The sequence below is a fragment of the Nonomuraea sp. NPDC050478 genome (genome assembly GCF_044458265.1).
GTDB lineage: Bacteria > Actinomycetota > Actinomycetes > Streptosporangiales > Streptosporangiaceae > Nonomuraea > Nonomuraea ferruginea.
The window spans coordinates 166,044-212,612 of sequence record NZ_JBITHT010000002.1; the positions used below are offsets into that span (position 1 = coordinate 166,044).

Below are 46,569 nucleotides of genomic sequence, written 5' to 3' on the forward strand. Positions count from 1 at the left end.
CTGAACGGCGTCCAGGGCGCCGGCGCCGCCGGCAGGTCGGGCACCTGTCCCACCCCGGCGGCCTTGCGGGCCAGCCCGGACAGCGTGTGGCTGCCGGGGAGGGAGGACAGGACCGGGATCTCGTCCATGTGCGGCACCGCCTGCGCGATGAACCGCACCGCGTGCGCCGGGTTCAGCGCCATCCTGGCCAGGCCGCGCAGCAGCATCTCGGCGGCCCCGGGCGGCGGCTCGTCCCGCTCGGGCGCGTGCGGGGGCGGCGGCGCGGGCGTGGGCGCCAGGTCGAGCAGCGCGGCCAGCACGTCCGCGCCGCCGACGCCGTCCACGGCCGCGTGGTGGATCTTCGTGTAGAGGCCGGTGCGGCCGCCGGCCAGCCCGTGGATCAGGTAGATCTCCCACAACGGCCGCGACCGGTCCAGAGCGCGCGCGTGCAGCCTCGACACCTGCTCGGCGAGCTGCCGGTCGTCGCCGCCCGGCGGCAGGCCGATCTCGCGTACGTGGTAGTCGAGGTCGAGATCGTCCTCCTGCTCCCAGTACGGGTGGTCCAGGCCGAGCGGCACCGGGGCCAGCTTGCGGCGCAGCGCGGGCACGTACGGGAGCCGCGCCTGCAGCAGGTCCTGCAGGTCGGCACGGTTGAGCTCGCCGTCCAGGATGGCCAGTCCGGCGATGTTGGCCACGTTGGTCGCGGTCTCGAAGTGGAGAAACTGCGCGTCCAGGGCGGAAAGCTGTGGCATGGGTTCACCTCTGCCCTGACCCAACCATCTATGTCCCGCCGCGGGCAAGCCGGGGTCCGGTGAGGCGGCCGGCCGGGGCGGTGACGCTCCAGCGTGCGGGATTCGGCGTCCGTCGACGTCCTTGAGCGAGAGCATGATGGCATCATGACTTTTCCTCTCGCATCAGTGCGCGCGGCCTATCCGGCGCTGGCCGACGGGTACGCCTACCTCGACGGCGCGGCGGGCACGCAGGTGCCGCAGCCGGTCATCGACGCCATCGCCGGCGCCTACCGTCAGGGCATCGGCAACGTGGGCGGCGCGTTCCCCGCCAGCCACCGGTCGGACGCGATCGTGGCGGGCTGCCGGGCGGCGGTGGCCGACCTGGTGGGCGGCCACCCTGACGGGGTCGTCCTGGGGCCGAACATGACGACGCTCACGTACCGGCTGGCCGGAGCGCTGGCCAGGGAGTGGGGGCCGGGCGACGAGGTGGTGCTGTCGCGGCTCGACCACGACGCCAACGTGCGGCCGTGGGTGCACACCGGGGCGACGGTGCGGTGGGCGGAGGTGGACCCGGTCACCGGGGAGCTGCCGGTGGAGCAGTACGCGGACCTGATCGGGCCGCGCACCCGGCTGGTGGCGGTGACGGCGGCGAGCAACGTGCTCGGCACCCGCCCCGACGTGGCCGCGATCTGCGCGCTGGCGCACGAGGCGGGCGCGCTCACGTACGTGGACGGGGTGCACGCGACCGCGCACGGGCCGGTGGACATGAAGGCGCTGGGCGCCGACTTCTACGCCACGAGCGCCTACAAGTGGTCGGGGCCGCACATCGGCGCGGTGATCGCCGACCCGGCGCTGCTGGAGACGGTCCGGCCGGACAAGCTGGCGTCCTCGTCCGACGAGGTGCCCGAACGGTTCGAGCGGGGCACGGCCGCCTTCGCCGACCTGGCCGGGGTGACCGCGGCCGTGGACCACCTGGCGGCGATGGCGCCGGGCACGGGGACGCGGCGCGAGCGGCTGCTGGCCTCGATGGCCGCGGCGGAGGAGCACGAGCTGGAGCTGTTCGGCCACCTGCTGGCGGGCCTGGAGTCGATGCCGCACGTCACGGTGTACGGCAAGCCGGCCCGGCGCACCGCCACCGCCTACTTCACGGTCGCGGGCAAGACGCCGCGCGAGGTGGCCGAGCACCTGGCGGCGCGCCGGGTGAACGTGTGGAACGGCCACAACTACGCCTGGGAGCTGACGGCCGTTCTCGGCATCCGCGACGCGGGCAGCGCGGTGCGGGCGGGCCTGGTGCACTACAACGACCGGTCGGACGTGGACCGCCTGCTCGACGCGCTCCTGTGAACGGACGGCGCCGCCACTAAGATCGTGCGGGTGAGCCTGCCCGCCGTGCCCGAGGTGGCGGCGCCGAACGTCGAGCCCGCCCGCGACCCGTACCACGTCTATCTCGACTCGCTGACCAGCTCCGAGTCGCGCCGGACGATGCGCGGCTGCCTCGACCGGCTGGCCCGGCTGCTCACCGGCGACGAGAACGCGACCGGGGCGGGCCAGCCGTGGCACCTGCTGCGCTACGAGCACACGGTGCGCATCCGCACGATGCTGGTCGAGCGGGGCTGGTCGGCCGCGTACGTCAACAAGCACCTGGTCGCGCTGCGGCGGGTGCTGAAGGAGGCGTGGCGGCTCGGGCAGACCGGCGCGGAGGACTACGCGCGGGCCGCCGACCTGGCTCCGGTGCGGCAGACCCGGCTGCCGGTGGGGCAGCACGTGCCGCCGGAGGTGGTGGGCGCGGCGCTGTCGGCCTGTGACGACTCGGCGGCCGGGAAGCGCGACGCGGCGCTGATCGCGGTGCTCTACTCGACGGGCTGCCGCCGGGCCGAGGTCTGCGGGCTGGCGCTCGCCGACTACGACCCGGGCGCGCGGTCGCTGCGGGTGCGCGGCAAGCGCGACAAGGAGCGTCTCGTCTACCTCACGCCGGACGCGCTCGGGCTGGTGGAGCGCTGGCTGGCGGTACGGGGACGCGCGGCGGGCGCGTTGTTCAGCCCGATCAGCAAGGCGGGCCGGCTGCGGTGCCGCGACGGCCGCCCGGTGCCGCTGACCGGCCAGGGCGTCGCCGACATCCTGGCCCGGCGGCTGGCCTCGGCGGGCGCCTCCCCCCGGACCGCGCACGACTTCCGGCGCACGTTCATCGGCGAGCTCCTGGACGCGGGCGTGGACCTGGCCACGGCGCAGGCGCTGGTGGGCCACTCGTCGCCGGCGACCACGGCCCGTTACGACCGCCGTCCCGAGAAGACCCGCCGCGACGCGGTCGACCGTCTCCGCCTGCCGCCCCCGCGCCCGCTGGCCTGACGGCCGGGCCGGGCGCGGACCCTCCCGGCCTGCGGGGATCCGGCTCGTCCGGGGCCCGCGGGTATAGCGTGATCGACGTGATCACGCTTGACCTCACCGGCAGGACCGCGCTCGTGACCGGCTCCACGCAGGGCATCGGGGCGGCGATCGCGCGCCGGCTCGCCGACGCCGGAGCCCGCGTCGGGATCAACGGCCGCCGTGCCGAGGCCGTCGGCGACGCCGTGGCGGCCCTGGCCGCGGACGCGGGCGCCGGCCGGTTCTTCGCCGCGCCGGGCGACCTGGCGACCGAGGACGGCGCGGCGGCGGTCACCGGGGTCGTGCCCTCGGCCGACATCCTGGTCAACAACCTCGGTGTCTTCGGCGCCAAGCCGGCCCTGGAGATCACCGACGCCGAGTGGCGGCGCTACTGGGAGGTCAACGTCCTGGCCGGCGTGCGGCTCATCCGCCATTACCTGCCGGGGATGGCCGAGCGCGGCTGGGGCCGGGTGCTCAACATCGCCAGCGACTCGGCGATCGTGATCCCCGAGGAGATGATCCACTACGGCGCGAGCAAGACCGCGCTGCTCGCGGTCTCCCGCGGCTTCGCCAAGCACGCCGCGGGCAGCGGCGTCACCGTGAACGCGGTCATCGCCGGCCCGACCCGCACCGGTGGCGTCGAGGAGTTCGTCTACCAACTCGTGGACCGGTCGTTGCCCTGGGAAGAGGCGCAGCGCGCGTTCATGCGCGAGCACCGGCCGCTGTCGCTGCTCCAGAGGCTGATCGAGCCCGAGGAGATCGCCAACCTGGTGGCCTACCTGGCCTCTCCCCTGGCCTCGGCCACCACGGGGGCGGCGGTCCGGGTGGACGGCGGCTACGTCGACTCCATCATTCCCTGAGCTCTCCACGAATCGGCGATATCGATAAATTGTTAGCACTGTTCCGTATCGGCGGAAACTGTGCGATGCTATCGCTGATATCAACGCCGCGGAGGAGTCATGGACGCGAAACTGAAGATCCCTGTCGTCATGGCGGCCGTCGCGACCGTGATCGGGCTGACCGGGTGCGCCCCGGCCCCGGCGCGGTCGGAGCAGGCGGTCGCGCGGCCGGGCGAGCGGACCGAGCTCGTCACCGGCCTGAGCGCTCCCTGGGGCCTGGCCTTCCTCCCCGACACATCCGCGCTGGTCTCCGAGCGGCTGACGGGACGGATCCTGCGCGTCCCCGCCGCAGGCGGCTCCGCCGCCGTGGTCGGCGTGGTGCCCGACGTGGCGGCCAGTGCCGAGGGCGGCCTGCTCGGCCTAGCGGTGTCACCCGGTTTCGCGCACGACCGGACGATCTTCGCGTACGTCTCCGGGGTCCGGGCCAACCGCGTCGTCGCGCTGGAGGTCGGCGAGGACTTCCGATCGCTGCGGCGGGACCGCGTCGTCCTCGACGGCATCGGCACCGCGGACCGCCACCACGGCGGCCGGATGCGGATCGGCCCGGACGGCCACCTGTGGATCGGCACCGGTGACGCGTTCGACCCGGAGAAGGCCGCCGACGACGCGTCGCTGAACGGCAAGATCCTCCGCGTCGGGCTCGACGGTTCGATCCCCGGCGACAACCCGTCCGGGACCGCGATCTACTCCTCGGGGCACCGCAACGTCCAGGGCATCGCCTTCGGCCCCGGCGGGACGGCGTACGCCTCCGAGCTCGGCCACCGCACCTGGGACGAGGTCAACGTGCTGCGGCCGGGGCTGGACTACGGGTGGCCCGAGACCGAGGGCGTCGAGGGCGACACCGGCGAGCCGCCGATCTTCACGCTCCACCCCGACGAGGCGTCGCCGTCGGGCGTCGCCTACGCGCACGGCTCCCTCTGGATGGGGGCACTGGGCGGGCAGCGGCTGTGGCAGCTGCCCGTCGACGGGGGCAAGCCCGCCGGCGAACCGATCGGCCACTACGCGGGCGAGTACGGCCGCATCCGCACGGTCGAGGTCGCCCCCGACGGGGCGCTGTGGATCGTGACCTCCAACACCGACCGGGCGACCTGGGGCGGGACGGATCCGCGCCCGGGAGACGATCGGATCATCCGGGTCGAGCTCATCCCCGCCGGCTGACGCCGCGCTCCCGCCTGAACGCGCCGGGGGTGCTCGCGTACCACTGCTTGAAGGCCAGGTGGAAGCCGACCGCGGACCCGTAACCCACGCGCCGGGCGATGGTCTCGTGGGAAAGGGACGTGGTGGAGAGGAGGCGCGCGGCCTCTTGCATGCGGCGGGCCGTCAGGTGCCGCATCGGCGGCTCCCCCATCAGCTCGCGGAACGTGGCCGCAAACGCCGATCTGGACAGCCCCGCCTCCGCCGCCAGCCCGGCGAGCGTCCACGGCTCGGCGAACCGGGTGTGCACGGCCAGCAGGGCGGGCGCGATGGCCGGGTGGCGCAGGGCCGGCAGCACCGGTACGTCGCCGAGCGAGGTCAGGGCGGCGCGCAGCGCCAGCACGTACGCCAGCTCGAAGCCGCGCAGCGCCACCAGCGCGAGTCCCGGCTCCGCCTGGTCGCACTCCCCTGCCAGGTGCGTGAGCGTGTCGCCGAGCAGGGGCTGGCCGGCCACCGCGGCCGACGGCAGGACGAGCACCGGCGGCAGCGACCGGTACAGCGGGGCGGCGGCGGAGGCGTCGTAGTGCAGGCCGCCGCAGAGCAGGGTGGTGGCCGGCCCCGGCCCGTCGATGCGGACGGTGCCGATGGCGCCGGGTTCCCGCGCGGGGAGCAGCCGGGCCAGGGGGATCGTCGCGCGGCCCGGGGCGTCGGCGAGCGTGTGGGCGGTGCCGTGCGGGAACACGGCCAGGTCGCCCGCTTCGAGGCGCACCGTCCGCTCCGGCAGTTCGACCAGGCAGGCGCCTTCCTGGACGTAGTGCAGCAGCGCGCAGTCCTCCCGCTCGCCCGCCACGCCCCACGGGGCGCGGGCGGTCCAGCGGCTGTGGAAGACGCCGCGCAGGCGCAGCGGGGCGAGCAGCTCGCTCAGCAGGTCGTCTTCCACGGACGTTCCTTAAATATCGGGAGATGATGCTTTATGGAGCGTATCTCAGCGTCTGCCGTTGACTTGCGTGCATGAGATTCCTGGTGTTCGGCGCCGCGGGCGCCCAAGGCGGCGCGGTCGCGCGCAGGCTGGCGGAGAGCGGGTACGAGGTGCGCGGGTTCACGCGTACGGGGAAGGTCCCGGAGGGGGTGACGCCGTTCCGCGGCGACCTGGGCGACGCCGGGCGGGTGAAGGCGGCGTTCACCGGCGTGACGCACGCGTCGGTGGTGCTGCCGTTGGTGTTCGAGGCGGAGAAGGTCGCGGCGTTCACGTGCAACGTGATCGAGGGGGCGCGGGCGGCCGGGGTGCGGCGGCTGGTGTTCAACACCGGCAACCGGCTGCCGGACGGCGAGACCGGGGTGGCGGCGTTCGACACGCGGCGGGCGGCGGTGCGGGCGCTGCGGGAGTCCGGGCTGCCGGTCGTGGTGCTCCGCCCGGCGCTTTACCTGGAGAACCTGCTGGCGCCCGGAGTGCTGGGTTCTCCGCTGCCGGGGAACCACCCTGGGGACGGGGTGCTGGGTTCTCCGCTGCCGGAGAACCATCCGGGGGACGGGGTGCTGCGTTATCCGCTGCCCGCTGATCTGCCCGTCGCCTGGCTGGGGCATGCCGGCCTGGGCGCGCTCACGGTCGCGGCGCTCACCGGGGACGGGCTCGCGGGGAGCGTGGTGGACGCGGGCGGCCCCGCCGCGGTGACCGGGCCGGAGCTGGCGGCGGCGTTCGGGCTCCGGTACGAGGAGCAGGACGTGGCCGTGTTCGAGGCGGGCCTGGCGCGGGCGGTCGGCGCGGCGACGGCGGCGGAGGTGGCCGCGACCTACCGGTGGATCGCCTCCGCGGCCCCGGCGGATCTGTTCGGGCCGGGGCCGTCGCTCGGCGTCACGCTCATGACCCCGGCGGCGTGGGCGGCGGCCCTGTGATCGCGGCCGAGATCGTCCGCCATCACCAGGTCATCGAGCGGTGGCTGGCGGGGACGGCGGCGCGGGACGAGTTCGCCCGGTTCGCCGGCGCGCACGGGCCCGCCTTCACGATGGTGACGCCGGACGGCCGGGCGCTGGCGCGCGATCGGGTGCTGGCCGAGGTCGAGGCCGCGTACGGGACCGTACCGGGGCTGGTCATCGAGATCCGCGACATCCGCGTGGTGGCCGGTGAAGGATCATTGGTCGTGGCCTCGTACGAGGAATGGCAGGGCGGGCGGGGCCGGCGGTCGTCCGCCGTGCTCCGGGCGGACGACGGCGCGCCCGTGTGGCTGCGTCTGCACGAGACGTGGATCGGCTGACCGGCGCCCGGGTCACAGGCGCAGCAGGGTGTAGGCGTGCCGGGCGGCGCGGACGGCCTCCGGCTCCTGCTCGGCAAGGGGGACGCCGAGAGACAGGGCCTGCCAGTTGCGGCGGGCGAGGATGCGGTGGACGGTCAGGACCTGGCCGGCCACCAGCGACGCGGTCAGCTCGTCGACGGTCTCCGCGAACGCCTCGGCGAGCGCCGCCTCGTCCTGGGCCGTGTGGTGGGACAGGCGGGCGGCCAGGCCGGGCGTGGTGAACACCATCCGGTGGAACCCCATGACCTCCGGGTCGTCGTTGAGCCCGGTGACCGGGTCGCGGCGGGCGAGGCCGTCGAGGAAGTGGCGGCGCAGCGCCTCCAGCGGCCCCTCACCGGGCGCCCGGCCGCGCACCACGCGGGCGCCCTCGCCCTGGTGGTCGGCGATCCGGTGCAGGACCAGGTCCTCCTTCGTCGGGAAGTACTTGAACAGCGTCGGCTTGGACACCTGGGCGGCGGCGGCCACCTCGGTGACCGGCACCTCGTCGAAGCCGCGCTCCAGGAAGAGCCGGATGGCCGCGGCGGAGATCGTCTCCCGCACCCGCCGCCGCTGGAGCTCGCGCAGTCCCGTCATGAGCACATCCTAGCAAAGCGTTAACCTGGTCAATATCTTAACCGAGTTAACACTTAGGAGGTGCGATGACGGCGCTCGACGAGGAGAGACGCCACGCCGAGCGGTGCCGGGCGGGGCTGCGCGGGATGCTGGACGCCGCCAGGGAGAACGTGATCGTCGGCGAGACCGTGGCCGGCGACCGCTACAGCGCAGAACGGCTGGGCCGCCACCTCAAGAGCCTGGCCGAGGAGCTCGGCCAGGAGCCGGACGGGCCGCCGTTCTTCGGCAGGCTCGACTTCGGCGCGGGCTCGGCGGACCACGCGGGCCGCACGTACCACATCGGCCGGCGGCACGTCGGCGGCGAGCGCGGCGGCCCCCCGCTGGTGATCGACTGGCGGGCGCCGGTGTCGCGGGCGTTCTACCGGGCGGGCGCCCGGGACCCGCTGGGGGTGGCGGTGCGCCGCCGGTTCGGCTGGGCCGGGACCGTCCTGACCGGGTACGAGGACGAACGGCTCGGCCGGGGCGAGGAGGAGCGGGCCGGGCGCATCCTGGCCGCCGAGATCGAGCGCCCGCGGGTCGGCCCGATGCGCGACATCGTCGCCACCATCCAGCCCGAGCAGGACGACCTCGTACGGGCGGGCCTGGAGGAGTCGATCTGCGTGCAGGGCGCGCCCGGCACCGGCAAGACCGCGGTCGGCCTGCACCGGGCGGCCTACCTGCTGTACGCGCACCGGCAGCGGCTGCGCCGCGGCGGCGTGCTGGTGCTGGGGCCGAACCGGGCGTTCCTCGGCTACGTCTCGGCCGTGCTGCCCGCGCTGGGCGAGGTGGACGTCGAGCAGACGACCCTGGACGAGCTGCTCGCCACCGTGCCCGTGCGCGCCGAGGACACCCCGGACGCGGCCGCGGTCAAGCACGACGCGCGGATGGCGCGGGTGCTGCGCGAGGCGCTGTACGGCCGGATCCGCAAGCCGGTCGAGCCGCTGGCGGTGCCCGACGGCTCGGCCCGCTGGCGGGTGGGCGAGGACGAGCTGCGCCGCGTGGTCGACGGCACCCGCCGTGACGGGCTCCCGTACGCGACGGCGCGCGAGCGGGTGCGCGCCCGGGTCGTCGAGCTCGTGCGGAGGCAGGCCGAGGCGCGCGGGCGGTCCGCGACGGCGGCGTGGCTGCGCGGCGTCGGCCGGGCGGTCACGCCGTTCCTGGACGCGGTGTGGCCGGCCGTCCGGCCGGAGGAGGTGCTGTACGAGGTCCTGTCCGGCCGGGCCCCCGCCCCGTCGCTCACCGGCGCCGAGCGCGAGGCGATCGTGTGGGCCAGGCCGCCGCGCGGGTTCAGGGGCGCCCGGTGGTCCGCGGCCGACCTGGTGCTGCTGGACGAGCTCGCGGGGCTGATCGAGCGGCCGCGCGGCTACGGGCACGTGATCGTGGACGAGGCGCAGGACCTGTCCCCGATGCAGTGCCGGGCGGTGGCGCGGCGTAGCGAGCACGGTTCGCTGACGGTCCTGGGCGACCTGGCGCAGGGCACCACGCCGTGGGCGGCGGCCTCCTGGCCGGAGCGCATGGCCCTGCTGGGCAAGCCGGAGGCGCGGGTGGTCGCGCTGACGGCGGGTTTCCGGGTGCCCGCGGAGGTGGTCGAGGTGGCCAACCGGCTGCTGGGGACGCTCAAGGCGGACGTGCCCGTCACCCGCGCGCACCGCGCCGGCGGCAGGCTGCGCGTGCGCGCCGCCGGCGACCTGGCCGCCGGCCTGGTGGCGGCGGTGCGGGAGGCGCTGGGGTTCGAGGGGTCGGTGGGGGTCATCGCCGCCGATCCGGCCGCCGGGGCGCTGGAGGAGGCGCTGCGGGCGGCCGGGCTTGAGCCGGACGAGCGGCTCGCCGTCCTGCCCGCCTCGCTGGCGAAGGGGCTGGAGTTCGACCACGCGGTGGTGTGCGAGCCCGGTGACATCGCCCGCTCGGGCGAGCGCGGCCCCAATCTCCTGTACGTGGCGCTGACCAGGGCGGTGTCCCGGCTGGACATCGTGCACGCGGAGCCGTTGCCGGTGGAGCTGGACCTCGGAGGCGGCGCGGGTATGTGATGGGCTGACCTGCCCCTCCAAGAGAGGCCGCGATGACCTCGCCAGACCCGCACCCCGATGAGCCGCGCCCGGGTGAGCTGCGCGGTCCCGCGGCCGAGGTGCTGTCGGCCGCCGGGTTCGCCTGTGCCGCCGTCGCCCTGCTCTACCTGCCGATCGCGTTCGGCCTGGCGGGGATCCTGCTGGGCATCGCCGGTCACGCCCGCGGCGAGGCGCTCGGCAGGTGGGCGGCGGTCGGCGCGGCCGCCGCCATGGCCGCGGGCACCGCGCTGGGCGCCCTGCTGGCGGCGTGAGATCCTGAGCGGATGCTGCCGCCCATCGACGAGCTCCGGGCTCTGGTCACCGCCCGGCTGCGGGCCTTCGACCGGCGGGAGGTGCCGCCCGCCGACGGGATCCGCCGGGCCGCCGTGACCGTGTGCGTGCTGGAGGACGAGCGGCGCGACCCGTACACGATCGTGATCAGGCGGGCGCCGCACGGCAGGAACCCGGGGCAGTGGGCGCTGCCCGGCGGGCGGCTGGACGACGGCGAGACGCCCGTCGAGGCGGCGCTGCGGGAGCTGCGGGAGGAGACCTCGGTCGGCGGCGTGACCGTGGCAGGGCTGCTCGACGACTTCGTGACCGACTCCGGGTTCGTCATCACGCCGGTGGTGGCCTTCGGCGGCTCGCAGCGGCCGGTCGCCGATCCGCGCGAGGTGGCGTCGGTGCACGACGTGCCGCTGGAGTGGCTGCTCGCGCCAGGGGTGCCGCGCTGGCGGGGCGAGCTGCTGCAGCTGCCGCTGGGGCCGTCGATCGTGATCCACGCGCCGACGGGGGCGATTTTGTGGCAGTTCGCGGAGGTCGCGCTCCGTGGCCGTGAGCAGCGGGTGTTCGACGTGGCGCAACCGCACTGGACCAGAACGTGACCGAATCTTGGGCCCGGATGGAATACCTCCAGCCGGATGTCCGTTAGCATCGAATGGCCGATGTGGTCTGTGTCCCCCGGGCCGCAAATTACCGCCTTCACGGAATACCGTTCGGCTGGAGCCGTGTTGTGCATCTCGCCGAGGAGGCGACCGCCACATCGGCCTTAACGCGTCCTCGTGCCCCGTCCCCGGACGGGGCACGACGCGTTTAGGGTGAGTGGCCGGACCGACACGATCGCCTCCTGGAGCGCCAAGTTGCTTTATCACGTGGTCAAGTTCGCCGCGGTGCCGCTCACCCACGCCATGTGCAGGCCGCACCTGTCGGGCGCGGCGCACGTGCCGCGGACCGGCCCGGCCATCCTGGCGGCCAACCATCTGTCGGTGATCGACTCGTTCCTGCTGCCCGCGCTGCTCCCCCGGCACGTCACGTTCGCCGCGAAGAACGAGTACTTCTCCGGCAACCCGGTCTCCAGCTGGTTCATGCGGCTGGGCGGCAGCCTGCCGACCGACCGTGAGAGCGCCAGGGCCGCGCAGGAGATGCTCGACGCCGCCGCCGGGCTGCTGGAGCGCGGCGAGCTGTTCGGCATCCACCCGGAGGGCACCCGCTCCCCCGACGGCCGTCTCTACCGCGGCAAGGTCGGCGTCGCCTGGCTGGCGCTCAAGACCGGCGCCCCCGTGCTTCCCGTGGCGCTCAGCGGCACCGACAAGGTGATGCCGTTCGGCGCCAGGGTGCCCCGCCCGGCCACCGTCGGCATCCGGATCGGCGAGCCGCTGCGGTTCGACGGCGACCATCGCGACGCCCGGGAGCGGCGCCGCGTGACCGACGAGGTCATGGCCGCCATCCAGCGGCTTTCCGGGCAGGAGTACGTCCCGGAGTACGCGTCCGGTCACAAGCCGTCCCATGGCACGTCGTGATGCCGCCCCGCTAAGCTCGGTCCCCTGTCGACGGTCAGGGGGCTGACAGTGGCGCGTACGCGCACCATCGTGATCGTGTCCGTCGCCACCGTGGTGGCGGTGGGGGCCGCCGCCGGTGGCGCCTACTACGTGCTGCACACCCGCGGCACACCCGCCGAGACGGCGCAGCGCTTCGCCGCCGCGTGGCAGTCCGGCGACCAGGCGCGGATGAGCGCCGAGCTGGCCGTGCCGCGCGAGCTCGGCCTCTACGGCCGGCTCCGCGAGGGCCTCGGCGTCGAGTCCACCGAGGTGACGCTGGGGCAGCCGCGCGAGAGCGACGACCGCGCCACCGTCCCCTACACCGCCACCCACCGGCTGAAGAACCTCGGCGACTGGACGTACGAGGGAGAGCTCGCGCTCAAGGTGGCCGACCGCCACTGGAAGGTCGACTGGGCCCCCTCAGCGGTGCATCCGAAGCTGACCTCGGAGGCGGAGTTCACGCTCAAGGCGAAGTGGCCCGAGCGGGCCAAGATCGTCGACGCCGACGGCAACCGCATCGACACCGGCGAGGTCGGCGGCTCGGTCCAGCAGCTCGTCGGCTTCCTCGACAAGGCCACGAAGGACGACGTGCGGCGGCTCGGCTCCGCCTACAAGACCGGGCAGGCGGTCGGGCGGGGCGGGCTGCAGCAGACGTTCGAGAAGCGGCTCGCCGGCACGCCGACGACCGAGATCAGGGCGGGCGAGACCACCCTGGAGACGATCGAGGGCGAGGACGGCGAGTCCCTGACCACCTCGCTCGACCCCCAGGTGCAGGACGCCGCCGTCACGGCGGTCAAGGACCTCGACAAGCCCGCCTCGCTGGTGGCGATCAGGCCAGGCACGGGAGAGATCCTGGGCGTGGTCAACAACCGGGGCGGGTTCAACCGGGCCATCGACGGCCGCTACCCGCCGGGCTCGACGTTCAAGGCGGTCACCGCGGCCGGGCTGCTGGCCGCGGGGCTGAAGCCGGGCGACACCGTGACCTGCCCGAAGTACGTGACCGTGGGCGGGCTGCGCATCCGCAACTCCGAGGAGGCCGCGTACGGCAAGGTGTCGTTCTCCGACTCGTTCGCCTACTCGTGCAACACCTCGTTCGCGCCGCTGGCCAAGCAGCGGCTCGGCGCCGACAAGCTGCTGAAGACCGCCGAGCTGGTCGGCTTCAACACGGCGCCGGCCATCGGCCTGCCCGCCACCGAGCCCAGCTTCCCCAGGGCAGAGTCCGACGCCGAGCTGGCGGCCGAGTCCTTCGGCCAGGGCCGCATCACGGCCAGCCCGCTGTCGATGGCGTCCGTGGCCGCGGCTCTCGCCGACGGCACCTGGCGGCCGCCCACGCTGGTGCCGGAGGCGGAGCAGAAGGTCAAGCCCCGCCCGCTGCCCGACGGGGTGACGGATGACCTGCACGCGATGATGGCGGCCGTCGTCACCAAGGGCACCGCCAAGGCCGCCGGCCTGCCCGCCGGCACCCACGGCAAGACGGGGACCGCCGAGTACGGCACGGGGCCCGAGCTCGACTCCCACGCGTGGTTCATCGGGTTCAGGGACGACGTGGCGTTCGCGGTGGTGGTCGAGGGCGGTGGCGGCGGCGGCAAGGTCGCCGCGCCGGTGGCCGCCGACTTCCTGCGCGCCCTGCCGTCCTCCCGCTGACCCCGGCCCATTCGGGCGAGGCCCGCGGGGCGGATGGGGTCAGGCGGTGGTCAGGGCGAGGGCGGCCGAGGCCCCCTCGCGCAGGACGAGGATCAGGAGCGTGGCGACGAGCGTGGCGATCAGGAACCAGCTGACCACGATGATGACGGTCGAGCGGCTGGGCGCGTGCCCGCCCGCCGACCTCTCCTCACTGCGGCGCGCGCGCTCGTTGAACGACTCCAGCCGTGCGACGAGTCGCGGATCGTCGTCGACGAGGTGCTGCTCGATCTGGGCCAGCATCCGCTCTTCGTCCTGCGACCAGGCCATGGGTGCACCTCCGGAACGCAAGCTCTGTGCCGCATTCCTGCCCAACCATGAAGATCATTAGCCGTGGGCCGACCTGCCAATTGCGATCTCTTTTGGTTTGCGATCACTGTCGAACTTCTGTTCTAATCATGGCATGCGCTGGGACAACCTGCGTCTGACCGACGCCGGGCCGGACGATCCGGCCGCGCCGCTGTTCGCCCGCGGCGCGGTGGCCCGCACCTTCGACACCCCCGGCTTCCGGGGCATGACCTTCTACGAGATCCAGGCGCGTTCGATCATCAACCGGGTGCCGGCGGCCAGCCGGGTGCCGTTCGACTACACGATCAACCCTTACCGCGGTTGCGGCCACCGGTGCGTCTACTGCTTCGCGCGCAAGACCCACGAGTATCTCGACCTCGACGCGGGGGCCGACTTCGACTCGAAGATCGTGGTGAAGGTCAACGCCGCCGAGCTGGTCCGCAAGGAGCTCGCCGCGCCGCGCTGGCGCGGGCAGCACATCGCGATGGGCACCAACGTCGACTGCTACCAGCGCGCCGAGGGCCGCTACGAGCTGATGCGCGGCATCCTGGCGGCGCTGCGCGACGCGGCCAACCCGTTCTCGGTCCTCACCAAGGGCACGCTGATCCTGCGCGACCTCGACCTGCTCACCGAGGCGGCCGACCGCGCCGACGTGGGCGCGAGCTTCTCGGTCGGCTTCCTCGACCCCGACGTGTGGCGCTCGGTCGAGCCGGGCACCCCCGACCCGCGCCGCCGCCTGGAGGCGTGCGCGACGCTCAACGCCCACGGCATCGGCTGCGGTGTCCTGATGGCCCCGGTGCTGCCCTACCTCACCGACTCCCCCGCCCAGTTGGAGCGGACGGTCAGGGAGATCGCCGCCGCCGGCGCCACCCATCTCACCCCCATCGTGCTGCACCTGCGCCCCGGCGCCCGGCAGTGGTGGCTGGCCTGGCTCTCCCGCGAGCACCCGCGCCTCGTGCCGCGCTATCTGGAGCTGTACGGTCGCGGCGCCTACGCGCCCAAGGCCTACCAGGAACGCGTCACGACCCAGATCAGGGACCTCGCCACCCGCTTCGGCATCGGCCGCGCCACTCCGGCCAGGGCCCGCCGCCTCCCGCCGCCGCCACCGCCTTCTCCCCAGCAGCTCACTCTGCTGTGACCCCTGGGCAGCGGGATGGGTGGGGCCTGAGCTTTTCGCGTTCTGGACTCGTACCAAATTGATGGTATGTCGCGTTTTGGTGGAGTAGGGGTATTACGGGGTTAGTGCGTTATATGAGGCGCACTGTCCGTACAGGGGGGACACCATGTCTGACATGAAGAAGAAACCCAGCGCGAAGTCCGGCAAGGCGAAGAAGCAGGCCCTCAAGGCGAACCGGCAGGACAAGGAGATGAAGAAGGAGGCCGCGAAGCCTGAAGAGGCGTAACGACTGGGCACTGGCGAGGCAGCCGGGCCGTCCACATCCCGGCTGCCCTGTCAGATTCGTCTGAAAAGTGTTGACTTCGCAAGCAACGTTATCCCGCCATATGGCGTCTAAAGATCATAGAAGTGGATAGCGCCACGGGGATGAACGGCGCAAACCACTCGAACTCGGTAAGGGCCGACGGGGGGCGACTCCTACCGCCGGCCTCGCCGATCCATCACGTTGTCAACCGGCGGGGGGACGTTCCAGGTGCGGACATGGGCGCGTAAGGGCAAGTCAGCGGCGGCCCGGGTGTACAGGGGTTACAACCGGCGCAGGGCGCGCAAGGCGCCCCCGCCGTCGACGCGGGAGATCAAGATCCTCCTGCTCCACGCCAACGGCATGGGCGGCACCATCAGGACCGTCTTCAACCTCGCCGGCCAGCTGGCCGAACGGCACGACGTGGAGATCGTGTCGATCCTGCGGGAGGACGAGGAGCCGTTCTTCCCGCTGGACCCGCGGGTGCGGGTGCGCTATCTGGACGACCGGCTGACGCCCGGCTCCGACCCGGTGCGGGCCATGCTGTCGAAGCTGCCGAGCAGGCTGATCCCGCAGGACGAGACCGCCTACCACCGGTTCACCCTGTGGACGGACCTGAAGCTGGCCCGGTTCATCCGCTCGGTCGGCACGGGCGTGCTCATGGCGACCAGGCCGGGGCTCAACCTGGCGGTGGCCCAGTTAGCTCAGCCCAGCGTGATCACGATCGGGCAGGAGCACGTGGCGCTCAAGGTCAAGGACCAGGGCCTGCAGGAGCTGATCAAGTGGCGCTACCGCCGCCTGGACGCGCTCGTCACGCTCACCAAGGCCGATCTGAGCGACTACCGGGCCGCGCTGCCCAAGCCGCCGAAGAAGCTGGTGCGCATCCCGAACGCGGTCCCGCCGATGAACGGCGACCTCGCCAAGGGCGACGCCAAGGTGGCGGTCGCGATGGGCAGGATGACCAAGCTGAAGGGGTTCCACCGGCTGATCAAGGCCTGGGAACAGGTGGCGGCCGCGCACCCCGACTGGACGCTGCGCATCTTCGGCGCCGGCCCGCAGGAGGACAACCTGCGCGAGCAGATCGCCGAGGCCGGCCTGGAGGGCAAGGTGGAGCTGCCGGGCAAGACCGCCGACATCGGCGCCGAGCTGGAGAAGGCGTCCATCCACGTGATGAGCTCCCGCCACGAGGGCTTCTCGCTGACGATCCTGGAGGCGATGGCCAAGGGGGTCGCGATCGTCTCGTTCAACAGCCCGCACGGCCCCAAGGAGATGATCACCGACGGGGTCGACGGGCTGCTGGTCAAGCCTCGCACCGAAGACAACCTGGCGGCCGCCATCATGCGGGTGATCGAGGACGAGCCGCTCCGCCGCCACCTGGCCGCCGGCGGCCTGGAGACCGCCAAGCGCTACGACATCGCCGCCATCGGCGCCCAGTGGGAGGAGCTGATGGACGACCTGCTGGCCCGGCGCACCCGCGTCAGGCTTCCGGCCCCGACAGCTCCACCGGTTCGGCGATGACGTCGACCAGCGCGCCGTTGCGGTAGACGGTGATCGGCAGCGGCCGCCCGATCGCGTCGGCGAACATCAGCCGCTGCAGGCTCTGCGCGTCGCCCACCGGGTTGCGGCCCGCGCTGAGCACCAGATCGCCGGCGCGCAGCCCGGCCCGGCCGGCGGGCGAGCCGGCGATCACCTCCACCACGCGCAGCGCGCCGTCCTGGCCGGTGCGCCGCCGCAGCGCCTCGGGCAGCGGCGCCGGCGAGGTGACCAGCCCCAGGAACGCCCGCCGCACCCGCCCGTCGCGGATGAGCGCGGCGACGATGGCCCGCGTGGTGGCGTTGACCGGCACGGCCAGCCCCACGCCCACGCCGGCCACGGCGGTGTTCACGCCGACCACCCGCGCCCGGGAGTCGGCCAGCGCGCCGCCGGAGTTGCCGGGGCTGAGCGCCGCGTCGGTCTGGATCACGTCCTCGATGAGCCGTACGGCCGAGCCGCTGCGGGCGGGCAGCGACCGGCCCAGCCCCGACACCACGCCCGCCGTAACCGATCCGGTGAGCCCGAGCGGGTTGCCGACGGCGACCACGAGCTGGCCGACGACGAGCTCGTCGGCCTGACCGAGCTCGGCGGGCTCGGGAGCGGGCACCCCGGAGCGGATCACGGCCAGGTCGGACAGCGGGTCGCGGCCGATCACGGTGAACGGGCCGGAACTGCCGTCGGCGTAGGCCACGGTGCCGGACCGGGCGGAGCCGACCACGTGCGCGTTCGTCAGCAGGAACCCGTCGCGGGTGAACACCACGGCGGAACCGCTCCCCCGCCCGGCGCGGACACTGGCGACCTTGGGCAGCAGCTCGGCCGCCACCGAAGAGACGATCTGCGAGTAGGAGTCCACGGGGAGCCTCCCGACATGACGGCCGGCGATGTGATTACATCATTACCCATCACGTCAAGCCACGCTCAAAGGGCGATCCAGTCGGTCACCACGTTGGTGCCGCTGCTGGGGCTGCACTGCAGCCGGAACGCCTGCGACGGCGCGGGCCTGAACACGAAGCAGCCCGACTCGTCGATCGCCGACTCCACCACCGCGCCGGTGACCAGGTGCGTGTAGGCGGTGCCCGGCCGGGCCGGCACCACCTGCCCCATCAGCGCCTCCCTGCCGACCTCCAGCTCGATCGTCACCTCGCCGGTGGCGAAGATGAGCGCCCGCAACGGCACGTGCTCCGCGCCCCGCGTCGGCGACAGCTCCTCCCGCTCCGCCGCCGAGTCGTAGGTCAGCGACGCCAGTTCGGCGTCGACGTCGTGCCAGGTGAAGATCGCCTTTCCGGCCGCCACGAACTCGGGCGGCACCTCGCGGGCCGCCTCATCGGCCCGTCTGAGCGCGGCGAGCAACCTGTCTTCGTCCTTCCACCACGGCGTGGCCATGCCTCTCGCCCTCTTCCTGCGTCTCACGTTCGGACCTGATCAGGGCGGCCACCGCCGGAGAGCGGCGCAGCTTGGCCAGGCACCGCGCCCGCGTCGGCCCGATCGCGCCGACGGGCATCGACAGCTTGCCGCTGATCTCCGCGTACGAGGCGGACGGCACCCGCATCAGCATGGCCAGCAGCTCCCTGCAGCGCGCTTCGAGCTGCCGGAAACCGGCCATGAGCGCCGCGTTCCGCTCCGCGTCGAGCAGATCCTGATCCAGCGCCGCCGCCCGCTCGTCCACCAGCGCCTCCTGGTCGACCTGCTGGCTGAGCCGCTGCTGCCGTTCGGCGCCGTGAGCGAGCCTGAGGCACTCGCGCCGGGTGGCGGTGGCCAGCCAGCCGGGCAGCGCCGCGGGCTCACGCAGCCTCGGCAGCTGTTCGACCAGTGACAGCCACACCGTCTGGCCCACGTCGTCGGCGTCGGCCCGGCTCAGCCGGAAAGCCTTGCAGATCGACCAGACCAGGGGCGCGTAACGTTCGACGATCTCGTCCCACGCGTCCTTCTCACCGGCCCTCGCCCTCATCACCAGGGCGACGACCGATGGATCGTCTCGCATGTCCGTGTGCTCCTTTCCGGGCCCGGCCCACCCCGTCAGGGTGAACGCGAATGCGCGGTGCGTCCAGGCGTGACGCTGCAACGGACGATGCGAGCAGTAAAGGGGCATGACGTCTCTTCGCTACTCGGTGACGGCGGTCACCCTGACGGAGCGGCCGGACCGCGCTCTGATACACCGGCCGCTCCTGGAGAAAAATCACCCGTATCAAATCGGGACCACCGGACTCCTACAGGCGTAAGCACCCGCCCGCCAGGCGAGGGGCGGACACCGGGAGCACCGGCGCGGGCACAGGGGCCCCGCGACCGGTGATCCGCGGGCCGGAGCGCGCCATCAGGCCTGCCCGCACGGGAACAACGCCCTGCCCACTCCCTGCAGATCCTGCGCCGAGGCGAGCACGGCCGCCCTGGCGTCCTGCGCCGACTCCCCCGTACGCGCCATCCGGTCCGCGATCAGCCCCGCGACCAGCGGCGCCGCGAACGAGGTGCCGTCCCAGCGGGCCATGCCGGCGAAGTTCTGCACGGCCGGCCGCTTCGGCGGCTCCTGGTAGGTGTACTCCCCGGTGGCGTAGGCGTTGACGTGCCCCTCGCCGAGCGCGTACACGTCCACCCACGGACCGTAGTTGCTGAACCAGGCGCGGTGCGTCTGGTCGGGTCCGAGCGCGCCGACCGACACGGCCCAGTCGTAGGCGGCCGGGTAGAACGGCCGGTCGGTGGCGTCGTTGCCGGCCGCGGCGACCAGCACGACGTCCGGATGGTCCTGCTGGAACAGCTCGAACCCGATCGACGACCAGTTGTCGCGGGTGTACGTGCCGGCCGAGAGGTTGATCACTTCGGGCGCCGGCGACTGGGCCACCAGGTCCTCCAGCTTGCCGACCATCACGTCCTCCAGCTCGGCGCCGGAGGTGGAGAAGTGGTCGGCGACGGACACGCGCGCCGTGGGCGCCTGGCACTTGGCCACCCCGGCCACGAACGTGCCGTGCCCGCGGAAGGCGGGGATGATCGGCAGCCCGCTGATCGGCGAGGGCGGGCCCAGCGGCTCGGGGTCGCCGCTGACGCCGCCCAGCCAGGGGTACACGGCCGGGTCGAGCTGCAGCCAGCCGGTGTCGCACACGCCGATGGTCACCTCCCGCACCTCCTCGCCGGCCTCGCACGGCGGCGGCCACGGCACCCCCGGATCACCCGGCGGCACCTCGGGCTCGGTGCCGGGACACAGCCGGGAGATGTGCATGACGTGCACCGGCGAGGCGATGGGCGCGCGCTCCCGCGTGGCCTCGCCCGCGTGGCCGGGCCGCCGGTCGAGCGGGCGCGCGCCGGTGCCGAGCCGCTGCTCGATGCGGGCCAGCGCCTCGGGTACGGTCATCGTGCCGCCCTCGATCCCCTCCAGCGACAGCACCGACAGCTCGCCCCGGCCGCGCCGGTCGAGCTGCCTCAGCCCTGGCGGCAGCGCCTCGGCGATCCGCCCGACGTCCCCGCGTCGTGCCAGCAGACGGCCCGCCTCATAGAGGTAGTCGACCTCCCCGGCCGGCGTGTAGGCCACCGTCACCTCGATCCCCCGTGAGGCGAAGGCGTCCTTGATGATCCGGAACTGAGCGTCGAACACCGCGTCCATGTATGGCCTCTCCCCAGGCGTCGCATAGGTGGCTCTGGCGGTCGGTTTCCCCCTCCTATATCGGCGCGGGCTTGCGGGTGATACACGTGATCCTCCAGAGTCGAAGAATGCCGGCGGATTCCGAACTCCCCCGAACGGACGCGGCCGGCCTGCCGCCGCTGGCCCTGTCGCGCCCGCACGAGGCTCTCGGCAAGGCCCGTGACCTGCTCGCCACCGGGCCGCCGCCGCTGGAGGCGTCCTTCGCCCGCCAGGCCGTCGGGATCGTGCTGCGCGAGTTCGGCGACATCGAGGCGGCGGTGCGGGAGCTGGAGACGGCCCGCCGGCTGGCCCGCCGGTCCGGGTCGGCCGAGCGGGAGGCCGACGTGCGGGCGACGCTGGGCGTCGCGCTCGCCTTCGCGGGCCGTACGACCGCCGCGCGCAACACCCTCAACGCGGCCGTCCGCCAGTCCACCGGCCATCTGCGCGGGCGCATCCTGCTGCGCCGGGGCGGCGTGCTGGCCACCCTGGGCCACCACCGCGACGCCCTGGCCGACCTGAACAGCGCCGTCACCGCGCTGCGGGCGGCGGGCGACCCGATCTGGGAGGCGCGGGCCCGCACCGAGCGCGCCACCTGCGACCTCGCGCTCGGCGGCCTGAGCAGGGCCGCCACCGACCTGAGCAGGGCGGAGGAGCTGTTCAACGCGAACGGCCAGGAGCTGGAGTCGGCCGACGCGATCGTGCACCGCGGCGTGCTCGCGCTGCGCATCGGCGACCTGCCCGCCGCGCTCCACTGCTTCGACCAGGCCGCCGAACGGTTCGGCAAGCTCGGGCTCCCCGACCCCACGCTGTCCGTCCAGCGCTGCGCTGCCCTGCTCGCCGCCGGCCTGCCCCGGGACGCGCTGGACGAGGCGCACACCGCGCTGGACCAGCTCGAACGCAGCCACGGCCAGGCCACCAAGAAGGCCGAACTGGAGCTGGCCGCCGCGGGCTGCGCGCTGGCCGCCGGACAGAGCGACGCCGCGCTGCGCCACGCCACCCGCGCCGCGGACCTCTTCGACCACCAGCGCCGCCGCTGGTGGCGCGCACACGCCCGCCTGGTCAAACTACGCGCCCAGGTCGCCGCGACACCCCCCATCACCGACCCCCGACGGTCAGCCGAGCAGCCCCACTCCACCAGTACGGAGCGGCACCACGCGGCCGACGCGGAGCCGCGACGCGGAGCCGGCACGAACCCGCAACGCGTAGCTGACACAGAGCTGCAACGCGCGGCCGGCGCGGACCCGCACCGCACGGCAGATGACCGGCCAGCGGGCGCGGACACGCACCGCGCGACCGAGCACCACCCAGCGAGCGCGGACACCCACCGCGCGACCGATCACCACCCAGCCGTCACAGACCCGCGACGCGGAGGCGAGGGGGACGGGGTGGAGTTGTTGCGGGAGGCCGCGCGGTGCGCTCGTGAGCTGGCCGCGTTGTCCTCGCCCGATGTGCCGCTGGCTCATCTGATCGCCGGGCGGCTGGCGCTCGCGTTAGGGCGCACCGCCGTGGCGCGCACGCATCTGGCCGCCGCCGCTCGCGGGCGCCGCCATGGCCCGGCGCTGTCGCGGGCCGTCGCCTGGCTGGCCGAGGCGCTGCGCGCCGAGGCCGAGCACGACCCGGCACGGCTGATGCGGGCCTGCAGGCGCGGCCTGGACGTGCTCGACCAGCACCGGGCCACGCTGGGCTCCAGCGAGCTGCGCGCCCAGGCCAGCGCCCACGGCGCCGAGCTGGCCGCGCTCGGCCAGCGCCACGCCCTGCGGCTGGACCGTCCCCGCCTGCTGCTGGCCTGGAGCGAACGCTGGCGGGCCACCGCGCTCGCCGTCCCCTCCGTACGACCGCCCGACGACGAGCGCCTGCAGGCCGACCTGGCCGCGATCCGCGCCGTCACCGACCGGCTGGCGCAGGCCCGCGCCCAAGGGCTGCCCACCGCGCACCTCGCGGCCGAGCAGCTGCGGCTGGAGCGCGCCGCGCGCTCCCGCGCCCTGCACGCCCCCGGCCAGGACGCGGACGCCACGACCGGTTGCGACGTGCCGGCGTTGCTCGCCGAGCTGGGCGGGGACCGCCTGCTGGAGCTGGTCGACGTGGACGGCCGGCTGCACGTGCTGGTCTGCGGCTCCGGCACGGTGCGCCGCTTCCCCGCGGGGGACACCGAGGAGGCCGCGCGCCACATCGACCTCGCCCGCTTCGGCCTGTCCAGGCTGGCGCACGGCCGATCCACGCTCAGCCCGGCCGACCTGCTCGCCCAGGTGGAGAAGAGCGGCCGCGCGCTGCAGGAGGCGCTGCTCGGCGACGCCGCGCACCACCTCGGCGACGGCGAGGTGGTGATCGTCCCGCCGGGCCGGCTGCACGCGGTGCCCTGGGCCCTGCTGCCGGCCCTGCGCGAGCGCACGGTGAGCGTCGCCCCCTCGGCGGGCACCTGGCTGCGCGCCCGCCGCGCCGGCTCGCCCTCCACCGGCCGGGTGGTGCTGGTACGCGGTCCCGGCCTGCGCTCAGACGGCGCCGAGATACGCCACATCGCCCCCGAGTACCCCGGCCGGGTCGTGCTCGGCGACGGAACGGCCACCGTGGCCGGGATCCTGCGCGCGATGGACGGCGCCCGGCTCGCCCACGTGGCCGCGCACGGCACCTTCCGCGCCGACAGCCCGCTCTTCTCCGCCCTGAGGGTGGACGACGGGCCGCTGACCGTCTACGACCTGGAGCGGCTGCGGCGCGCGCCCCGCCAGGTGGTGCTGTCGAGCTGCGACTCCGGACTGACCGCGCCCACCGGCGCCGACGAGCTGCTCGGCCTGGCCAGCTCCCTCATCCAGCTCGGCACGACCGGCATCGTCGCCAGCGTGGTCCTGGTCAACGACAACGCCGCGGTGCCGCTCATGGTGGAGCTGCACCGCCGGCTCTCGCGGGGCGCCTGCCTGCCGGCCGCGCTGTGCGAGGCCCGCCGCGCGGCGGCCACCGACCCGGTCGCCACCGCCACCGGCTGGTCCTTCGTCGCCCTCGGCGCCTGCTGACCCGCCCGGCGCGCCGCTCAGCCCAGGGTGCGGGCGAGCAGCACGCCGCCCGCCGCCGCCGCCAGCCCCAGGGCCACGCTCGCCACCGCGTTGGCCACCGCGTGCCGCCCCGCACCCCGCTCGGCCAGCCGCACGGTCTCGTAGCCCAGCGTCGAGTACGTGGTCAGCGCCCCGCAGAACCCGGTGCCCAGCAGCGCCGTCCAGCCGGGACCCACCGGCAGCGCCGCCAGGAACCCCAGCAGCGCCGACCCGGCCACGTTGACCAGCAAGGTCCCCCAGGGGAACATCGAGCCCTGCCTCGCCCGTACCGCCTGATCGACCGCGTAGCGCAGCGGCGCGCCCACGGCGGCGCCGAGCACCACCAGCAGAGCCGTCATCGCCGCACCAGCGCCCGCGTGATCCTCATGCCCGCCCAGGTCGCCGCCACGGCGGCCACCATCGTCCCCGCCAGATAGGCCGCCGCCACCGCCGTCGTCCCGGCCGCCAGCAGGCCGTGCGCCTGCACCGCATACGTGGAGAACGTGGTGAACCCGCCCAGCACCCCGGTCCCGAGGAACGGCCGCGCCAGCCGATGCGCGACCCGCCCCTCCGAGACCACCACCATGAGCACCCCGATCAGCGCGCACCCGGCCAGATTCACCCCGAACGTCGCCCACGGGAACCCGCCCGGCGCCGGGGGCAGCAGCTCTTCGACGGCGAGGCGCGCCAGCGCCCCGGTCGCGCCGCCCGCCGCGATCGCAGCGACATACTCCTTGCCCAACGGCCTCACACTCCTCACCGTGTCGGAACGCGCCGGCGTGGGAACCTCTCCAGAGAAGTCCGACGCAGCACCACGGAGCCCTGTTTGAGTCTCAAGGACGCCGTCGCCATCTTCGCCGGAGCGGTCATCGTCGTCGCCCTCGCCAACAGCACCGACACCACGGCCCCCGCCACCGCGGCCAGCCCGCTCGGCAACACCAGCGGAACTCTACCCGGCCTCGCGCCCATCACCTCCCGCCAGGACAAGGACCGCGCCCGCGCCATCATCGCCAGGCTGAAGGTCAAGGGCCGCGGCCCCAGCACCGGCTACCACCGCGGACGCTACGGCGAGAACTGGGCCGACACCGCCACCGGCGTGCCCTACGCGCGCAACGGCTGCCGCACCCGCGACGACCTGCTGGCCCGAGACGGCCGCAACGTCCGCTACCGCGAGGGGTCCACCTGCGAGGTGATCGCCATGGACCTGGACGACCCGTACACCGGCCAGCGCATCGGCTGGTCCAAGAGGGACGCGGGCGCGGTCCAGGTCGACCACGTGGTGCCGCTCGCCTACGCCTGGCGGATGGGCGCCTCGCGGTGGGCCGGGGGCAAGCGCGTCGACTTCGCCAACGACCCGCTCAACCTGCTGCCGGTCAAGGGCGCCGCCAACGAGCAGAAGGACGCCTCAGGACCGGCGAGCTGGCTGCCGCCGCAGCGCCGCGTGCGCTGCGCGTACGTGACGCGCTTCGCCCAGGTGGCCGTCAAGTATGCCGTGCCCGTCACCCGCGCCGACAAGAAGGCGATGCTCGCCCAGTGCCGTTGAAGGGGCCGTTCAGCGGGGGTCGGCCCAGGTGAAGCCGTTGCCGAAGGTGAGCTCCGCCAGCACCTTCTGGCCGGCGACGTTGGGGTGGAAGTAGTCCCACCGGCTCACCTGCTTGAGCGTGAACGGGTAGGAGAACACCGCGCCCCGGTCGGTGCGGCACCACAGGCGCGCGGCGCACACCTCGGCGGCCTCCCGGTTGTAGTCGATGACCCGTTCGCGCACGTGGGTCCGCCGCAGCACGTCGGCCTTCGCGGTGGAGGTGGGCCTGGCCAGCATCGACGGGCAGATCCGCCCGACCCGCCACACCCCGCGCGCCACGGCCTGGTCCTTGGCCACCCGCCACAGCCGGTGCACGTCGGGGATGCTCGCGACCAGCACCCGCACCCCCGGCACGCCCGCCCGCAGCTCGTTGAGCGCCTGCTCCAGCCGCTGACGGTAGACCGCCACCGGCGTCATCTGCCGCTCCGAGGCGGTGCACGCGTCCTGCGCCCCGATCAGCACGGTCACGTAGTCGGCCCGCGCCGCCACCGCCTTGCGCACCTGCCCGAGCAGGTCGGCGCTGGTGGAGCCGGGCACCGCGTAGTTCTTCGGCGCGAGACCCGGGCCGAGCGCCGCCAGCCGCCCGTAGTGGCTGTCCACGGCGGCGTTCCGGCCGGACGACCAGGACCGGGACCGGCATGAGATGAAGAACCCGCAACTGTTGTAACCGGACGAGATCGAGTCGCCGAGCGCCGCCATCACCCGCGGCACGGGCTCCCCGGGCGTCGTCGCACGAGCCACACCCGACGCCGCCAGCACCCCCGCCACCGCCAGCACCGGCACCACCTTGATGATCATGCACTCACGGTAGGCAGATGATCACCACGCGTCCATCACCTGGGGGTCACGCCTGCCATGTCAGGACCAACTCGCTATCGGCGCTTGACGAAGGGACCGTAACCGGCCGTTCACGGGGGTCCAAGTCGAACACGTTCAGTTCCCGCATAGAGTGTCTCAAGTGAGTGTCGCGCTCGGAACAACCCGCCCGCTACCGGTTCGCACGACCCCTGTACGCGACCCCGGTAACCTGATCGTCAGCCTGCCCATGACGGCGCCCTACGCGTGGATCAGGCACGGCGAAGGGCTCGTCGGCTGGGGTGAGGCGGCGCGCGCCGACGTCCCGCCGGGTCCCGGCCGGTTCGCCTGGGCGCGCGAGTGGCTGGCGACCGTCTTCGACGGCGCGCTCGTCGACGACTCGGTGCGCTCCCCCGGCAGCGGCCCGGTCGCGTTCGGCACCTTCACCTTCGACGAGAACTCTCCCGGCTCCACCCTGGTCGTCCCCCAGGCGGTGCTGGCCCGCAAGGACGGGCGGGCCTGGCTGACCACGATCGGCGACCAGCACCTGGAGACGTTCACCCCGCTCGCCGACCCGGGCCGGATCAGCTACGGCGACGGCAGCCTCACCGCCCCCGAGTGGGAGCACGTGGTGGCCCGCGCCGCCCGCCGCATCCGCCAGGGCGAGCTGGAGAAGGTCGTGCTCGCCCGCGACCTGCTGGCCACCGCCGAGCAGCCGATCGACATCCGGCTCCTGCTGCTGCGCCTGGCCCGCCGCTACCCCGAGTGCTACGCGTTCTCGGTGGCCGGGCTGGTCGGCGCCACCCCCGAGCTGCTGATCCGGCGCACCGGCCAGGAGATCGAGTCCCTGGTGCTGGCCGGCACCACGCCGCGCGGCACCGGCCCGGCCGACGACCTGGCCCGCGGCGAGGCGCTGCTCGCCTCCGCCAAGGACCGCCACGAGCACGAATGCGCGATCTCCTCGGTCCGCCAGGCGCTCGCTCCGCTCTGCTCCTCGCTGCGCACGCCCGACGAGCCGGAGCTGCTCGTGCTGCCCAACGTGCAACACCTGGCCAGCCACGTGACGGGCCGGCTGGCCGACGGCGCTTCCGTGCTGGACGTGGTGGCCGCCATGCACCCGACGGCGGCCGTCGGCGGCACCCCGACGGCCACGGCCATCGAGGTCATCCGCGAGCTGGAGGGCATGGACCGGGCCGGTTACGCGGGCCCTGTCGGCTGGATCGACGCCCACGGCGACGGCGAGTGGGGCATCGCGCTGCGCTCCGGCATCGTCGAGGGCCGCCGCGCCCGCCTGTTCGCCGGCGGCGGCATCATGGGCGACTCCGACCCGGCGGCCGAGCTGGCCGAGGCCCAGGCGAAGTTCCGCGTCATGCAGTACGCCCTCGAAGGCTGACCGGGCCGCTCAGCCCGGCAGGTGCACCGGCTCGCCGGGCGTCACGCGCGCCCGCCCCGCCGTCAGCGTCGCCAGCCAGTCGGTGAACCCCGCCACCTCGTCCTCGCCCACGGCCACCGCGAACTCCACCGCCTGCCCGTAGGTCACCTCGCGCACCGGATGACGTGAGGCCCGCAGGTCGTTCTCCACCCGACCCGCCTGGTCGTGCGCCACCGACACCAGCATCAGCCTGGCCGGCACCATCCGCACCGGATCGGCCCGGTCGAGCGTCTCGGTCACCGCCGACCCGTACGCGCGCACCAGCCCGCCAGCGCCGAGCAGCGTGCCGCCGAAATAGCGCGTGACCACCGCGACCACGCGGTCGAACCCGCGTCCCACCAGCGCCTGCACCATCGGCGTGCCGGCCGTGCCGCCGGGCTCGCCGTCGTCGTCTCCCTTGCGCTCCTGCCCGACCACGTACGCCGTGCAGTTGTGGGTGGCCGACGGATGCAGCCGCCGCCGCTCGGCGATGAACTCCGCCGCCCGCGCCGTCGTCCCGGCCGGGGCGATCGCGCAGACGAAGCGCGAGCGCCTGGCCTCGGTCTCGTGCTCGATGGGGCTTTTCAGGGTGAGGTACGAGGACACGCCTCCCAGGCTAGGGCCCGCGGTTGCCATCCTTGAACCGTATGATGTACGGTACAGCGTACTGAATGACTGGAGGCTCACGCTTGACCGACATCCGCCCGTACCGTCTGGAAACCCCGCAGGCCGACCTCGACGACCTGCACGCCCGCCTCGACCGGGTGCGCTGGCCCGACGAGGTGCCCGGGCAGGGCTGGCGCCTCGGCGTCCCGCTCGCCCACCTGAAGGACCTCGTCACCCGCTGGCGCCACCACGACTGGGCGGCCGCCTGCGCGGAGCTCAACCGCCACGACCAGTTCGTCACCGAGATCGACGGCCAGCGGATCCACTTCCTCCACGTGCGAAGCGCCGACCCCGACGCGCTCCCGCTGCTCGTCACCCACGGCTGGCCCAGCTCACCGTTCGAGTACCTCGACGTCATCGAGCCGCTCAGCCGCGACTTCCACCTCGTCATCCCGTCCCTGCCCGGCTACGGCCTGTCCGGGCCCACCACCGAGCTGGGCTGGGGCTCCACCCGCGTCGCCCGCGCCTGGCTGGAGCTCATGACCCGCCTCGGCTACGAGCGCTTCGGCGTCCAGGGCGGCGACTGGGGCACCTGGATCTCCCGCGAGACCGGCGTCCTGGCCCCCGAACGGGTCGTCGGCATGCACGGCAACGGCATCATCTGCTTCCCGATCGGCGCCCCCGGCGAGCTGGACGACCTCACCGCCGCCGAGCGGGAGCGGCTCGCCTTCCGCGAGCGCTACATGAGCGAGCAGTACGGTTACAAGCTCATCCAGTCGGCCAGGCCGCAGACCTTCGCCTACGGCATGGCCGACTCCCCCGTCGCCCTGCTCGCCTGGTTCGCCGGCGTCTACCACGAGTGGAGCGACGGCGGGATCGACCCCGGCCACCTGCTCACCACCACGACGCTCTACTGGCTGACCAACACCGCCGGCTCGGCCGCCCGCTCGTTCGTCGAGACGCCCGACACCGAGCAGGACACCTCCGTGGAGTGGGAGCTCAAGCCGGCCACCGTGCCGACCTCCGTCTCCGTCTTCCCGAAGGACATCCTGCGGCCGATCCGCCGCTTCGCCGAGCGCGACAACGCCATCGTCGGCTGGGTCGAGCACGACCGCGGCGGCACCTTCGCCGCCCTGGAGCGGCCGGACGCGTTCGTGGCCGACGTGCGGGAGTTCTTCGCCACGTTGCGCCGGCCGGGCGCCTTTACGATGTAGATTTCAGTCGCGTTCGAGTTCGTGGGCCAGTTCCTTCAGCTCCGCCTCCCCGGCCATCAGCGAGGTCAGCTTCTCCCTGGTGATGTCCGCCTTGGCGAACTCCCCCAGGCTCGTGCCCCGGTTGAGCAGGAGGAACCGGTCCCCCACGGGGTAGGCGTGGTGCGGGTTGTGGGTGATGAACACCACCCCCAGCCCGCGGTCGCGGGCCCTGGCGATGTAGCGCAGCACCACCCCGGCCTGCTTCACGCCGAGCGCGGAGGTCGGCTCGTCGAGGATGAGCACGCGCGCGCCGAAGTACACCGCGCGCGCGATCGCCACCGACTGCCGCTCGCCGCCGGACAGGGTGCCGACCGGCTGGTCCACGTCCCGGACGTCGATCCCCATCGCCCGCAGCTCGTCCCGCGCCACCCGCCTGGCCCTGGCCACGTCGAAGCCCAGGCCCTTGCGGGGCTCGGAGCCGAGGAAGAAGTTCCGCCACACCGACATCAGCGGGATCATCGCCAGGTCCTGGTAGACGGTGGCGATGCCGCGGTCGAGCGCGTCGCGGGGGCTGCCGAACCGGGTCTCGGCGCCGTCCACCAGCAGCGACCCGGCGTCGTGCTGGTGGACCCCGGCGAGGATCTTGATGAGCGTGGACTTGCCGGCGCCGTTGTCGCCGAGCACGCAGGTGACGTGGCCGGCCTCCACCGACATCGACACCTCGCGCAGCGCCAGCACCGAGCCGAACGACTTGCCGATGCCCTTCGTCTGGAGGATCAATGCTTCACCTCCTCGGCGTAGCGGCGGACCAGGCGGTTGGCGAGCGTGGCGAGCAGCAGCATCGCGCCCAGGAAGAACATGAACCAGTCGGCGTCCCAGCCCAGGAAGACGATGCCCTTGTCCGCCATGCCGAAGATCACGGCCCCTATCGCCGCCCCGATCGCGGACCCGTACCCGCCCGTGAGCAGGCAGCCGCCGATCACCGCCGCGATGATGTAGATGAACTCCTGCCCGATGCCGACGTTGGCCTGCACGGACGTGTAGCGCAGCGCCAGGATCGAGCCGACCAGCCAGGCCGCGAACGCCGTCGTCATGAACAGCGCGATCTTCGTACGGGCGGCCGGCACCCCGACCGCGCGGGCGGCCTGCTCGCCACCACCCACCGCGAAGATCCAGTTGCCCTGCCGGGAGCGCATGAGCACCCAGGTGGCGACCGCGGTGACCAGCAGCCACCACAGGATCGCCACCCGGAACGAGGCGCCGCCGATCTGGATCGTGCCCGCGAAGACCATGTGCGCGCTGTCGAACCCCCAGGCCGTGCGCAGGCCGCTGACCTGCACGGTGCCGGTGAGCGCCTTGGTGACGCCCAGGTTCACGCCCTGCAGCATGAGGAACGTGCCGAGCGTCACGATGAAGCTCGGCAGCCTGGTCCTGGTCACGATCAACCCGTTGAACAGGCCGACGGCGAGCGCCACGACCAGGCCGACGAGCATGGCCGCCCAGACGTTCATGCCGTAGCGGGTGGCGAGCGTGACCAGGATGAGCCCGGTCGTGCCGGTCATCACGCCCGCCGACAGGTCGAACTCGCCGCCGATCATCAGCAGCGCGATCGCCACCGCCATGATGCCGAGCGTGGCCGCCGGGTCCAGCCAGTTGGCGATGCCCGGCAGGGACCGGAACACCTCCGACTGGCCGGCGAAGAACGCGAACACCACGACCGCCCCGACGACCGCGCCCAGCTCGGGCCGGATCAGCAGGCGGCGCAGCAGCCCGACCTCGGCGACGCGCTCGTCCGCGCGGCCCGCGGTGGCCGTCATCGCGTGCCCGCCTCCGCGAGCTTGGCCACCTGCTCGGCGTTCTCCTTGGTGACGAACCCGGGCCCGGTGTTCACCGGCAGGCCGCCGCCGACGGTGTTCAGGTTGTTCTTGTACAGGTGGAGGAAGGTGATCGGGAGGTAGCCCTGCAGGTACTGCTGCTGGTCCACGGCGAACATGATCTCGTCGGCCTGGATGGCGGCGACCACGTCGGCCGACAGGTCGAAGGTGGCGAGCTTGGCCTGCGAGCCCGAGTCCTTGATCGCGTCCCTGGCGGCCACCGCGACGGCCGGGTTGAGCGCGAGCACGCCGTTGACCGCCTGGTCCGACTGGAGCTTGGCGGTGACCTTCGAGGTGACGTCGGCCAGGTTGCTCACGTCCACCTGGAGCCGCTCGACGGTGCCGCCGAGCGTCTCCTCGGCGCCCTTGCAGCGCTGGTCGAGCCCGATGTTGCCGGCCTCGTGGATCACGCACAGCAGCTTGGTCACCCCGGCGCCCTTGAGCTGCTCGCCCGCGCCGCGCCCGGCCACGTCCTCCGACTGGCCGACGTGCGTGACCGCGCCCAACTCCTTGGACGAGTCCGCCCCCGAGTTGATCGTCACCACGGGGATCTTCGCGGCCACCGCCTTGCCCACGGCCTCGCGCAGCGCGTCGGGGTTGGCCATGGACACCACGATGCCGTCCGCCTTGCCGGACACCGCCTGGTCGATGAGCTGTGACTGCTTGGCGGGGTCGCCGTCGCCCTGGTACGTGACGGTCACGCCGTACTCCTGCCCGGCGGCCTCGGCCCCGTTCTTGACCACGTCCCAGAAGGAGTCTCCGGGGGCGCCGTGGGTGATCACCGCGTAGGTGCCGCCACCGCCGGCGGGGAGCGCCGAGCCGGGTTCGTTCTGCGTATTCTGCTCGGCCGGCGCGGAGCAGGCGGTCAGCGCCAGAGCGCTCACCAGGGCCAGCACGACAGGGGTTCGTCTCATGGAACACCTCCAGAGCGTTGGGCTCGCCCCCGGTTCTACCCCAATATCAACTCTATGTATAGACATGCGGACTAACTGAGCTAGAACGGAATTCTACGTTCCGATAAGCTCGGAGGCATGACCACCGCACCCATGAGCGGCCGCAAGGCCCAGGCCGCGAGGAACGACGAGCTGATCCTCGCGGCCGCCCGCGCCGTCTTCACCGCCGACCCCAACGCCCCCATCGCCGCCGTGGCCGAGCGCGCCGGCGTCGGCATCAGCGCTCTCTACCGGCGTTACCCCAGCAAGGAGGCGCTGCTGCAGAAGCTCTGCGGCGACGGGCTCAAGCGGTACATCGAGGTGGCGCAGCGGGCGGTGGACGACGACGAGGGCGACCCGTGGGAGGTGTTCGCGGCGTACCTGCGCGGCATCGTGGACGCCGACAGCAGCTCGCTGACGATCAGGCTCGCGGGGACGTTCCAGCCGACGGAGGAGCTCTTCGCCGACTCGGCGCGGGCCTCCCGGCTGGCGGTGGAGGCGCACCGGCGGGCCGTCGAGGCCGGGGTGCTCCGGCCCGACGTGACGCCCGCCGACATCGCGCTCCTGTTCGAGCAGCTCGCCTCGGTCAAGCTCGGCGACGAGCGGCGCACCGCCGAGCTCCGCCACCGCTACCTGGCGCTCGTCATCGACTCGCTCCGTCTCCCCCCGGCCCGCCGCGCGCTCCCCGGCCCCGCCCCCGACGACGAGGAGCTCGGACGACGCTGGATCCCCGACTCCTGACGTCCCGGGCCGTCAGGAGTCGGCGAGCTGGGTGGAGAGGATTAGGGTCCGGCGGGCGCGGGCCACGATCGGCGCGTCGACGAAGCGGCCGTCCGGCAGGGCGAAAGCGCCCGCGCCCGCGGCGTCGGCCGCCTGCACGATCTCGGCGGCCCGCGCCGTCTCCTCCGGCGTCGGCCGGAAGGCGGCCCTGATCACCGGGATCTGCCGCGGGTGGATGGCCGTACGCCCGAACATGCCGAGCGCCCGCCCCTCCGCGCACGACGCGGCCAGCCCGGCCTCGTCCCGTACGTCCGGATAGACCGCCATGGGCACCGGCGGCAACCCCGCCGCGGCGGCGGCCAGCACCGCCCGCAGCCGGAGGTGGTCCAGCGCCGGCCCGCCCGTGATGGCCAGCTCGGCCGCCAGGTCCTGCTCGCCGAGCGCGATGCCGTCGACGCACGGGTGGGCGGCGACGGCCCGCGCCTCCAGGATCCCGGCCGCCGACTCCAGCAGCGCGTACGCCCGCACGCCCAGCCGCTCCACCAGGTCGAGCGCGGTCGCCGACTCCACCTTGGGCAGCCGCACGGCGTCGGCCGACCGGCCCAGCTCGTCCAGGTCGTCCAGCCCGCGCTGGGTGGTCAGGTCGTTGACCCGCACGTGCACCGGCGGCCCTCCAGGAGGGCGGGAGCGCAGGTAGCCGGCCGCGTTCGCGCGGGCCTCGTCCTTGCGGGCGGGCGCGACCGCGTCCTCCAGGTCGATGATGACCACGTCGGCGCCGGAGTCGGCCGCCTTGGCGAACCGCTCGGGCCGGTCGCCCGGCACGTACAGCCAGGTGACGGGGATCCTCACGCGATCACCCCGGCCTCGCGCAGCCGGGCGATCTCCCCGGCCGGGTACGCGAGCTCGCCGAGCACGGCGTCGGTGTCGCGCCCGAGACCGCGGCCCGGCCAGCGCACCTCGCCCGGCGTGGCGGACAGCCGGAACAGCACGTTCTGCACGGTGACCGCGCCCAGCTCCTCGTCGGGCACCTCGACGAACGTGTCCAGGGCCGCGTACTGCGGGTCCTCGGCGATGTCGGCGACGTCGTAGACGGGCGCGACCGCGGCCTGCGCCTCCTCGAAGCGGGCGACGACCTCGGCGGCGTCGCGGGCGGCGATCCAGGAGGCGACGGCCTCGTCCAGCTCCTCGACGTGCGCGACGCGCCCGGCGCCGCTGGCGAACCAGGGCTGCTCGACCAGGTCAGGCCGCCCGACCAGGGTCATCACCCGCTCGGCGATCGGCTGGGCGCTGGTGGAGATGGCCAGCCAGCGGCCGTCGCGGGTGCGGTAGGTGTTGCGCGGCGCGTTGCTGGAGGACCGGTTGCCGGTGCGCCTCGGCACCACGCCGAGCGCCTTGTAGGCGGTCATCTGCGGGCCGAGCAGGGCGAGGATGGGCTCGATGATGGCCAGGTCGACGACCTGGCCGCGCCCGGTGTGCTCACGGGCACGCAACGCCACCATGATCGCGTACGCCATGGCGAGGCCCGCGATGCCGTCGGCGAGCGCGAGCGGCGGCAGCGTCGGCGGCCCGTCGGGCTCCCCGGTCATCGCCGCGAACCCGCTCATGGCCTCGGCCAGGGTGCCGAACCCGGGCCGCGCGGCCATCGGCCCGAACTGCCCGAACCCGGTCATCCGCGCCACGATCAGCCGGGGGTTGCGCTCCAGCAGCACCTCGGGCCCGAGCCCCCACCGCTCCAGCGTGCCGGGCCTGAAGTTCTCCACGAGCACGTCGCAGCCGTCGGCGAGGCGGCGCAGGATCTCCTGCCCCTCGGCCCGCGACAGGTCGACGGCGGCGGCGCGCTTGTTGCGCGAGAGCGTCTTCCACCACAGCCCCACCCCGTCGGCCGCGGCCCCGTGACCGCGCGCCGGGTCGCCGCGCCTCGGATGCTCGATCTTGATCACGTCGGCGCCGAAGTCGCCCAGCATCATCGCGGCGGTGGGCCCGGCGAACAGCGTGGCGGCGTCGATGACCCGCAGTCCCGCGAGGCTAGTCATGGGTATGTAACTTATAAGAAATATGTCATAGGTCAACCGGGATTCAAGAGACACTTGGTCCATGACCGCCGACCATCGGCCGCCAATGAGCAAGGCCGACTACGTCTACAGCGTGCTGCTGGAGGAGATCCGCACCGCCCGCATCCCCGGCGGCACCGCGCTGCGCGCCGGCGCGGTCGCCCGCCGGCTCGGCGTCTCCGTCACTCCGGTACGGGAGGCGCTGCGCAGGCTGGAGAAGGACCGCCTGATCAGCTACGAGGCGCACCACGGCGCGACGGTGGTCGAGCTGGGCGACGACGCTCTGGAGGAGTTCTACGGGCTGCGCGCGGTGGTCGAGGGCCTGGGCGCGCGGCTGGCGGCGGCCCGGATCACCGCGGGCGAGCTGGCCTCGCTGCGTGATCTGCACGCGTCGATGGCCCGTGACGCGGAGGCGGGCCGCCACGACCGGCTGGGCGAGCGGAGCAGGGACTTCCACCTGCGCATCACCGACATCGGCGGCCCGGCGTTCCTCGGCCAGCAGGCCAGGGCGGTGCGCAACAGCTTCCCCGTCCCGGCCGCCGCCTCCCAGTGGCTCGACCCCGGACAGGCGCGGCGGCACCTCGACGCGCACGCCGGCGTGCTGGCGGCGCTGGAGCGGGGCGACGGCGAGGCGGCCGAGCGCGTCATGGCCGGCCATGTCCGCGAGGCCGGCGAGTACCGCAGGAAACGCTGACAGGATGGGAAACGTGATCAACGGCATTCTGTTCGACCTGGACGGCACCCTCCTCGACCACCGCACCGCGGCCGACACGGCGATCGGCGCCTGGGTGGCGGAGCGGGCTCCCGGCCACCCCCGGCTCGGCGACGCGCCCGCGCTCTGGGCGGCGCTGGAGGAGCCCCACCTGGCGGCCTGGCACGCGGGCGAGTGCTCCTGGCAGGAGCAGCGGCGCCGCCGCGTCCGGGCGCTCTGCGCCGAGCTCGCCATCGAGGTGCCCGCCGACCTCGACGCGGCCTTCGCCGGGTTCGCCGAGCACTACCGGCGCGGCTGGGTGGCCTTCCCCGACGCGGCGGGCACGCTGGCGGCGCTCGGCGGGTTCCGGCTCGGAGTGCTGACCAACGGCGCCCAGGAGATCCAGGAGGAGAAGGTGCGCGCGATCGGCCTGGACGGGGTGGCCGGCCCGGTGCTGACGGGCGAGGTGCTGGGCGGCTGCTACAAGCCGGCGGCGGCCTGCTACACGGCGGCCGCCGCCGCGCTCGGGCTGCCGCCCGAGGAGGTCCTGCTGGTCGGCGACGACATCGCCAAGGACGTGACGGGGCCGGCGGTCACGGGCATGCGCTCGGTCTGGCTCGACCGCCTCGGCGTCTCCCCGCCCCCGGACGGCTTCCCCCGCATCACGACCCTGGCCGACCTCCCGCCCCTGGTGAACGCTCCCTGACGCCAGCGCCTACCGCTTCTCCACGGCCACCTCCGCGAGGGCGGACGACGCGAGGTCGAAGCCGCCCACGTGCGCGAGGTAGTCGCCGGGGGCGAGGGGGTCGCCCAGGTAGACGCCGCCGGCCCGGTGGACCAGGAGGGCGCCCGCCGCCACGTCCCACGGCTGGGCGCGGGTGCCGTAGACCGCGTCCGCCCAGCCCGCGGCGACGTGCGCCAGGTTGAGCGCGGCGCTGCCGGGCCTGCGCACGGCCGCGAAGGCGTCCACCAGCCGCCCGTAGCGGCGCAGCCCCTCCTCGCCGTCGACCTCAAGGTCCAGCGGCGACGGGTAGCTGCACAGCAGCATCGCCTCGCGGTCGCGCGCCGCGCCCGCGCTGCGGATCGGCGCCCCGTTGCACCAGGCGCCATCGGTCGTGGCGGTGAACTCGTCCTCGCGTACGGGGTCGTACACCACTCCGGCCACCAGCTCGCCCCCGACGGCGGCGGCGATCGACACGCAGAAGAACGGCAGGCCGGCCGCGAAGTTGGCGGTGCCGTCGATGGGGTCGACATACCAGACCAGCTCGCCGGAGCCGGTCGTGCCGCCCTCCTCCCCCACGATCGCGCTGCCGGGGAAACGGCCCTCGATCACGCCCCGGATGGTCTCCTCGGCCGCCTTGTCGTGCTCGGTCACCGGGTCGTGGAAGTCGCGCTTCACGGCCACCTCGGGCCTCGAACGGAACGCCTCGCGCAGCCGCGGCCCCACGGCCCTGGCGGCCTCGGCGGCGGTCTCCAGCAGTGTGGTCGGGTCCATGATCCCCCCAAGAGAAGCAGTCATCACCGACAACCATGGCAGGTCGGGCTCACCCGGCCTGAACCGCCCTCGCACTCCAGGGAAGAGATATTTGTCAGGACATTCTTACCTCGGATAACCTGATCAGCATGACCGCGAACCTGGCGATCGACCTGGATCGATCCAGCCCCGTGCCGCTCTACTTCCAGGTGGCCGAGCAGATCGCCGAGGCCATCCGGCGGGGTGACCTGGCCCCCGGCTCCCGGCTGGACAACGAGATCCTGCTGGCCGACAAGCTCGGCCTGTCGCGGCCCACGATCCGCCAGGCGATCCAGTATCTCGTGGACAAAGGTCTTCTGGTACGCAAGCGCGGCGTCGGCACCCAGGTGGTACACGGCCAGGTCAAGCGGTCGGTGGAGCTGACCAGCCTCTACGACGACCTGCGCCGCTCCGGTCAGGAGCCGGCCACCCAGGTGCTGCGGCTGGAGCCCCGCCTGGTCGAGGAGGAGGTCGCCGGCATCCTCGGCGTCGAGCCGGCCACCGAGGTGCTCTACCTGGAGCGGCTGCGGTTCGCCGCCGGTGAGCCGCTGGCGCTGCTGCACAACTGGCTCCCGATCGGGCTGGCCCCGCTGACCCCGGACGGCCTGGAGAGCCGGGGCCTGTACGAGCTGCTGCGCGGGGCGGGCGTGCGGATGCGGGTGGCCAACCAGCGCATCGGCGCGCGGGCGGCCAGCCAGGCCGAGGCGCGGCTGCTCGCGGAGCGGCGCGGCGCCCCGCTGCTGACCATGGTCCGCACCACCTACGACGACCAGGGCCGCGCCGTCGAGCACGGCTCCCACGTCTACCGCGCCTCCCACTATTCGCTGGAGGTCACGCTCATAGAGCGCTGACCTCGTACGGTTTCGGGATCTATGCCGATTACCCTCAGGGAATCGGGTTCTTCCGGCGAAACACGCCGACCCCCCGCTAGCATCCAGCGTGACAGCGTACGGCGACGCACATGCGCCGTCCGGCCCGCAGCCCGCCGGCCCCTCACACCGGCGAGTCCCCCGGGACGGCGGCGGGACCCCCCTGGCGTCGCGCGACGACGTTCACCGCGAGGGGTCCCATGCACGCATTCCACCTGACGACGAGCGTGCGCGACGACGTCGTGACCGTATCGGTCGGCGGGGAGCTGGACATCGCCTCCAGGGAGCTGCTCCGCGCCCACGTGCTGGAGCTGCTGGACACGATCGCGCGCCCCGCGGAGATCGTCCTGGACCTGGGCGGGCTGGCCTTCATCGACGCGGCGGGCCTGGGCGTGCTCGTCGCCGTCCAGCGGCGCGCACGCCAGTGCGAGGCCGGGCTCACGCTGACGGGCGTGTCGCCCAGGACGTCCGGGCTCATGCGCGTCACCGGTCTGGACGAGCTCTTCGGCACCGCCGGCGCGGAGCGGAACTGACGGCGCGCGCTCAGGCGAGCGCGGCGCGCACCGCCTCCTGCGCGGCGTCCTTCAGCCGCGCGTGGACGAGCGCGTTCGACTCGCGGTCCGTGCGCACCTCCACCACCCGCGGCCCCTCCCCCCGCAGCGCCTTCGGCAGCTCGGAGACGTCCTCCACGAGGGTGTGAGGGGTGCGGGTCGCGGCCGTGACGTAGCCGAGGTCCACCCCGTGCGGGGTGCCGAAGACGCGCTCGAACGGGTCGCGCACGGCAGCCTGCGGCAGCATCGAGAAGATGCCTCCCCCGTCGTTGTTGACCACCACCAGGCACAGGTCCGGGCGCGGCTCGCGGGGGCCGAGCACCAGGCCGTTCTGGTCGTGCAGAAACGACAGGTCGCCGATGAGGCCGTAGGAGGGCCCGTTGTGGCCGAGCGCCGCCCCCATCGCCGTCGACACCAGCCCGTCGATGCCGGACGCGCCCCGGCTGGCCATCACCCTGATGCCGCGCCGCGGCCGCATCGCCTGGTCCAGGTCGCGGATCGGCATCGACGACCCGCAGAACAGCAGCGCCCCGTTCGGCAGCGCGTCGACCAGGTCGCGGGCCAGCCTCGGCTCGCTCAGCCCGGAGGAGTCGAGCACCTCGTCCATCGCCGCCCTGGCCGCCTGGTCGGCCCGCCGCCAGGCGTGCAGCCAGGCGTCGTCGCCGGAGGCCACCGGGATCTCCACCGCCTGGGCCACCTGGGTGGCCGAGCGGGTCGGGTCGGGCCAGCGGTCGAGGTCGGGGGCGACCACGATGTGCTCCGGGGCGCGCGTCAGCCACGACAGCAGCGGGCGCGACAGGCCCGGCCTGCCCAGCGTGACCACCACGTCCGGCGGGTGGGCGTCGGCGAACTCCGGCATGCCGAGCAGGAAGTGGTAGGTGGACACGGCGTGGTCGCCGTAGCGGCCGCCGCCCTGCGGCTCCGACAGCACCGGCCAGCCGGCCATCCCCGCCGCGGCGACGTACCGGCGCACGTTGGGCGCGCCGTCGCCGACCACCAGGACCCCGCGCCTGGTCGGCGGGAGGTGCAGGGCGACCGGCGGCGGCGCGACGCGGACCCGCACCCACGGGCCGTTCGCGTCGCCGCCGAGCGGCTCGCACCAGGAGGTGTCGCCGTCGGGCAGCAGCGGCTCCCTGAACGGCAGGTTGAGGTGGACCGGGCCGGGGTCGCCGGGGCCGAGCGCGCGCTGGTAGGCGCGGCAGGCCAGCGACCGCCAGTAGGCCACCTGGCCGGGCCGGTCCTCGGGCACGCCCAGCTCGGCGAACCAGCGCGTGGCGGTGCCGTACAGCTTGAGCTGGTCGATCGTCTGGTTGGCGCCGGTGCCGCGCAGCTCCGGCGGCCGGTCGGCGGTCAGCACGAGCAGCGGCACGCCGGACTCGGCGGCCTCGATCACCGCCGGGTGGAAGTTGGCCGCGGCCGTGCCCGACGAGCAGATCACCGCCACCGGCCGGTCGGTCCGCTTGGCCAGGCCGAGCGCCAGGAAGGACGCCGACCGCTCGTCGACGCGGACGTGCAGGCGCAGCCTCGACTCGGCGTGCGCGGCCAGCGCCAGCGGCGCCGACCGGGAGCCCGGCGCGATCACGACGTCGGTGAGGCCGCAGCGCACCAGCTCGTCGACCAGGACCGTGGCCAGCGCGGTGGCGGGGTTCACAGTGACGCCTCCTGCATCCGCCGCAGCCACGGCGGAGAATCGATCTCGAATGCCGACAGCCGCCCGGGGTCCACGTCCGGACGGCGCGCGGTGAGCACGCCGCCCTCCGGGACCAGCGAGTCGGCCACCACGTCGCCCTCCAGCAGGGACATCGTGCCGAGCCCGCACGCGTACGGCAGCTCGGGCAGCGCGGCGGCCAGCGCCAGGCCGGCGGCCAGCCCCACGGACGTCTCCACGGCGCTCGACACGACGGCGGGCAGCCCGCACGCCTCCACCACGCGCAGCGCCGCACGCACCCCGCCCAGCGGCTGGACCTTCACCACCGCGATGTCGGCCGCCCCCGCCGCCCTGACCCGGAGCGGGTCCTCGGCGCGGCGGATGGACTCGTCGGCCGCGATCGGCACGTCGCAGGCCCGCCGCACGGCGGCGAGCTCGTCCAGGGTGGCGCAGGGCTGCTCGGCGTACTCCAGGTCGAACCGGTTCAGCTCCTTGAGCCGGCGCACCGCCTGGGAGACGTCCCAGGCGGCGTTGACGTCCACGCGGAGCCTGCCGGACGGGCCGAGCGCGTCGCGCACCGCCTCCACCCTGGCCAGGTCGTCGGCGAAGCGCTGGCCCGGCTCTGCCACCTTGACCTTGGCCGTGCCGCATCCGGAGCGCCGCACCATCGCGTGCGCCTGCTCGGGGCCGACGGCGGGCACGGTGGTGTTGACCGGGACCGTGTCGCGCACCGGCTCGGGCCAGCCCTCGAACGCGGCCTCGCGCGCGCAGGCCAGCCAGCGGGCGCACTCGCGCGGCCCGTACTCGGGGAACGGCGAGAACTCGCCCCATCCGGCGGGCCCTCGCAACAGGACCCCTTCCCTGACGGTCTGACCACGGAACCTGGTGCGCATCGGAATCCGGAACACCACGGGGGAACGCGTCACGACCCTCCCTGCCGCCTTGCCCGTTCTGACGTCACTAACCTTACGAGCATGTGGAGAAACCCGTCGCATCCGGACCGTCCGCTGAACGCGGTCGTGCGGCCCGCAGGCCCCGAGCTGTACGCGGCGGTCCGCGACGCGCTGTCAGGCGAGGGCCCCGCGGTGCTGCCGCTCACCCCCGGGCAGGCCGGCGCCGCCATCGCCGCGCTGCGGCCCACGCACGTCGACGGCGAGCCGCGCGACGGCGGGCACGGGGTGCCGCCTGACGTGGCGGTGGTCATCGCGACCAGCGGCAGCACGGGCGCGCCCAAGGGCGTCATGCTGTCGGCGACGGCGCTGCGCGCCTCGGCGGCGTCCTCCCTGCGGCGGCTGGGGGCGGCCAAGGGCGAGCGGTGGCTGTGCTGCCTGCCCGCTTCGCACGTGTCGGGGCTGCAGGTGCTGGTGCGTTCGCTGCTCGCCGGGAGCGAGCCGATCATGCACGAGCGCTTCGACCCGCGGGCCGTGCTCGGCGCGGGCGCCGACCACGTGTCGCTGGTGCCCACCCAGCTGCACAGGCTGGTCGAGCTGGGAGCCGACCTGTCCGGGTTCCGCACCATCCTGCTGGGGGGCGCGGCGCCGCGTCCCGGCCTGCTCGACGAGGCCCGCGACCTCGGCGCCTCGATCGTGACCACGTACGGGATGAGCGAGACGAGCGGCGGCTGCGTGTACGACGACCGCCCCCTTTACAATGTAGATCTGAAGATCGGCGAGGACGGGCGCATCCTGGTGTCGGGGCCCGTGCTGTTCTCCGGCTACCGCTCCGGCGAGCCCGGCCCGTTCGACGGCGGCTGGTTCGTCACCTCCGACCTGGGCGAGCTGTCCGGCGGCCGGCTGCGGGTGCTGGGCCGGGCCGACGACGTCATCAACACCGGCGGCGAGAAGGTGGTGGCGGGCGCCGTGGCCACCGTGCTGGGCGGCCATCCCGCGATCGCGGACGTGGCCGTGATCGGCAGGCCGGATCCCGAGTGGGGCGAGGTGGTCGTGGCCGCCGTGGTGCCCGCCGACCCTGTGAATCCGCCCACACTCGAGCAGTTGCGCGCCTATTGCGACGACCGGCTGCCGCCGTACGCCGCGCCGCGCGACCTGCGCGTGTTGCCCCGGCTTCCGCTGCTGCCCAACGGCAAACCTGATCTGTTGCGGCTGAAGTCCGGAACCTGATGAAGTGCGGATGCGTCATAGTGGGGAGAAGGAGGGAGCCTTGATGAACCAGTCCCGCAAGACGTGGGCGTCCGCGGCAGTGGTGGGCGTCGTCGTCGCCGGCGGCGTCTGGGTCGCGGCGGCCGCCTCGGCGGGCAGGCTCGACCAGGTCAGGCAGTCGACCCGGGCCGTCGTCGAGCAGGTCAGCCCGCCCCCTTCCGAGCCGACCGACATCGTGGTGTCCACCGGGGTCAACCCCGACCCGGAGGACGTCCTCCAATACTGGACCGACGAGCGCCTGGAAGACGCCCAGCCGATGCCCATGCCGGAGGTCGGGGAGTTCGAGATCGGCGAATAGCGCGATCAGGACCCGCGAGGGCGCGCCGCCGGCCGGGCGGCCCGCCCTTTTTCGCGTCACGGGAACAAATCGCGCCGCATGGCGTTATTGATACTGGTGAGTAGAGCGGCCGGAGCCGGGGCCGCGCCACCACACCCGCCTACATTTCGCTTCCACTCCGTTATGGAGGAGGTGTCCTCATGCCCCGAACCGCTGTGGCCCCAGCCGCCACCCTCGAGCAACTGATTGACCGAGGGCGAGCCCAGGGCCGCCTCTCTCTCGCGGAGCTGCGCGACGCTTTCGCCCAGGCCGGCATCACCCCGGCCGAGGGCCGCTCGATCTTGCGCGAGCTCACCGAGTCAGGGGTGAACCTGGCCGCCGAGAACGAGCCGGCCACCCCGAAGAAGGCCGCAGGACGGCCTGCGAACAAGCCTGAGGCCAAGCGCTCCACCAGGAAGGCTTCGCGCTCAAAGACTACCGACTCCAAGGCCCCGGAGGCAAAGGCCGCCGAGGTGAAGACGGAGATCGACGCGGAGGGTCCCGACGACGCCGCGCTGGAGCCGGAGGAGGCCGAGCTGGAGACCGAGGCGCTCGACCTCGACGACCACCAGTCCGCCATGGGCGACTCGGTGCACACCTACCTGAAGTCCATCGGCCGCCGCACCCTGCTCACCGCCGCCGAGGAGGTCGACCTGGCCCGCCGGATCGAGGCCGGCCTGTACGCGGAGCACAAGCTGGAGAGCGAGCCGGACCTGTCCCCCGAGGACCGCGAGGAGCTGCTCCTCGTGGCGGAGGACGGCAAGGCGGCCAAGGACCACATGCTGGAGGCCAACCTCCGGCTGGTGGTCTCGGTGGCCAAGAAGTACACCGACCGCGGCATGTCGCTGCTGGACGTCGTCCAGGAGGGCAACCTCGGCCTGATCAGGGCCGTGGAGAAGTTCGACTACACCAAGGGCTTCAAGTTCTCCACCTACGCCATGTGGTGGATCCGCCAGGCGATCCAGCGCGGCTTCGCCGACTCGGCCCGCACCATCCGGCTGCCGGTGCACGTGCTGGAGATGCTCTCCAAGCTGTCGCGCGTCGAGCGTGAGATGCACCAGCGGATGGGCCGCGAGCCCACGCCGGAGGAGCTGGCGGTGGAGCTGGACAGGACGCCCGACCAGATCGAGGAGCTGATGCGGACCAGCCGCCAGCCGATCTCGCTCAACGCGACGATCGGCGAGGACGGCGAGACCACGATCGGCGACCTGATCGAGGACGTCGACTCGCCGGAGGCGTCGGAGATCGTCGACCGGCAGCTCCTCGGCGCCCAGCTACGGGGCGTGCTGCAGAACCTGTCGCCGCGCGAGGCGAAGATCATGGCGCTGCGGTTCGGCCTGATCGACGGCAAGCCGCACACACTGGACGAGATCGGCAAGCACCTCGGGCTCACCCGGGAGCGGATCCGGCAGCTGGAGAAGGAGTCGCTGTCGAAGCTGCGCCACCCGAGCAACACCCGCCCGCTGCTCGACTGGGCCAGCTGACCAGGGCCACCGCCCGGGCCCGGCCGGGATGAACCCCGCCTGACCGTACCCGGGCCGGCTGACCCGGCGAACGCGACGAGCCCCGGCCTGCGCCGGGGCTCGTCTGCGTCTTGGCGGCCGGGCCGGGCTCACCGCCCGGTGAGGCCGGTCACCTGGCGGAGGGCACGGGACGGGGCACGCGCGGGATGCCCCACATCCTGTTTTCCTCGCGGAGCGTGCGCAGCCGCTCCACCTCCATGGTCCACATGGCGCCCTTGGGCGTCGCCTTGGCCTTGCGCCGGGCGATGCGGTCGTCGTAGGACTTGACCCCGAACGCCGCCCGCTGCCCCGCCTCGGCCGCGCGCAGCGCCTCGGTCAGCTCCTTGTCGAGCGCCCGGCCCGCGGCCCGCAGCTCGATCTCGTCGGCGTCGGCGGCGCGCAGGTCACGCAGCACCTGCTCCGCCTCCCTGGCCCTGCCGAGCAGCTCGGGGTAGCGCTTGGAGATCTCCAGATCCGCGTGGTAGCGGACCTCGGCCTCGCGGCTCACCCGCGGACGGAAAAACGCCATCGACTCTGCCCTTCACGCTGTCGTTCTTATCAGCGACCAGGGTACGCGCTCCGCGCCCCCGCCCCGTAACCGGTCCGGCGCGGCACTCCGGCGCAGCCTCCTTTACATAGTAAGATGATCACCATGCCCGCCAAGCGACCACCGGTCCCCCTGTCCCGCGAGCGCATCATCGAGGCCGCCCTGCACATCGCCGACAGCCAGGGCCTGCGCAGGCTCACCATGCGCAGGCTCGGCGACGCCCTCCAGGTCGAGGCCATGGCCATCTACCACCACCTGCCGCGCGGCAAGGAGGCGCTGATGGACGCCCTGGCCGAACACGTCACCGCCGTCCACGTCGAGCAGGCGGCGACCTGGCAGGAGACCGCCAGGGCGTGGTGCAGGGCCAGCCGGGAGATGCTGCGCGAGCATCCCGGCGTGCTGGCGCTGGCGCTCACCAAGCCGCCCAAGGGCGCCACCGTCATCGCCATCGGGGAGCAGATCGAGCAGCTCGCCGACGGCGGCCTGCCCGGCGCCGAGGAGGCCGTGCGCACACTGCGGGCCTTCGTCTTCGGCAGCGTCGCGGTCGAGGTGCAGCGCTCGGGCTGGGCCGACCCCGAGGTGGACGAGTGGGTGCGGCGCGACCGCGACGCCGACGCCGACTTCGAACGCGGGCTCGACGCGTTGCTCCGGGGGCTCCAAACCTAGTGTGCGTGTCATGCTTGGCCCGTTATCCTGCATAAGGCACGCTGTGTCGGAGGTCACACTCCAGGGGATCCTCCCTTAACAGTCCAAACGGGCTATGTCGGAACGTGTGACGCACATCGCACACTTGCTGCACACTTACTGGAAAGAGAAACCCGAGCCGCTCCCGACTCCTTGATCGGGGGCCATCCACGAGATATCGGAGGCACGCCGATGTGCCCGCACGACCCGGTCTGTCCGTCTGCCGACGCGCCTGACCGCGAAGCCGCCCGCACCCTGGCCTGCCACCCCGAGCAGGGGTGGAGTCTGCTGTGCAACGGGGTCGTCCTGTTCGAGGACACCGGTGAGCTGCTGCCCGGCGGCACCGCGATCGCTCCGCACCGCCCCGACCCGCTGGTCGGGGCAGCCTGAGCGCACCGCCGACCGGTTACCCGAGATAACGGGTCAGCCAGTCGGCGACCACCTCGCCCACCCGGGCGGGTTCCTTCTTCAGGTCGTGCCCCTCTCCCGGGAGCACCACGAGCCGCGTCGCGTCCGCCGCGTCGGGCACGCCGAACGGGTCCCTGTCACCGTTCACCACCAGCACATCGACTCCGGCGCCGCGCAGCTCGTCCGCCCTGGAACGGTCCGGCTTACCGGGCGGGTGCAGCGGGAACGCCAGGGCCACCACCGCCACCGCCCCGGCCGCCCGCGCGGTCCGGCAGGCGACCCGCGCCCCGTTGCTCCGGCCGCCCTGCACGAGCGGCAGCCCGGGCCACCGGCCGCGCAGCTCGGCCAGCACGGCCAGCCACGCCTCGTCCTGCCGCTCGGCCGATCCGGGCGCCCGCGCCCCCGCCATCCTGAACGCCTGCGTCACCCTGGCCACGGTCACGCCCATGCCGAGGGCCGCCTCGCGGACCGCCAGCAGGTCGGGCGCGTCGACTCCCCCGGCCGACCCGTGCGTCAGCACCAGCAGCAGCCGGCCGCGCTCCTCCTCGTCGACGTCGACCCGCGCCGGCCCCCGGGGAGTCATGATCTCCATGGCAGCACCGTACCTGGGGAGGAGCTCAACATAGCTCCCAGGTCTGATGACGGCGCGCCTCCGGACAGGGCAGGATGTCCTCTATGCAACCGGAGAGGGATGTCCGCGACGAACTGCGGGCGACGATCGACGCCCGCCGCGACCTCGGCCCCGACTACGAGCCCGCTCTTGTCGACTCCCTGGCCGACCGGCTCGACGCGACGATAGCGGCCCGGGTCGAAGCCGAGCTCAAGCGGCGCGGCAAGGAGACCAAGCGCAAGAACGACAGCTCCCGCTCCATGGTGCCGATCGCGCTGGGCTCGATGGGCATCGGCGTCCCGCTGACGGCCATCGCCGCCAGCCAGGCGGGCACCGTGGGGCTGATCGTCGCCTGGCTGTCCATCGTCCTGATCAACATCGCCGCCGCCGGCGCCCTGATGCGCCGCCCCTGACGGCCACCCCCGTCCCCCTCTCCCCCAGACGCGACCCCGGAACTACGGCGAGCCGAGCGGGCCGAAGGCACGCCTTGCGGCGCCCGGCCCATGGGGGTTC

At 73.5% G+C, this 46,569-nt stretch carries 50 protein-coding genes (1 of these 50 cut by a window edge); 28 read left to right on the forward strand and 22 right to left on the reverse strand.

Translation table 11 applies throughout. From position 1 onward, the window contains the following. Positions 1-731 carry the 5' portion of a wax ester/triacylglycerol synthase family O-acyltransferase gene (locus ACIBF7_RS08820; RefSeq protein WP_397196796.1) on the reverse strand. It extends 700 nt beyond the left edge of the window, so the window shows 731 of its 1,431 coding nt (coding positions 1-731); it begins with the start codon at positions 729-731; its stop codon lies off the left edge, out of view. 144 nt (positions 732-875) lie between these two features. On the opposite strand from ACIBF7_RS08820, the gene ACIBF7_RS08825 reads away from it, so the two are divergent. The 4 genes from ACIBF7_RS08825 (at position 876) to ACIBF7_RS08840 (ending at position 5,128) form a co-directional block, all read left to right on the forward strand. Further along, the gene (locus tag ACIBF7_RS08825) at positions 876-2,054 is read left to right on the forward strand and encodes a cysteine desulfurase-like protein (RefSeq protein WP_397196797.1); all 1,179 of its coding nucleotides are present in this window, start codon (positions 876-878) and stop codon (positions 2,052-2,054) included. Between the two features lie 30 nt (positions 2,055-2,084). Further along, positions 2,085-3,056: a tyrosine-type recombinase/integrase gene (locus ACIBF7_RS08830; protein WP_148031917.1), complete on the forward strand. Its 972-nt coding sequence runs from the start codon at positions 2,085-2,087 to the stop codon at positions 3,054-3,056. 80 nt (positions 3,057-3,136) lie between these two features. Beyond that, positions 3,137-3,931 carry an SDR family NAD(P)-dependent oxidoreductase gene (locus ACIBF7_RS08835; RefSeq protein ID WP_397197251.1) on the forward strand — a complete coding sequence of 265 codons (795 nt, stop codon included), beginning with the start codon at positions 3,137-3,139 and terminating at the stop codon, positions 3,929-3,931. Positions 3,932-4,030: 99 nt separating this feature from the next. Further along, positions 4,031-5,128, forward strand: a complete 1,098-nt coding sequence (locus ACIBF7_RS08840) for a PQQ-dependent sugar dehydrogenase (RefSeq protein WP_397196798.1) — start codon at positions 4,031-4,033, stop codon at positions 5,126-5,128. Here the strand turns inward: ACIBF7_RS08840 and ACIBF7_RS08845 are convergent. Continuing rightward, entirely contained in the window at positions 5,112-6,044 is a 933-nt protein-coding gene (locus ACIBF7_RS08845; protein ID WP_397196799.1) for an AraC family transcriptional regulator, read from the reverse strand. The genes ACIBF7_RS08840 and ACIBF7_RS08845 overlap by 17 nt on opposite strands. Positions 6,045-6,115: 71 nt before the next feature. Here ACIBF7_RS08845 and ACIBF7_RS08850 point away from each other — a divergent pair, with 71 nt between their 5' ends. Further along, positions 6,116-6,997, forward strand: coding sequence for an SDR family oxidoreductase (locus tag ACIBF7_RS08850; RefSeq protein WP_397196800.1), 882 nt, complete (start codon positions 6,116-6,118; stop codon positions 6,995-6,997). Continuing rightward, on the forward strand, positions 6,979-7,356 hold the full coding sequence (locus ACIBF7_RS08855; protein WP_397196801.1) for a DUF4440 domain-containing protein: 378 nt from the start codon (positions 6,979-6,981) through the stop codon (positions 7,354-7,356). The genes ACIBF7_RS08850 and ACIBF7_RS08855 overlap by 19 nt, the downstream gene beginning before the upstream one ends. Before the next feature lie 12 nt (positions 7,357-7,368). Here ACIBF7_RS08855 and ACIBF7_RS08860 read toward each other — a convergent pair whose 3' ends face one another. Continuing rightward, the gene (locus ACIBF7_RS08860; protein ID WP_397196802.1) at positions 7,369-7,968 is read right to left on the reverse strand and encodes a TetR family transcriptional regulator; all 600 of its coding nucleotides are present in this window, start codon (positions 7,966-7,968) and stop codon (positions 7,369-7,371) included. A 65-nt stretch (positions 7,969-8,033) separates the two neighbouring features. Here ACIBF7_RS08860 and ACIBF7_RS08865 point away from each other — a divergent pair, with 65 nt between their 5' ends. The 5 genes from ACIBF7_RS08865 (at position 8,034) to ACIBF7_RS08885 (ending at position 13,489) form a co-directional block, all read left to right on the forward strand. Continuing rightward, positions 8,034-10,013 (forward strand): HelD family protein, encoded by a 1,980-nt coding sequence (locus ACIBF7_RS08865; protein ID WP_397196804.1) that lies wholly within the window; start codon positions 8,034-8,036, stop codon positions 10,011-10,013. A gap of 32 nt (positions 10,014-10,045) precedes the next feature. Then, positions 10,046-10,303, forward strand: coding sequence for a hypothetical protein (locus ACIBF7_RS08870; RefSeq protein WP_148031924.1), 258 nt, complete (start codon positions 10,046-10,048; stop codon positions 10,301-10,303). Positions 10,304-10,315: 12 nt separating this feature from the next. Beyond that, a complete protein-coding gene (locus ACIBF7_RS08875) occupies positions 10,316-10,912 on the forward strand; it encodes an NUDIX hydrolase (RefSeq protein ID WP_397196805.1) in 597 nt (198 codons plus the stop codon). Between the two features lie 213 nt (positions 10,913-11,125). After that, on the forward strand, positions 11,126-11,827 hold the full coding sequence (locus ACIBF7_RS08880; RefSeq protein WP_261808584.1) for a 1-acyl-sn-glycerol-3-phosphate acyltransferase: 702 nt from the start codon (positions 11,126-11,128) through the stop codon (positions 11,825-11,827). A gap of 75 nt (positions 11,828-11,902) precedes the next feature. After that, positions 11,903-13,489, forward strand: coding sequence for a penicillin-binding transpeptidase domain-containing protein (locus ACIBF7_RS08885; protein ID WP_397196806.1), 1,587 nt, complete (start codon positions 11,903-11,905; stop codon positions 13,487-13,489). A gap of 39 nt (positions 13,490-13,528) precedes the next feature. Here ACIBF7_RS08885 and ACIBF7_RS08890 read toward each other — a convergent pair whose 3' ends face one another. After that, positions 13,529-13,795 (reverse strand): DUF3040 domain-containing protein, encoded by a 267-nt coding sequence (locus ACIBF7_RS08890; protein WP_397196807.1) that lies wholly within the window; start codon positions 13,793-13,795, stop codon positions 13,529-13,531. A 133-nt stretch (positions 13,796-13,928) separates the two neighbouring features. Between ACIBF7_RS08890 and ACIBF7_RS08895 the strand changes: the two genes are divergently transcribed. Further along, the gene (locus ACIBF7_RS08895) at positions 13,929-14,951 is read left to right on the forward strand and encodes an Rv2578c family radical SAM protein (protein WP_397196808.1); all 1,023 of its coding nucleotides are present in this window, start codon (positions 13,929-13,931) and stop codon (positions 14,949-14,951) included. Positions 14,952-15,462: 511 nt separating this feature from the next. Beyond that, the gene (locus ACIBF7_RS08900) at positions 15,463-16,749 is read left to right on the forward strand and encodes a glycosyltransferase family 4 protein (RefSeq protein ID WP_148031929.1); all 1,287 of its coding nucleotides are present in this window, start codon (positions 15,463-15,465) and stop codon (positions 16,747-16,749) included. Here the strand turns inward: ACIBF7_RS08900 and ACIBF7_RS08905 are convergent. The 4 genes from ACIBF7_RS08905 to ACIBF7_RS08920 all read right to left on the reverse strand — a co-directional run bounded on the left by ACIBF7_RS08905 (position 16,709) and on the right by ACIBF7_RS08920 (position 20,353). Continuing rightward, on the reverse strand, positions 16,709-17,617 hold the full coding sequence (locus ACIBF7_RS08905) for a S1C family serine protease (RefSeq protein WP_271278928.1): 909 nt from the start codon (positions 17,615-17,617) through the stop codon (positions 16,709-16,711). The two genes, ACIBF7_RS08900 and ACIBF7_RS08905, sit on opposite strands and share 41 nt — an antisense overlap. Positions 17,618-17,682: 65 nt before the next feature. After that, a complete protein-coding gene (locus tag ACIBF7_RS08910; protein ID WP_148031931.1) occupies positions 17,683-18,147 on the reverse strand; it encodes a hypothetical protein in 465 nt (154 codons plus the stop codon). Further along, positions 18,086-18,745, reverse strand: a complete 660-nt coding sequence (locus ACIBF7_RS08915; protein WP_271278930.1) for an RNA polymerase sigma factor — start codon at positions 18,743-18,745, stop codon at positions 18,086-18,088. The genes ACIBF7_RS08910 and ACIBF7_RS08915 overlap by 62 nt, the downstream gene beginning before the upstream one ends. 330 nt (positions 18,746-19,075) lie before the next feature. Further along, positions 19,076-20,353 (reverse strand): S8 family peptidase, encoded by a 1,278-nt coding sequence (locus ACIBF7_RS08920; RefSeq protein WP_397196809.1) that lies wholly within the window; start codon positions 20,351-20,353, stop codon positions 19,076-19,078. 107 nt (positions 20,354-20,460) lie between these two features. Here ACIBF7_RS08920 and ACIBF7_RS08925 point away from each other — a divergent pair, with 107 nt between their 5' ends. Beyond that, positions 20,461-23,376, forward strand: coding sequence for a CHAT domain-containing protein (locus ACIBF7_RS08925; RefSeq protein ID WP_397196810.1), 2,916 nt, complete (start codon positions 20,461-20,463; stop codon positions 23,374-23,376). A gap of 17 nt (positions 23,377-23,393) precedes the next feature. Here the strand turns inward: ACIBF7_RS08925 and crcB are convergent, their stop codons facing one another. Together crcB and ACIBF7_RS08935 are read right to left on the reverse strand one after the other, a co-directional pair. Next, entirely contained in the window at positions 23,394-23,753 is a 360-nt protein-coding gene (gene crcB, locus ACIBF7_RS08930; protein ID WP_148031935.1) for a fluoride efflux transporter CrcB, read from the reverse strand. After that, a complete protein-coding gene (locus tag ACIBF7_RS08935) occupies positions 23,750-24,145 on the reverse strand; it encodes a fluoride efflux transporter FluC (RefSeq protein WP_378525110.1) in 396 nt (131 codons plus the stop codon). Before ACIBF7_RS08935 ends, crcB begins: the two co-directional genes overlap by 4 nt. Positions 24,146-24,220: 75 nt before the next feature. Between ACIBF7_RS08935 and ACIBF7_RS08940 the strand changes: the two genes are divergently transcribed. After that, a complete protein-coding gene (locus ACIBF7_RS08940) occupies positions 24,221-24,937 on the forward strand; it encodes an HNH endonuclease family protein (RefSeq protein ID WP_271279829.1) in 717 nt (238 codons plus the stop codon). 9 nt (positions 24,938-24,946) lie between these two features. Here ACIBF7_RS08940 and ACIBF7_RS08945 read toward each other — a convergent pair whose 3' ends face one another. Then, positions 24,947-25,774 (reverse strand): GDSL-type esterase/lipase family protein, encoded by an 828-nt coding sequence (locus ACIBF7_RS08945; RefSeq protein ID WP_397196811.1) that lies wholly within the window; start codon positions 25,772-25,774, stop codon positions 24,947-24,949. Between the two features lie 160 nt (positions 25,775-25,934). Here ACIBF7_RS08945 and ACIBF7_RS08950 point away from each other — a divergent pair, with 160 nt between their 5' ends. Next, entirely contained in the window at positions 25,935-27,164 is a 1,230-nt protein-coding gene (locus ACIBF7_RS08950; RefSeq protein ID WP_271279827.1) for an isochorismate synthase MenF, read from the forward strand. 9 nt (positions 27,165-27,173) lie between these two features. Here ACIBF7_RS08950 and ACIBF7_RS08955 read toward each other — a convergent pair whose 3' ends face one another. Next, positions 27,174-27,788, reverse strand: coding sequence for an IMPACT family protein (locus ACIBF7_RS08955; protein ID WP_397196812.1), 615 nt, complete (start codon positions 27,786-27,788; stop codon positions 27,174-27,176). Positions 27,789-27,871: 83 nt separating this feature from the next. Here ACIBF7_RS08955 and ACIBF7_RS08960 point away from each other — a divergent pair, with 83 nt between their 5' ends. Beyond that, on the forward strand, positions 27,872-29,002 hold the full coding sequence (locus ACIBF7_RS08960) for an epoxide hydrolase family protein (protein WP_397196813.1): 1,131 nt from the start codon (positions 27,872-27,874) through the stop codon (positions 29,000-29,002). 3 nt (positions 29,003-29,005) lie between these two features. Here the strand turns inward: ACIBF7_RS08960 and ACIBF7_RS08965 are convergent, their stop codons facing one another. The 3 genes from ACIBF7_RS08965 to ACIBF7_RS08975 are packed head-to-tail and all read right to left on the reverse strand — an operon-like array spanning position 29,006 to position 31,769. Then, positions 29,006-29,761, reverse strand: a complete 756-nt coding sequence (locus tag ACIBF7_RS08965; RefSeq protein ID WP_397196814.1) for an ATP-binding cassette domain-containing protein — start codon at positions 29,759-29,761, stop codon at positions 29,006-29,008. Continuing rightward, the gene (locus tag ACIBF7_RS08970; protein ID WP_397196815.1) at positions 29,758-30,798 is read right to left on the reverse strand and encodes an ABC transporter permease; all 1,041 of its coding nucleotides are present in this window, start codon (positions 30,796-30,798) and stop codon (positions 29,758-29,760) included. Before ACIBF7_RS08970 ends, ACIBF7_RS08965 begins: the two co-directional genes overlap by 4 nt. Further along, positions 30,795-31,769, reverse strand: coding sequence for a sugar ABC transporter substrate-binding protein (locus ACIBF7_RS08975; protein WP_397196816.1), 975 nt, complete (start codon positions 31,767-31,769; stop codon positions 30,795-30,797). Before ACIBF7_RS08975 ends, ACIBF7_RS08970 begins: the two co-directional genes overlap by 4 nt. 117 nt (positions 31,770-31,886) lie before the next feature. Between ACIBF7_RS08975 and ACIBF7_RS08980 the strand changes: the two genes are divergently transcribed. Then, positions 31,887-32,528: a TetR/AcrR family transcriptional regulator gene (locus tag ACIBF7_RS08980; protein ID WP_261808587.1), complete on the forward strand. Its 642-nt coding sequence runs from the start codon at positions 31,887-31,889 to the stop codon at positions 32,526-32,528. A 12-nt stretch (positions 32,529-32,540) separates the two neighbouring features. On the opposite strand, the gene ACIBF7_RS08985 is transcribed toward ACIBF7_RS08980, so the two are convergent. Both ACIBF7_RS08985 and ACIBF7_RS08990 read right to left on the reverse strand, forming a co-directional pair. Beyond that, entirely contained in the window at positions 32,541-33,356 is an 816-nt protein-coding gene (locus ACIBF7_RS08985; RefSeq protein ID WP_148031944.1) for a CoA ester lyase, read from the reverse strand. Further along, on the reverse strand, positions 33,353-34,540 hold the full coding sequence (locus ACIBF7_RS08990) for a CaiB/BaiF CoA transferase family protein (protein WP_397196817.1): 1,188 nt from the start codon (positions 34,538-34,540) through the stop codon (positions 33,353-33,355). The genes ACIBF7_RS08985 and ACIBF7_RS08990 overlap by 4 nt, the downstream gene beginning before the upstream one ends. Before the next feature lie 61 nt (positions 34,541-34,601). On the opposite strand from ACIBF7_RS08990, the gene ACIBF7_RS08995 reads away from it, so the two are divergent. Further along, complete coding sequence (locus ACIBF7_RS08995; RefSeq protein ID WP_397196818.1) at positions 34,602-35,252, forward strand: GntR family transcriptional regulator; 651 nt, start codon at positions 34,602-34,604, stop codon at positions 35,250-35,252. Between the two features lie 13 nt (positions 35,253-35,265). Next, the gene (locus tag ACIBF7_RS09000) at positions 35,266-35,955 is read left to right on the forward strand and encodes an HAD family hydrolase (protein WP_397196819.1); all 690 of its coding nucleotides are present in this window, start codon (positions 35,266-35,268) and stop codon (positions 35,953-35,955) included. A 9-nt stretch (positions 35,956-35,964) separates the two neighbouring features. On the opposite strand, the gene ACIBF7_RS09005 is transcribed toward ACIBF7_RS09000, so the two are convergent. Beyond that, positions 35,965-36,744, reverse strand: coding sequence for an inositol monophosphatase family protein (locus tag ACIBF7_RS09005; protein ID WP_397196820.1), 780 nt, complete (start codon positions 36,742-36,744; stop codon positions 35,965-35,967). A gap of 128 nt (positions 36,745-36,872) precedes the next feature. Here ACIBF7_RS09005 and ACIBF7_RS09010 point away from each other — a divergent pair, with 128 nt between their 5' ends. After that, the gene (locus tag ACIBF7_RS09010; RefSeq protein WP_397196821.1) at positions 36,873-37,613 is read left to right on the forward strand and encodes a GntR family transcriptional regulator; all 741 of its coding nucleotides are present in this window, start codon (positions 36,873-36,875) and stop codon (positions 37,611-37,613) included. A gap of 218 nt (positions 37,614-37,831) precedes the next feature. Continuing rightward, the gene (locus tag ACIBF7_RS09015) at positions 37,832-38,164 is read left to right on the forward strand and encodes an STAS domain-containing protein (RefSeq protein ID WP_187281190.1); all 333 of its coding nucleotides are present in this window, start codon (positions 37,832-37,834) and stop codon (positions 38,162-38,164) included. A 10-nt stretch (positions 38,165-38,174) separates the two neighbouring features. On the opposite strand, the gene menD is transcribed toward ACIBF7_RS09015, so the two are convergent. Beyond that, a complete protein-coding gene (menD, locus tag ACIBF7_RS09020; RefSeq protein ID WP_148031950.1) occupies positions 38,175-39,833 on the reverse strand; it encodes a 2-succinyl-5-enolpyruvyl-6-hydroxy-3-cyclohexene-1-carboxylic-acid synthase in 1,659 nt (552 codons plus the stop codon). Next, the gene (locus tag ACIBF7_RS09025) at positions 39,830-40,723 is read right to left on the reverse strand and encodes an o-succinylbenzoate synthase (protein ID WP_397197252.1); all 894 of its coding nucleotides are present in this window, start codon (positions 40,721-40,723) and stop codon (positions 39,830-39,832) included. The genes menD and ACIBF7_RS09025 overlap by 4 nt, the downstream gene beginning before the upstream one ends. Positions 40,724-40,804: 81 nt before the next feature. Here ACIBF7_RS09025 and ACIBF7_RS09030 point away from each other — a divergent pair, with 81 nt between their 5' ends. From ACIBF7_RS09030 to ACIBF7_RS09040, 3 genes are all read left to right on the forward strand, one after another. Further along, positions 40,805-41,950: an AMP-binding protein gene (locus tag ACIBF7_RS09030; RefSeq protein WP_397196822.1), complete on the forward strand. Its 1,146-nt coding sequence runs from the start codon at positions 40,805-40,807 to the stop codon at positions 41,948-41,950. 43 nt (positions 41,951-41,993) lie between these two features. Next, the gene (locus tag ACIBF7_RS09035) at positions 41,994-42,287 is read left to right on the forward strand and encodes a hypothetical protein (RefSeq protein WP_148031953.1); all 294 of its coding nucleotides are present in this window, start codon (positions 41,994-41,996) and stop codon (positions 42,285-42,287) included. 179 nt (positions 42,288-42,466) lie between these two features. Beyond that, complete coding sequence (locus tag ACIBF7_RS09040) at positions 42,467-43,789, forward strand: RNA polymerase sigma factor (protein WP_148031954.1); 1,323 nt, start codon at positions 42,467-42,469, stop codon at positions 43,787-43,789. A 148-nt stretch (positions 43,790-43,937) separates the two neighbouring features. On the opposite strand, the gene ACIBF7_RS09045 is transcribed toward ACIBF7_RS09040, so the two are convergent. After that, entirely contained in the window at positions 43,938-44,336 is a 399-nt protein-coding gene (locus ACIBF7_RS09045) for a hypothetical protein (RefSeq protein ID WP_148031955.1), read from the reverse strand. A gap of 114 nt (positions 44,337-44,450) precedes the next feature. Between ACIBF7_RS09045 and ACIBF7_RS09050 the strand changes: the two genes are divergently transcribed. Beyond that, on the forward strand, positions 44,451-45,020 hold the full coding sequence (locus ACIBF7_RS09050; RefSeq protein WP_148031956.1) for a TetR/AcrR family transcriptional regulator C-terminal domain-containing protein: 570 nt from the start codon (positions 44,451-44,453) through the stop codon (positions 45,018-45,020). 210 nt (positions 45,021-45,230) lie between these two features. Continuing rightward, a complete protein-coding gene (locus ACIBF7_RS09055; RefSeq protein WP_148031957.1) occupies positions 45,231-45,428 on the forward strand; it encodes a DUF5999 family protein in 198 nt (65 codons plus the stop codon). Between the two features lie 16 nt (positions 45,429-45,444). On the opposite strand, the gene ACIBF7_RS09060 is transcribed toward ACIBF7_RS09055, so the two are convergent. After that, complete coding sequence (locus ACIBF7_RS09060; protein ID WP_219544410.1) at positions 45,445-46,038, reverse strand: alpha/beta family hydrolase; 594 nt, start codon at positions 46,036-46,038, stop codon at positions 45,445-45,447. An 83-nt stretch (positions 46,039-46,121) separates the two neighbouring features. Here ACIBF7_RS09060 and ACIBF7_RS09065 point away from each other — a divergent pair, with 83 nt between their 5' ends. Beyond that, the gene (locus ACIBF7_RS09065) at positions 46,122-46,469 is read left to right on the forward strand and encodes a hypothetical protein (protein WP_148031959.1); all 348 of its coding nucleotides are present in this window, start codon (positions 46,122-46,124) and stop codon (positions 46,467-46,469) included. The last annotated feature ends 100 nt before the right edge of the window (positions 46,470-46,569 follow it).

Coding starts and splice junctions, on each gene's coding strand:
- ACIBF7_RS09010 (WP_397196821.1), top strand. CDS start 36,873: ATGACCGCGAACCTGGCGATCGACCTGGATCGATCCAGCCCCGTGCCG.
- ACIBF7_RS08945 (WP_397196811.1), bottom strand. CDS start 25,774: ATGATCATCAAGGTGGTGCCGGTGCTGGCGGTGGCGGGGGTGCTGGCG.
- ACIBF7_RS08920 (WP_397196809.1), bottom strand. CDS start 20,353: ATGGACGCGGTGTTCGACGCTCAGTTCCGGATCATCAAGGACGCCTTC.
- ACIBF7_RS09015 (WP_187281190.1), top strand. CDS start 37,832: ATGCACGCATTCCACCTGACGACGAGCGTGCGCGACGACGTCGTGACC.
- ACIBF7_RS08840 (WP_397196798.1), top strand. CDS start 4,031: ATGGACGCGAAACTGAAGATCCCTGTCGTCATGGCGGCCGTCGCGACC.
- ACIBF7_RS09065 (WP_148031959.1), top strand. CDS start 46,122: ATGCAACCGGAGAGGGATGTCCGCGACGAACTGCGGGCGACGATCGAC.
- ACIBF7_RS08925 (WP_397196810.1), top strand. CDS start 20,461: ATGCCGGCGGATTCCGAACTCCCCCGAACGGACGCGGCCGGCCTGCCG.
- ACIBF7_RS08890 (WP_397196807.1), bottom strand. CDS start 13,795: ATGGCCTGGTCGCAGGACGAAGAGCGGATGCTGGCCCAGATCGAGCAG.
- crcB (WP_148031935.1), bottom strand. CDS start 23,753: ATGACGGCTCTGCTGGTGGTGCTCGGCGCCGCCGTGGGCGCGCCGCTG.
- ACIBF7_RS09030 (WP_397196822.1), top strand. CDS start 40,805: ATGTGGAGAAACCCGTCGCATCCGGACCGTCCGCTGAACGCGGTCGTG.
- ACIBF7_RS08970 (WP_397196815.1), bottom strand. CDS start 30,798: ATGACGGCCACCGCGGGCCGCGCGGACGAGCGCGTCGCCGAGGTCGGG.
- ACIBF7_RS09050 (WP_148031956.1), top strand. CDS start 44,451: ATGATCACCATGCCCGCCAAGCGACCACCGGTCCCCCTGTCCCGCGAG.
- ACIBF7_RS08865 (WP_397196804.1), top strand. CDS start 8,034: ATGACGGCGCTCGACGAGGAGAGACGCCACGCCGAGCGGTGCCGGGCG.
- ACIBF7_RS08895 (WP_397196808.1), top strand. CDS start 13,929: ATGCGCTGGGACAACCTGCGTCTGACCGACGCCGGGCCGGACGATCCG.
- ACIBF7_RS09045 (WP_148031955.1), bottom strand. CDS start 44,336: ATGGCGTTTTTCCGTCCGCGGGTGAGCCGCGAGGCCGAGGTCCGCTAC.
- ACIBF7_RS08975 (WP_397196816.1), bottom strand. CDS start 31,769: ATGAGACGAACCCCTGTCGTGCTGGCCCTGGTGAGCGCTCTGGCGCTG.
- ACIBF7_RS08990 (WP_397196817.1), bottom strand. CDS start 34,540: ATGACTAGCCTCGCGGGACTGCGGGTCATCGACGCCGCCACGCTGTTC.
- ACIBF7_RS09060 (WP_219544410.1), bottom strand. CDS start 46,038: ATGGAGATCATGACTCCCCGGGGGCCGGCGCGGGTCGACGTCGACGAG.
- ACIBF7_RS08875 (WP_397196805.1), top strand. CDS start 10,316: ATGCTGCCGCCCATCGACGAGCTCCGGGCTCTGGTCACCGCCCGGCTG.
- ACIBF7_RS08910 (WP_148031931.1), bottom strand. CDS start 18,147: ATGGCCACGCCGTGGTGGAAGGACGAAGACAGGTTGCTCGCCGCGCTC.
- ACIBF7_RS08850 (WP_397196800.1), top strand. CDS start 6,116: ATGAGATTCCTGGTGTTCGGCGCCGCGGGCGCCCAAGGCGGCGCGGTC.
- ACIBF7_RS08915 (WP_271278930.1), bottom strand. CDS start 18,745: ATGCGAGACGATCCATCGGTCGTCGCCCTGGTGATGAGGGCGAGGGCC.
- ACIBF7_RS09035 (WP_148031953.1), top strand. CDS start 41,994: ATGAACCAGTCCCGCAAGACGTGGGCGTCCGCGGCAGTGGTGGGCGTC.
- ACIBF7_RS08825 (WP_397196797.1), top strand. CDS start 876: ATGACTTTTCCTCTCGCATCAGTGCGCGCGGCCTATCCGGCGCTGGCC.
- ACIBF7_RS08870 (WP_148031924.1), top strand. CDS start 10,046: ATGACCTCGCCAGACCCGCACCCCGATGAGCCGCGCCCGGGTGAGCTG.
- ACIBF7_RS08995 (WP_397196818.1), top strand. CDS start 34,602: ATGACCGCCGACCATCGGCCGCCAATGAGCAAGGCCGACTACGTCTAC.
- ACIBF7_RS08860 (WP_397196802.1), bottom strand. CDS start 7,968: ATGACGGGACTGCGCGAGCTCCAGCGGCGGCGGGTGCGGGAGACGATC.
- ACIBF7_RS09055 (WP_148031957.1), top strand. CDS start 45,231: ATGTGCCCGCACGACCCGGTCTGTCCGTCTGCCGACGCGCCTGACCGC.
- ACIBF7_RS09005 (WP_397196820.1), bottom strand. CDS start 36,744: ATGGACCCGACCACACTGCTGGAGACCGCCGCCGAGGCCGCCAGGGCC.
- ACIBF7_RS09025 (WP_397197252.1), bottom strand. CDS start 40,723: ATGCGCACCAGGTTCCGTGGTCAGACCGTCAGGGAAGGGGTCCTGTTG.
- ACIBF7_RS09040 (WP_148031954.1), top strand. CDS start 42,467: ATGCCCCGAACCGCTGTGGCCCCAGCCGCCACCCTCGAGCAACTGATT.
- ACIBF7_RS08980 (WP_261808587.1), top strand. CDS start 31,887: ATGACCACCGCACCCATGAGCGGCCGCAAGGCCCAGGCCGCGAGGAAC.